Source organism: Paenibacillus rhizoryzae, from assembly GCF_059686995.1.
Genome location: NZ_JCAALT010000008.1, coordinates 1 through 57,671 on the forward strand (window position 1 = coordinate 1; position 57,671 = coordinate 57,671).

Annotated in this window: 47 protein-coding genes and 1 rRNA gene (1 of these 48 running past the window's edge); 3 read left to right on the forward strand and 45 right to left on the reverse strand. The window is 50.9% G+C overall.

Annotated elements, in window-relative coordinates; genetic code table 11:
- The 8 genes from AC6ESO_RS22470 to AC6ESO_RS22505 form a co-directional block, all read right to left on the reverse strand.
- Positions 1–108 (reverse strand): 16S ribosomal RNA (locus tag AC6ESO_RS22470); the annotation flags it as partial.
- A gap of 401 nt (positions 109–509) precedes the next feature.
- Positions 510–2,552 carry an NAD-dependent DNA ligase LigA gene (gene ligA, locus AC6ESO_RS22475; protein WP_497093363.1) on the reverse strand — a complete coding sequence of 681 codons (2,043 nt, stop codon included), beginning with the start codon at positions 2,550–2,552 and terminating at the stop codon, positions 510–512.
- Positions 2,553–2,581: 29 nt separating this feature from the next.
- On the reverse strand, positions 2,582–4,963 hold the full coding sequence (pcrA, locus tag AC6ESO_RS22480) for a DNA helicase PcrA (protein ID WP_497093364.1): 2,382 nt from the start codon (positions 4,961–4,963) through the stop codon (positions 2,582–2,584).
- Between the two features lie 179 nt (positions 4,964–5,142).
- Positions 5,143–5,889, reverse strand: a complete 747-nt coding sequence (gene pcrB, locus AC6ESO_RS22485; RefSeq protein ID WP_497093365.1) for a heptaprenylglyceryl phosphate synthase — start codon at positions 5,887–5,889, stop codon at positions 5,143–5,145.
- Between the two features lie 12 nt (positions 5,890–5,901).
- Positions 5,902–6,270 (reverse strand): STAS domain-containing protein, encoded by a 369-nt coding sequence (locus AC6ESO_RS22490; RefSeq protein ID WP_091225055.1) that lies wholly within the window; start codon positions 6,268–6,270, stop codon positions 5,902–5,904.
- Between the two features lie 30 nt (positions 6,271–6,300).
- On the reverse strand, positions 6,301–8,475 hold the full coding sequence (locus tag AC6ESO_RS22495) for an ATP-binding SpoIIE family protein phosphatase (protein WP_497093366.1): 2,175 nt from the start codon (positions 8,473–8,475) through the stop codon (positions 6,301–6,303).
- On the reverse strand, positions 8,466–10,304 hold the full coding sequence (locus AC6ESO_RS22500) for an AfsR/SARP family transcriptional regulator (protein WP_497093367.1): 1,839 nt from the start codon (positions 10,302–10,304) through the stop codon (positions 8,466–8,468). Before AC6ESO_RS22500 ends, AC6ESO_RS22495 begins: the two co-directional genes overlap by 10 nt.
- Positions 10,305–10,519: 215 nt before the next feature.
- The gene (locus tag AC6ESO_RS22505; RefSeq protein ID WP_497093368.1) at positions 10,520–13,069 is read right to left on the reverse strand and encodes a U32 family peptidase; all 2,550 of its coding nucleotides are present in this window, start codon (positions 13,067–13,069) and stop codon (positions 10,520–10,522) included.
- A 357-nt stretch (positions 13,070–13,426) separates the two neighbouring features.
- On the opposite strand from AC6ESO_RS22505, the gene AC6ESO_RS22510 reads away from it, so the two are divergent.
- Complete coding sequence (locus AC6ESO_RS22510) at positions 13,427–14,395, forward strand: sugar phosphate isomerase/epimerase family protein (protein WP_497093369.1); 969 nt, start codon at positions 13,427–13,429, stop codon at positions 14,393–14,395.
- Positions 14,396–14,552: 157 nt separating this feature from the next.
- Here AC6ESO_RS22510 and AC6ESO_RS22515 read toward each other — a convergent pair whose 3' ends face one another.
- Positions 14,553–14,768 (reverse strand): hypothetical protein, encoded by a 216-nt coding sequence (locus AC6ESO_RS22515; protein ID WP_494819261.1) that lies wholly within the window; start codon positions 14,766–14,768, stop codon positions 14,553–14,555.
- 347 nt (positions 14,769–15,115) lie between these two features.
- Here AC6ESO_RS22515 and AC6ESO_RS22520 point away from each other — a divergent pair, with 347 nt between their 5' ends.
- Entirely contained in the window at positions 15,116–16,726 is a 1,611-nt protein-coding gene (locus AC6ESO_RS22520) for a nitrite/sulfite reductase (RefSeq protein WP_497093370.1), read from the forward strand.
- Positions 16,727–16,889: 163 nt separating this feature from the next.
- Here AC6ESO_RS22520 and uvrA read toward each other — a convergent pair whose 3' ends face one another.
- The 7 genes from uvrA to ftsE all read right to left on the reverse strand — a co-directional run bounded on the left by uvrA (position 16,890) and on the right by ftsE (position 28,078).
- Complete coding sequence (gene uvrA / locus AC6ESO_RS22525; protein ID WP_494819263.1) at positions 16,890–19,775, reverse strand: excinuclease ABC subunit UvrA; 2,886 nt, start codon at positions 19,773–19,775, stop codon at positions 16,890–16,892.
- Positions 19,776–19,846: 71 nt separating this feature from the next.
- Positions 19,847–21,850: an excinuclease ABC subunit UvrB gene (gene uvrB, locus AC6ESO_RS22530; RefSeq protein ID WP_497093371.1), complete on the reverse strand. Its 2,004-nt coding sequence runs from the start codon at positions 21,848–21,850 to the stop codon at positions 19,847–19,849.
- A 373-nt stretch (positions 21,851–22,223) separates the two neighbouring features.
- The gene (locus AC6ESO_RS22535; protein WP_497093372.1) at positions 22,224–23,537 is read right to left on the reverse strand and encodes a PDZ domain-containing protein; all 1,314 of its coding nucleotides are present in this window, start codon (positions 23,535–23,537) and stop codon (positions 22,224–22,226) included.
- A 129-nt stretch (positions 23,538–23,666) separates the two neighbouring features.
- Positions 23,667–25,136 carry a S41 family peptidase gene (locus AC6ESO_RS22540; protein WP_497093373.1) on the reverse strand — a complete coding sequence of 490 codons (1,470 nt, stop codon included), beginning with the start codon at positions 25,134–25,136 and terminating at the stop codon, positions 23,667–23,669.
- A 157-nt stretch (positions 25,137–25,293) separates the two neighbouring features.
- On the reverse strand, positions 25,294–26,472 hold the full coding sequence (locus tag AC6ESO_RS22545; protein WP_494819267.1) for a peptidoglycan DD-metalloendopeptidase family protein: 1,179 nt from the start codon (positions 26,470–26,472) through the stop codon (positions 25,294–25,296).
- Between the two features lie 12 nt (positions 26,473–26,484).
- Complete coding sequence (ftsX, locus tag AC6ESO_RS22550) at positions 26,485–27,402, reverse strand: permease-like cell division protein FtsX (protein WP_497093374.1); 918 nt, start codon at positions 27,400–27,402, stop codon at positions 26,485–26,487.
- Positions 27,392–28,078, reverse strand: coding sequence for a cell division ATP-binding protein FtsE (ftsE, locus tag AC6ESO_RS22555; protein WP_494819269.1), 687 nt, complete (start codon positions 28,076–28,078; stop codon positions 27,392–27,394). The genes ftsX and ftsE overlap by 11 nt, the downstream gene beginning before the upstream one ends.
- Before the next feature lie 270 nt (positions 28,079–28,348).
- Here ftsE and AC6ESO_RS22560 point away from each other — a divergent pair, with 270 nt between their 5' ends.
- Entirely contained in the window at positions 28,349–29,827 is a 1,479-nt protein-coding gene (locus AC6ESO_RS22560; protein WP_497093375.1) for a VanW family protein, read from the forward strand.
- Positions 29,828–29,903: 76 nt separating this feature from the next.
- Here AC6ESO_RS22560 and argH read toward each other — a convergent pair whose 3' ends face one another.
- From argH to AC6ESO_RS22705, 29 genes are all read right to left on the reverse strand, one after another.
- A complete protein-coding gene (gene argH, locus AC6ESO_RS22565) occupies positions 29,904–31,319 on the reverse strand; it encodes an argininosuccinate lyase (protein WP_494819271.1) in 1,416 nt (471 codons plus the stop codon).
- Between the two features lie 30 nt (positions 31,320–31,349).
- Positions 31,350–32,588: an argininosuccinate synthase gene (locus tag AC6ESO_RS22570; RefSeq protein WP_210663989.1), complete on the reverse strand. Its 1,239-nt coding sequence runs from the start codon at positions 32,586–32,588 to the stop codon at positions 31,350–31,352.
- Positions 32,589–32,637: 49 nt separating this feature from the next.
- On the reverse strand, positions 32,638–33,594 hold the full coding sequence (argF, locus tag AC6ESO_RS22575; RefSeq protein ID WP_497093376.1) for an ornithine carbamoyltransferase: 957 nt from the start codon (positions 33,592–33,594) through the stop codon (positions 32,638–32,640).
- 21 nt (positions 33,595–33,615) lie between these two features.
- Positions 33,616–34,827, reverse strand: coding sequence for an acetylornithine transaminase (gene argD, locus AC6ESO_RS22580; RefSeq protein ID WP_497093592.1), 1,212 nt, complete (start codon positions 34,825–34,827; stop codon positions 33,616–33,618).
- Between the two features lie 22 nt (positions 34,828–34,849).
- Positions 34,850–35,638, reverse strand: a complete 789-nt coding sequence (gene argB / locus AC6ESO_RS22585) for an acetylglutamate kinase (RefSeq protein WP_497093377.1) — start codon at positions 35,636–35,638, stop codon at positions 34,850–34,852.
- 38 nt (positions 35,639–35,676) lie between these two features.
- Positions 35,677–36,918, reverse strand: a complete 1,242-nt coding sequence (gene argJ, locus AC6ESO_RS22590) for a bifunctional ornithine acetyltransferase/N-acetylglutamate synthase (protein ID WP_497093378.1) — start codon at positions 36,916–36,918, stop codon at positions 35,677–35,679.
- 61 nt (positions 36,919–36,979) lie between these two features.
- Positions 36,980–38,029: an N-acetyl-gamma-glutamyl-phosphate reductase gene (gene argC, locus AC6ESO_RS22595; RefSeq protein WP_497093379.1), complete on the reverse strand. Its 1,050-nt coding sequence runs from the start codon at positions 38,027–38,029 to the stop codon at positions 36,980–36,982.
- A 142-nt stretch (positions 38,030–38,171) separates the two neighbouring features.
- Positions 38,172–39,077 (reverse strand): YitT family protein, encoded by a 906-nt coding sequence (locus AC6ESO_RS22600; RefSeq protein WP_497093380.1) that lies wholly within the window; start codon positions 39,075–39,077, stop codon positions 38,172–38,174.
- 115 nt (positions 39,078–39,192) lie between these two features.
- Positions 39,193–40,309 (reverse strand): peptide chain release factor 2 gene (gene prfB, locus AC6ESO_RS22605; protein WP_497093381.1). Its coding sequence is split into 2 segments (ribosomal slippage): positions 39,193–40,236 and positions 40,238–40,309, totalling 1,116 coding nucleotides; the frame shifts between segments, so codons are not numbered across the junction.
- A 57-nt stretch (positions 40,310–40,366) separates the two neighbouring features.
- Positions 40,367–42,874, reverse strand: a complete 2,508-nt coding sequence (gene secA, locus AC6ESO_RS22610; RefSeq protein ID WP_497093382.1) for a preprotein translocase subunit SecA — start codon at positions 42,872–42,874, stop codon at positions 40,367–40,369.
- A gap of 235 nt (positions 42,875–43,109) precedes the next feature.
- Positions 43,110–43,655, reverse strand: a complete 546-nt coding sequence (gene hpf, locus AC6ESO_RS22615) for a ribosome hibernation-promoting factor, HPF/YfiA family (RefSeq protein WP_494819280.1) — start codon at positions 43,653–43,655, stop codon at positions 43,110–43,112.
- A gap of 224 nt (positions 43,656–43,879) precedes the next feature.
- Positions 43,880–44,077: a cold shock domain-containing protein gene (locus AC6ESO_RS22620; RefSeq protein ID WP_090575545.1), complete on the reverse strand. Its 198-nt coding sequence runs from the start codon at positions 44,075–44,077 to the stop codon at positions 43,880–43,882.
- Between the two features lie 194 nt (positions 44,078–44,271).
- On the reverse strand, positions 44,272–44,613 hold the full coding sequence (gene fliT, locus AC6ESO_RS22625; protein ID WP_497093383.1) for a flagellar protein FliT: 342 nt from the start codon (positions 44,611–44,613) through the stop codon (positions 44,272–44,274).
- 5 nt (positions 44,614–44,618) lie between these two features.
- Entirely contained in the window at positions 44,619–45,005 is a 387-nt protein-coding gene (fliS, locus tag AC6ESO_RS22630; RefSeq protein WP_497093384.1) for a flagellar export chaperone FliS, read from the reverse strand.
- A gap of 18 nt (positions 45,006–45,023) precedes the next feature.
- Positions 45,024–46,598, reverse strand: a complete 1,575-nt coding sequence (gene fliD / locus AC6ESO_RS22635; protein WP_497093385.1) for a flagellar filament capping protein FliD — start codon at positions 46,596–46,598, stop codon at positions 45,024–45,026.
- Between the two features lie 27 nt (positions 46,599–46,625).
- Positions 46,626–47,018, reverse strand: coding sequence for a flagellar protein FlaG (locus AC6ESO_RS22640; RefSeq protein ID WP_497093386.1), 393 nt, complete (start codon positions 47,016–47,018; stop codon positions 46,626–46,628).
- 132 nt (positions 47,019–47,150) lie between these two features.
- On the reverse strand, positions 47,151–47,837 hold the full coding sequence (locus AC6ESO_RS22645; protein ID WP_497093387.1) for an acyltransferase: 687 nt from the start codon (positions 47,835–47,837) through the stop codon (positions 47,151–47,153).
- Between the two features lie 77 nt (positions 47,838–47,914).
- A complete protein-coding gene (locus tag AC6ESO_RS22650; protein ID WP_497093388.1) occupies positions 47,915–49,696 on the reverse strand; it encodes a flagellin N-terminal helical domain-containing protein in 1,782 nt (593 codons plus the stop codon).
- 226 nt (positions 49,697–49,922) lie between these two features.
- Positions 49,923–50,174, reverse strand: a complete 252-nt coding sequence (csrA, locus tag AC6ESO_RS22655) for a carbon storage regulator CsrA (RefSeq protein ID WP_497093389.1) — start codon at positions 50,172–50,174, stop codon at positions 49,923–49,925.
- Positions 50,168–50,599, reverse strand: a complete 432-nt coding sequence (gene fliW / locus AC6ESO_RS22660; RefSeq protein ID WP_497093390.1) for a flagellar assembly protein FliW — start codon at positions 50,597–50,599, stop codon at positions 50,168–50,170. Before fliW ends, csrA begins: the two co-directional genes overlap by 7 nt.
- Positions 50,600–50,658: 59 nt before the next feature.
- Complete coding sequence (locus AC6ESO_RS22665; protein WP_497093391.1) at positions 50,659–51,231, reverse strand: DUF6470 family protein; 573 nt, start codon at positions 51,229–51,231, stop codon at positions 50,659–50,661.
- A 19-nt stretch (positions 51,232–51,250) separates the two neighbouring features.
- A complete protein-coding gene (gene flgL / locus AC6ESO_RS22670; protein ID WP_497093392.1) occupies positions 51,251–52,171 on the reverse strand; it encodes a flagellar hook-associated protein FlgL in 921 nt (306 codons plus the stop codon).
- Between the two features lie 24 nt (positions 52,172–52,195).
- Positions 52,196–53,776 carry a flagellar hook-associated protein FlgK gene (gene flgK, locus AC6ESO_RS22675; RefSeq protein WP_497093393.1) on the reverse strand — a complete coding sequence of 527 codons (1,581 nt, stop codon included), beginning with the start codon at positions 53,774–53,776 and terminating at the stop codon, positions 52,196–52,198.
- A gap of 15 nt (positions 53,777–53,791) precedes the next feature.
- Positions 53,792–54,286 (reverse strand): flagellar protein FlgN, encoded by a 495-nt coding sequence (locus AC6ESO_RS22680; RefSeq protein ID WP_497093394.1) that lies wholly within the window; start codon positions 54,284–54,286, stop codon positions 53,792–53,794.
- Between the two features lie 27 nt (positions 54,287–54,313).
- Positions 54,314–54,580 (reverse strand): flagellar biosynthesis anti-sigma factor FlgM, encoded by a 267-nt coding sequence (gene flgM / locus AC6ESO_RS22685; protein WP_494819626.1) that lies wholly within the window; start codon positions 54,578–54,580, stop codon positions 54,314–54,316.
- A 100-nt stretch (positions 54,581–54,680) separates the two neighbouring features.
- Positions 54,681–55,103 carry a flagellar protein gene (locus AC6ESO_RS22690; RefSeq protein ID WP_497093395.1) on the reverse strand — a complete coding sequence of 141 codons (423 nt, stop codon included), beginning with the start codon at positions 55,101–55,103 and terminating at the stop codon, positions 54,681–54,683.
- A 103-nt stretch (positions 55,104–55,206) separates the two neighbouring features.
- Positions 55,207–55,683, reverse strand: a complete 477-nt coding sequence (locus tag AC6ESO_RS22695) for a ComF family protein (RefSeq protein WP_497093396.1) — start codon at positions 55,681–55,683, stop codon at positions 55,207–55,209.
- Positions 55,674–55,943: a hypothetical protein gene (locus AC6ESO_RS22700; RefSeq protein ID WP_497093397.1), complete on the reverse strand. Its 270-nt coding sequence runs from the start codon at positions 55,941–55,943 to the stop codon at positions 55,674–55,676. Before AC6ESO_RS22700 ends, AC6ESO_RS22695 begins: the two co-directional genes overlap by 10 nt.
- A 180-nt stretch (positions 55,944–56,123) precedes the next feature.
- Positions 56,124–57,671 carry the 3' portion of an ATP-dependent helicase ComFA gene (locus AC6ESO_RS22705; RefSeq protein WP_497093398.1) on the reverse strand. It continues 525 nt past the right edge of the window, so only the last 1,548 of its 2,073 coding nucleotides appear in the window; its start codon lies beyond the right edge, outside the window; the stop codon is at positions 56,124–56,126.

A 57,671-nucleotide genomic window follows, 5' to 3' on the forward strand; every position in this document is an offset into this window, starting at 1 on the left:
ACTCACCCGTCCGCCGCTAACCTTACCCGAAGGTAAGATCCGCTCGACTTGCATGTATTAGGCACGCCGCCAGCGTTCGTCCTGAGCCAGGATCAAACTCTCCATAAAAGTAGATTGGTTTCCGTTCGAAGCCAAAGCTTCGAATGGAGCATTCTACTAGATGAATTCGCTTGTTAGCTCATTCAAAAAACTAGCTTTGCGAAACGTTAGTTTCGCGGTATTTAAAACATTTTGTTGAATCTGACGTGATTCATATGTTCAGTTTTCAAAGAACTTGTTTGTCTCACTTTCGTGGTGACAAGTGATTATGTTACCAGCTTCGTCATCATGTGTCAACAACTTTATTACTTTCTGTCGAAAGCTGTATGTTGTTGTTGCCGTATGTCTCAGAAGCGACAAGAAATAATTTAACATATCCGAAAACCCATTGCAACTTGTAAAAAATGACAAAGGGGCGTGCCCTCTACGGCCTGCGTAGAATTCATGCCCCTAATCATTTACTGCATCAATTACTGCAGCAGCTTAAGCAGTTCCTCTTCATCCTCGATAACGGTTACCCCGAGATCGCGTGCTTTAGTAAGCTTGCTGCCCGCACTCTCACCGGCGATAACGAAGTCGGTCTTCTTAGATACGCTTCCGCTGATCTTCGCTCCAAGCGCCTCCAGCTTCTTCGCCGCCTCATCGCGCGTCATAAGGGAGAGCGTCCCGGTAAGCACGACGGTTTTGCCGCTGAATATGCTATCCGTCCGTGCAGCCTCTTGCTGCTCCGCTTCTGCTTTAACGCCAAGCGCCAGCATACGGTCTAAGCTCTCCGCTATAATCGGATCGTTAAAGTACGTGTAGATGCTTTCCGCCACAATACCGCCTACGTCCGGTAAGCCTACAAGCTCCTCAACTGTCGCGGCTCGAACAGCACTCAAGCTGCCGAAATGGTCCGCGAGCATCTTCGTCGTCGCTTTGCCTGTATTCGGAATACCCAGAGCAAACAGGAATGCTGCCAGATCGCGATCTTTGGACTTCTCAAGCGCCTCAAGCAGCTTACGTGCCTTGCGATCACCGAAGCGATCAAGACCGATTAACTGATCGTAAGTCAACGAATAGAGATCCGCAGGGTCGCGAACTCCGCATTCATCGAATAACTGCTCTGCTGTCATAATGCTGAACGATTCGATATCCATCGCATCACGGGATGAGAAATGCGTGATGCGGCCGATCGTCTGCGGTCTGCAGCCAAGCTTATTGTTGCAGAACAGATGCGCCCCGCGCAGCTCCAGCGGCGTTCCGCAGGATGGGCATGCGGTAGGCGCTATAATTTCTACGCCAGGCTCGTCGTCGGCTTTGCCCAGAATCTCCGGAATGACGTCGTTGGAACGGCGAATCACTACGTGAGTGCCGAGCGCGAATTTCAGATTCTTACGCTCGATATCGCCGATATTGTTGAGCGTACAGTTCTGAACGGTAACGCCCGCGAGATCAACAGGCTCGACGCGTGCGACCGGTGTGATTTTGCCGGTACGGCCCACTTCCCAGGAAACAGACTCCAAGATCGTTGTCGTCTCTTCTGCCTCGAACTTGAATGCGACAGCCCAGCGCGGGAACTTATCGGTATAGCCAAGCGCTTCGCGCGTCCGCATGTCCGTCAGCTTCACGACTGCACCGTCAATGAGGAAGTCATGCTCGCTCCGACCTTCGGCAACGCGTTCAAGCTCTGCTTGCACTTCTTCGATCGTCGTACAATACAACGTATAGGGATTAACCTTAAATCGGTTATCCTTCAGGAATTGAATCATCTCTGCATGCTGCTCGAAGGAGACACCTTCGGCAAACCCGATATTATAGAAGAACGCGTTTAGCTTCCGCTCTGCTGTAATCCGCGGGTTCTGATTGCGAAGCGCGCCTGCAGCTGCATTACGTGCGTTCTTAAGCGGCTCAGCGGCCGTTACATTGTAAGCTTCGAGTACAGAGAGATTCATAATGCCTTCGCCTTGAACTTCAATAAGACCGTCTTTGAAAGGAATCGTAAGCGGTATGGAACGAATCGTCTTCACTTGCGCCAGAATCCCCTCGCCAACAACACCGTTTCCGCGAGTCGATGCTTGCACGAGATTACCTTGATCGTAAGTCAAGTTAAGCGTAAGTCCATCAAATTTGAGCTCGATGACATAACTAGGCTCAGGTAGCGGCGTTTCGCTTGGATTCTTGGTGTTATAGTCTGCGATTGCCTTCTTCACCCGGGTATTCCAAGCAAGCAGATCCTCGTTGTCCTGCGCTTTATCCAGACTCCAGAGCCGGGCGCGATGACGATGCGGCTCGAAGCCTTTCAAAATATCGCCGCCTACGCGCTGTGTCGGCGAATCCGGAAGCAGGCTGCCTGTTTCTTGCTCCAAGCTCACCAGCTCGTCATATAGCTCATCCCACTGTTTGTCGCTGATCGTCGGCCGATCCAGCGTATAATAGTTGTGATTGTGCTCCGCAATGAGGTCTATTAGCTCGCGCATTCTCGCAAGCTTCATCGGCTCGGTATTAGGTCCCGGTTCCATCGCAGTCGTCATAGACGTTCTCCCTCTCTCGTTCAAATTACTTATACTTTCGTGATCGGTGCAAAGCTTGCGAGCAGCTTCTTCAGTCCTACCGGGGCAGGGAATGCGATTTGAAGCTCTTTGTCATTGCCTGTGCCTCGGACGGAAACAATCGTGCCGATGCCCCACTTGCCGTGTGACACTTTATCGCCGGCTACAAACTCGCCGCCCGCTCCCGCTCCGGCTGCTGCACCTGAAGCTGCACGGGCCGCATCCGCTGGCGAAGTGACCCTAACGCCGCTGCTATTACTACCAGCTCCGGATAAAGAGCCTGATCGCGCTGCCGGCGATGTCGCGCCGCTGCGGAATCCAAACCCCGTTGAACCTGAAGCACCGGCGCCAGATGCCCCTCCTCCAATACCACCGGTACCCCGGCTGCCTGAGCCAAATCCGATGCCGCCGCCTGCCGGACGCCCGCGTCCCGTTGCAGATGCATCCGTCTTCAGCTCATCCGGAACCTCCCGAAGGAATCGCGATGGCATATTGGCATTCGTCCGGCCAAACAGCGTACGCATCCGCGCGCTGGTCAGATAAAGCTGCTTCTCCGCACGTGTAATTCCAACGTAGGCAAGACGGCGCTCCTCTTCCAGCTCCTCGTTATCATTCATTGCCCGACTGTGGGGAAATACACCTTCCTCCATACCGATAATGAATACGATCGGAAACTCCAGGCCTTTGGCGCTGTGCATGGTCATCAGTACGACAGCGTCCTTCACGCCGCCTTCCGGCTCATCTTTATCCATGGAATCGATGTCTGCAATAAGGGCAAGGTCTGTTAGGAATGAAACCAATGACTTGTCTTCGTTACGCTTCTCAAAGTCCTGCGTCACAGAGAGAAACTCGTCGATATTCTCTAGGCGCGCTTTCGACTCCAGTGTATTCTCGCGATGCAGCTCCTCACGGTAGCCGCTCAGTTCCAATACCTTCTCCGTCAACTCTGTTACGGACAGGTATTCGACCATGCGCGTTAAGTTATCAATAATATCGCGGAATTCCGCAAGCGCCGTGCGGGCGCGCCCGGTCAGATCAAGCCAGTCCAACTGCTCCAGCAGCGCAAATACCGAAATCCCGCGCAGGCCCGCTTCGTCGAACAGCTTCGCAACCGTCGTATCGCCGATTCCCCGCTTCGGAACATTCACAATCCGTTGGAAACAGATGTCGTCATCCGGATTCGAAACAAGCCGCAAGTATGCGAGCAAATCCTTAATCTCTTTGCGATCATAGAACTTTACGCCGCCTACGATTTGATAAGGAATATCGGATTTAATGAGCGTTTCCTCTATTACCCGTGATTGTGCATTCGTCCGGTACAGGATGGCATGATCGCCGAATTTCCGGCCGCCTCCAACATGTTTGCGAATAGCCCCGGTTACGAAGTACCCTTCGTCATGCTCCGTATCCGCCTGATAAACGGTGATCGCTTCACCTTCACCCTGATCCGTCCACAGCTTCTTCGGCTTCCGGCTGCTGTTGAGCTTAATGACGGCATTGGCCGCGTTCAAGATGTTCGCAGTGGAACGGTAGTTCTGTTCCAGCATGATCGTTTGCGCTTCCGGGTAGTCTTCCTCAAAGTTCAAAATATTTGTAATATCCGCGCCACGCCAACGATAAATCGATTGGTCGCTATCCCCTACAACGCAGATATTGTGATGTTTGTCGGCTAACATTTTGCATAACATGTATTGCGCTCTGTTCGTATCCTGATACTCATCGACATGGATGTAACGGAATTTGTTCTGGTAGAAAGCAAGAACATCCGGCTCGTCCTTGAACAATTGGATCGTCTTCATGATGAGATCGTCGAAGTCCAAGGAATTGTTGCTCTTCAGCCGCTTCTGGTAAGCGGTGTACACCTTAGACACGATGCCGTCAAAATAATCCCCGATCTTCAGCTCGAATTGCTCCGGTGAAATCAGTTCATTCTTCGCCCCGCCAAGTGCAGCCTGCACACTCTTCGGCTCGACTTTCTTCGTGTCGATATTCAGATCCTTCATGCAGTTACGGATCACCGACAATTGATCTGCGGAATCCAAGATCGAGAAGCTGTTCGTAAAGCCGATTCGGTTAATGTCTCTGCGCAAGATACGCACGCACATCGAGTGGAAGGTCGATACCCAAATATCTTGACCGGCATTGCCGACCAGCGCACTTACCCGCTGCTGCATTTCTCGTGATGCTTTATTGGTAAAGGTAATCGCCAAGATGCTCCATGGCGCTACTCGCTTCTTCTCGATTAAGTATGCAATACGGTGCGTGAGCACACGCGTCTTGCCGCTTCCCGCTCCTGCCATGATTAGCAGCGGCCCATCTGTTGCTTGCACAGCTGCACGCTGAGGCGCGTTCAATTTCTGAACGGCCTGGTCGATGCTGAATTCGTTTAACATAGAGAAAATAAACCCCTTTGTTCGCATTTGTTCGCCTTACTTCAGTCTAGACAACCGCCAGGACTGTGTCAATTATAACCGATCGTTTGCAGGCATTTTCCTGTAAATAAAAACGGCCTCCGAAATGACGTAGCCGATTCATTTCGAAGCCGTTCTTGTTCATTTCTGCTATCCTTTGCTTACTTGGGCAGATCCGTAGATAATACAGCATCCACCGTGGACAAAGCCGCGGTCAGATCATCATAAATGACATTGCCAACGATAATCGTATGCGCCGCTTCTGCCGCCTGTCTTGCTTTTGCCGCATCATCAATGCCGCCGCCATAGAACAGCCTTGCCCCCGTAACAAGCCGTGAGGCCCGCTTCACCAGCTCCATGTCGCCGAACTTACCGCTGTACTCCATATAAATCACCGGCAAATGCATTAGCCGATCCGCCATATAAATATGAGCAGCTACCGTCTCAGAGTCAAGCCCTGCCTGAGCCCCCGTAAGCTTCGCCGCCAGGGCTTCCTCGTTCAAGATCAGGTATCCTTCTGCCGAAGTGTTCTCCCAGGGGATGAACGCTCCGAATTTACGCAACGCCTGTATTTGCCTGCCTGCGAGCCACTCTGCCTTATCGGTATTCAGCACAAGCGGAATGAAATAATGGTCAAATCCCGGCACTGCGGCCTCTTCATTCGACACCTCAAGCGCACAAGGCACCTCATACCTGCGAATGCGCGACATCAGATCGACGGTATTGTCAAAGGTAACACCGCTTGATCCGCCGACGATGATAGCGTCGGTTCCGGACATGCAGATGGCATCGAGCCGCTCATCGCTGATTTCACGTTCCGGATCGAGCTTAAATACATGCCGCCATTCTTTATAAATTGCCGATTGCAGTTCCATGTTGCCCTCCGCCCAATCTTGATATCCTGTCATCTTCAAGCCAGCTTACAGCTCAAGCGCCTCAATTCGCTGCATAACGGCAAACTCATTGGGATAAATCATCATAAACTCCGTTAATCCTACCATGCGGAACAGCTTCTCGTAATGGGGCGTTATGCCCCATGCGAAAGTATGTACACCTGCTTTGCTGCCCATCCGAGCGAGCCGGATCAGCACCGCCATCCCGCCGCTGTTAATATAATCGACTTTCGTTAGATCCAGCGCCAGAAACCGAATGCTTCGGCCGAGCTCCGATTCTTGCTCAAAGCCCGCGATCAGTTTGCCCTCGGCTGCTTTGCTTAAATCGCCTTCCAGCTTCAGTACCATTCCGCTTGGGAATTTCCGCGTTTCAATTTGCAATGGTTGTTCGCTCATCTTCTCAAGCCCCCTTGTCCAGGTCATCAGTTATCCGCCAGAAGCCGTCTGTAATTTTCTCATAAAATAAAGCTCCGTATAAAATCCACGCTCGTCTCGGCCTGTCGTCCAGTAATCGGCCAAGGAATCAATCATAACCAGTCCCCAGCCTCTCGGGTCCTCGGATTCCAGCTTCTTGCGCATCTCCGCTTCATCGCGGGAGAGCCTTGGATAATAGCCGCCGCCTTCATCATAAATGCGGCAAACGGACAGCATGCCGCCGATTTGGGCGATGACGGTAACGTAAGTATTCGGCTGCAGCTTATTGCCATGTTCAATCGCATTAATCATCGCTTCGCACACGGCACTCTGGACATCCTCTTTAATTCCGGATTCCGGCCATCTCTCTTGAATCCAGTCACCCAGCTTCAAGGCGATAATTCGCTCTTCGCCGAGCTTACTGCGCAAGGACCACTCGCGCGTCATAAACGGATTATCGAACGCGGCCGCTACATCACTGTATTCGCCTCGCGGTAGATCCAGTTTATCCAGCGCACTGCGATATTCACCCACCAGCTCCAGCACTACTACGGTACGATCGTCTTGCCCCGGACCGCATGCCTGATCGACACGAGAGAGCCACTCATCCACAACGGCAGACAAATCGCCCTCTGACCAGGTGGCAATCTCCGCTTCCAGTCCTTCGAAGCTGTACATTTTGCCTGTTCGATCGATAGCCTCAATTAGTCCATCCGTATATAACAGGAAGCGGTCTCCATCCTTCAACTGCAAATCCTTCTCCTCGTAGATTGCCTCAGGGTCGATTCCAATCGGAAGTGAACTGCAATCAATGGCGGTGAACTGCCCGTCTTTGGCAATGATATATGGCGATAGATGTCCTGCACTGGCATATTGTAACTTATTATTAGTTAAATCTATGACGCCTACACCGATGGAAACACAGCCTTCTTCCCCCATCGCTTCGCACAGCTGCCGGTTCATCCGCGCAAGCACCTCCGAAGGGCTGCCGTTTCTTCGGATTTCAGAGCGGAACACGAGCAGCTGCGCCGACATAATGAGTGCCGCAGGCAATCCTTTGCCTGACACATCGCCAATCATTACCGCAAACCGGCTAGGGCCAAGCGACACGACGTCGAAGAAATCCCCGCCGACCTCTCGGTATGACTGACAGCGTGCTGTAATGTGATAGGCGCCAATCGTCAAATTCCCGGGCGGAAGCAGCTTCTGTTGCACATTGTAAGCCATTTTCAATTCCCGCTCCAGCGATTCATATTCCCGATTAATCCGATTTTGCAGCTCGCTGTATGCCACCGCAAGCTCTCCGGCTTCGTCATGAACAACAGACGTTGCATTGGCATGCCGAATATCATTGCCGCCAACCAGTCCCCGGATATCCCTTATGAGACCGCGAAGCTCCTGTCTAAATTGCATCGTCACATAGCTGAACAAACTTAACCCAATAAGAAAATAAAATAAAGCGATCAATCCGAATTTGTAGGGTTCCATCGATTCATGCGGTCTCGCGGTCACGATCGCCAGCTGAAACAAACTCAGAATGGTCACTAGGAAAGTGCATGTATACGTAATAACAAGCGGTTGCGAAACGGAAGCTCGCCCGTCAAAGTTGCCGGAAAGCGGCTGCAGCTTCATCATATACGGACGAAACAGTCGCCGCACCGAGGTGAAGAGAACGAGTGCCACCGTCATAATAAGGCTTTGCTCGCCCGCCATAATGCCGGTCAACTGAAGCCAATCGAAGGAATACCCGTTCTCTTCATCATTCCACACCTGGATGATATCCGCCAAATGAAAGCTTGCTGAGATCAGCAGACCGACCAGCAGCACGCTGACCAGAAGCTCATATGGCATACGATACAAACGGATGAGTGCGATATTCGTCAGACCGTTGTCGCGGCGTATTCCCTTCGAAGCGGACGACTCTTCTTCCTGGAGCTCCTTTATGACCGGCTGCAGCCGCCACGCCGATGCACAAACAAGAACGACGGCAAGCATGACAGCCCCGAGCACGTTCACGATAAACGGAAAAGGGAACATGGCCTCAAAGTGCGCAACCAGCATGGTTTCCGCACGCAAAATCATTAAACTGAGCACCAGTGCAATGACATAGATGATCAATAACCGGTTAATCAGCGAGCGTCCCCCATTGGATGGCCGATTCTTGCTCGGTCTCGTCGTCAATTCCATAGCAGGTTCCTAACCTCTTCGAGCGGTTCACTGCCCAGTTCCTCTTTGCAAACACGCTCTAGGCGGCGATACCAGCCAATCGCTTCGATTCTCCGATCTCCGCGTAAGCATAATCTGATCATCGCCTCGTAGGCTTCTTCCTGGTCAGGCCGCAGAGCAATCCATTCCGCTAAACTCTGCTCCACTCTGGCCTCATCATGCAACTCACTGTAGTAGCCGGCAATTCGCTTAATCATATTCGTCTGCCGATCCAAGAGCTGTTCCCTGACTCGCTCCAGCCACTCCGCATACGGAAGCTCCGTACCGAGCAGACCATAGAGAGGCAGCGCCTTGTCGTATAAGCGGCAGGCTTCTTCGCGGTCATCCATCCAGAGCTGATCGCCAACACGTGACAGCGTCAGATAACTCTCCACATCGATCGCTTCAAAAGTGACCTCCGAGATGCCGACAACACCTCGTTTGGCATAGACAAGATCCTCCGGCATGCCAAGCTCTCGTAACGAGGAACGCAAGTCATGAAGGGTAACATAGAGCTGATTAGAACGTTTAGCCGGATCGCCTTCACCGAAAACCCGTTCAATGACCTGCTCTCTGTTCGCCTTGTAGCCCGGTTGAAGCAATAGATACACGAATAATTCTCCGGCTTTCCGCCGTTTCCATATCGGTTCGGCCAATTTGCCTTCAGGCGTACTGAAGCTGATCCCGTCAATGAGCTGTACTCGCCATTTCGCTGCCATGGTTTCAACAGCCTCTTCATTATCGTGTGCAGCATCAGGCTCAGCATCTAGCTGCGTTTCTTCTCTATTCATCGGGCCGGACCCAGATTGCTGGTCCAACTCGGATAATTGCTGCTGTATAATTTGCTCTTGGGCAAAGAACGTAATCGTGTGCGCTTCCACATTCGCCAGTTCCGCCATCGTTTGCTTGATCTCCATTGCAATCCGGTCTATCGCCGGCGTGGAGACCAGTTTCCGCAGCCGATCCAGCTTCGGAAAAAATTGTTCAGCCAGAGTAAGCTGCCCCTCTTGGAGAAGTCGTTTCATTCGAGCGCCACTGGCAAAAATCGTGCTTTCAATATCCGCTGTCAGATCGGCAGGAAGCTCCTCATCCGGCTGCTGCATGAGAATTGCTTTGCTCAAATAAGCGAACCGTTCCGGAAGCCTCGCACACATCTCCTCATCAGGCTCTTTGCTTGTCAGCAAATGAACCAGCACCGTGCCTGCAGGGTTGTTAGCCATATGACGCTTGAGCCAGTGCAGCCATAGCTGCCAATCGGGATGCTCTTTCTCTAGCGGATCAAACAACAGCCGATCGAGCAAAACAAACCCCATCCATAGCGGCTTGCCTTCTTCTCTAAAACGTTCAGCGGCCATAATAAAGAGCCCCTGCGCCATTTCATATTGAGCGGCTCCATTGGCTGCTGCGCGGGCCAGCGCCCATGGCACAAAACCGCTGCAGTGCTCCGGATTACGCTCCCACTCCTGTGCCAGCAGTGCCATTACAGGCTTCGACTCCTGCTTATCTCCTACCTGCTCATACAATAGACCCAGCATCGCCATCATCGTCAGCATCGAGGAATCATCCGCTTGCGCGGCAAAACCTCGAAGTGCCGCTTCCAGCCTTTGCTTCGTTTCGATTAACCGTCCGCTAAGCAGGCCATCCTCACATTCGGCACGAAGCAGCAGCGGCGACTTCAGTCTTATATCGGCCGGAATGGCAAGCAATTGCGTAATAGCGGGCATTTGGCCGTCCAGAATCGTCCGTTCGACCTTCAATACTTCCATTTGCCAACCGTCCTGGTTGGTCTTCACCTTGTTAGGTTGCTTCATTGGTTATCCTCACCAAGCCTATCTTATTCTCGACTCCCGGCAGGTAAGCATGACTTGCCGGCTCGAAATATATACAACATGAATTAATGCTACTATTCGCCCCCCAATCCCGAAAACCTCCCTGACTGTCGAAATTGAAAGAAATTTGTAAGGGGAGAATAGGAAATAAAGACTATATAAGAAAAGAGGGGCCGCCAAAGCTGCCCCTCTACGTATTATTTTACCAGCTGGCCTCTTGTGACCCCGAGTTGATTAATGGCTTTCAAACTGCGCCACACTTGCGTACCGCCAATTCGGCCGGCGATTGCATCGCTGTACAGCTCGATGACCTCATCTACTTTATCGGCAGTCTCTTCCAGGAACTCAATCCGGAAAGAAGCTACACCCAGATCACCAAATTGTTTCATATATTCCGCGCCCGACTGCTCGATGGCGTTATAAACCGTATTCCGGCAGCCTTCATCGACGCGAACCGGGTGAGACATACCGATTCGGTCTTGCAGCGACACGCGGCGGTCTTCACATGGTCTGCCGCAGTTCGTGAAGTCCGTGCCTTCGCTCAGGAACGTACAATATACGCAGTGCTCCGTGTGGAACATCGGCAAATGCTGATGAATGACAACTTCCATGCGCGACGTATCGCTATTGCGAAGCAAATCGAACATCTGTTGTACGTTCAAGTCATATGACGGTGTAACCAGGCTGCAGCCGGCATCGAAGAACAGATCAGCCGCTTTATGATTCGCTATATTCAGCGAGAAGTCCCCGATCAACGTTGGGAACGGCTCATTGGGCTTGGAAGCGCGTGCCCGCAAATAGTAATACAGCGCACCTGTATTCCGTACCAGTACGGCATCAGGCTTCAGCTTCAAAATATTCGCATGGTAGCCGTTCTCGTTCGGCATATGAATCCGCGGCGTCACCAGCCCAATCGGCTTGCCCGCGCTCCGCGCAAGCTCCATCGCAGCGGGAAGCTGCTTGATGAACTCGAAATCGGCATAAACCATGCCGACTTTCTCGGAACGCACCGCAGCTTCTAGCTGCGGCAAGCTGCGGCAGAGCACCGTCAGCTGTGCCCCAGCGCCGCGGCCCGCGGCCGCAAGCTCGCCACCGGCGCTGCCTGTGCCAGCGGCTTCGCCGCGTCTGCGCACGTCGTCGTAAACCTCGACGGGACGCTTCACATACACGGGCGGCTTCGGCCGTTCGCCCGCCAAAGCCTCGGCCGCTTCGCGGCGCATCCGGTTCAGCTCGCGCATCGGCACGATGAGGTCGCCTTGCAGGTCGACCTCAAGCGATTCGAGCTGATACACCGTGCCGCCAAGGCGGCCCAGCTGCTCCTCGAGCAGCGCTTGGTCCATCGGACGTTTCTCCGCATGCTCCAGCAGAAGCTCGGAGGCAATCTCGACCGTATTGCCCTTCTCGACATCGGTCCACCATGTGCGAAGCGGCTGTCCAAGCCCGCCGGTTACTTTGACATGCAGCGGGAATACGCGGTAAGGCTTCTCGGTTTCATATGAAGCACGAAGACGTTTGTCCAGCGCAGGGTCGTTTGTTTTCCAAACCCGATCACCTACATGAACCTTGCGCAGGTCGATATCGTTACGCCCCGGCACCAATTCAATCACGGTACCCTCTTGTGCTTCGCCTTCGAACTTCGTGCCTTGTCTGCGCAAATCGTAGACCCGGCCGCCTTCTTCCTTCTTCGTCGGATCCCCGGCGTCGAAGACAATCCCGTCGCCGCGTTTAAGCGGCGCTTCGATCCGGCAGACAACCGCATCGCGAAGCACCCGCTCCACGCGTCCCAGATAGACGCCGCGGCTTTTCGGGAATGTACCTTCCACGAGCTTCTTATTGTTGGTGCCGGTTAAGAAGCCATGTGTAAACCCGCGCGAGAAGCTCTGCTGCAGCTCGCGGATATCTTCCTTCGAAGGGGCAGAGCGATCCCCATCGAAATATTTATCAATCGCCTTGCGGTATTTGCTCACCACGTTGGCTACATATTCAGGGCTTTTGAGACGACCTTCGATTTTAAAGGAAGTCACGCCCGCCTCGATCAATTCCGGCACAAGTTCAACAGCTGCGAGATCCTTCGGCGAAAGCAGGTACGTAACATCGCCCATCGGCTTCTGCTCCCCATCTACCATCAGATCGTACGGAAGCCGGCAGGCTTGCGCGCATTCGCCGCGGTTGGCCGAACGGCCGCCCCACATCTCCGAGGTCAAACATTGACCGGAGTACGATACACAGAGAGCTCCGTGAACAAACACTTCCATCGGAAGTTTCGCTTGCTCGCCGATTGTCTTGATTTGTTTTAAATTATTCTCCCGGCCAAGTACGACACGTTCGATATCGAACGGCTTCGTGAACTCTACCGCTTCCGGAGACGTAATCGTCATCTGCGTCGAGCCATGAATCGGGAAATCCGGCGACAGCTCTCTAATGAGCTTCACCAGGCCGAGATCCTGTACGATTACCGCGTCTACACCTGCATCGATACAAGCTTCGATCAGCTGCTTCGCACTATTCAACTCTTCTTCAAACACCAATATATTAAAGGTCAGAAATCCTTTAACGCCATAGCTGTGCAGGAAAGCCATAATTTCCGGAAGCTCGTCCGTATGAAAATTGTTCGCCCGCGCCCGTGCATTGAATTTCTCTACACCAAAAAAAACAGCGTCGGCTCCATTTGCCACAGCTGCCCTCATACAATCCCAATCGCCGGCCGGTGCCAGCAGTTCGACATCTTGCCGCTTCATCATTACCATCTTGACTTCCGCCATCCTTATCTATCAATCACTTATTTGTTTTAAGTGTACCAGAGCTTTCGCCTAAACAAAAGCGACCGGCCTACGTATCAGCCGTTCCCTTCCGAAATATTTCCGGTAGAGAGCTACGCTTGTCGAGTACGACTCTTTAATTTTTGAATGCGAAGGAGTTAATAACTTCCTCGATCTTGCTGCGATTGCTCCCATGGGAATGCTAATCTTTAGGAGTCAGTATTTGTCCACTTACTATGCTTTTTTGGCATTGGAGACGTTGAATCTTAACCTTGTCTTCTGCCCATGCTATAATAAGAAAGGCCATTCGCAATACATATCCATTTGGGAGGTAACTATACACGTATGAAACTCGGCGTATTCTCTGTCCTATTCGCACAGAAATCATTTGAAGATGCTTTGGATTACATTGCATCTAAAGGCTTGGATGCTATTGAAATCGGAACCGGCGGCTACCCAGGCAACGCGCACTGCGATCCTGACACCCTGCTTGCTGACGAAAGCAAACTCAAAGCATTCAAAGATGCTATTGCGTCCCGCGGTTTGACGATCAGCGCGCTTAGCTGCCACGCTAACCCGCTGCACCCGCAAAAAGCGATCTCCAGCGAGCACGATGCGATCATCCGCAAAACGATCGTACTTGCCAACAAGCTTGGCGTACCTGTTGTAAACACATTCTCCGGTTGCCCTGGCGACCATGAGGATGCGAAGTACCCGAACTGGCCGGTTGCACCATGGCCGAACGATTTCCAAGATATCTTGAAATGGCAATGGGAAGAGAAAGTTATTCCTTACTGGAGCGAGATTGCTAAGCTTGCTACAGAAAACAATGTCAAAATCGGCCTGGAGCTGCACGGCGGTTTCTCCGTACACAGCCCTGCAACACTGCTTCGCCTTCGTGAGGCTTGCGGCGATGCAATCGGCGCTAACCTTGACCCTAGCCACATGTGGTGGCAAGGAATCGATCCGGTTCAAGCGATCCATATTCTTGGACGCGCTGGCGCGATTCACCACTTCCATGCGAAAGATACAACGATTGACACGAACAACGTGAACAAGCACGGCGTAACGGACATGCAGTCTTATGCATTGATGCTTGACCGCGCTTGGCAGTTCCGCACTGTTGGTTACGGCCACGATATGAAAATTTGGGCCGATATCATCAGCGCACTTCGTCTTGTTGGCTACGACTATGTTGTCAGCATCGAGCACGAAGACGGCCTGATGTCCGTAGACGAAGGTTTCACGAAAGCTGTTCAAAACCTGCAATCCATCCTCATCAAAGAGCCGCTTGGCGAGATGTGGTGGGTTTAATCTTCCTATAAGAAACTCCGGCCTGTATGGGCCGGAGTTTTTTGTTGCGTTGGTATTGCGGTGAGCCTGAGTATCATGGCAGCACAAAAAAAGCCGCCCGGCCTTCTTGCATATGCGCAAGAACCGGAGCGGCTTATATCGGCACAGGCTGTATAAATTACTGCAGCCAGACTTTGAAGATCATAACGTAGTTCGCGAACAGAAACACGAGCAACGATACCGTTGTAAATCCGATTGCAAAAACGTTCTTCTTCGGACGAGCCATGAGCAACCGCACCCAGCCGATAAAAATAACGATTGTAAACAAAAGCATCATAATATCCATGGGATCGAACTTTGCAAGTGTATTTGCTGCATTCTCAGCAAGAAACATTGGTGAAGACCTCCTTATTTTCGCACGTAGCCTATATTAGTTATGTTAGCCTCATCACGAGCTCGATGCAAGCCACAAACGAGAATCGTAACAAGTTTGTCACCATTCATAGAAGCAAAGGATCGCGAAGCCCTATTCTTTCTCCCATTTTGACGAAGGCGCATTCATTATAATCAGAGTCTTCATCTTTTATAAGTAATCCTTATAGATGACCCATTCCTTCTCATTGTCGCATGGTTTGAATTATGTTACCATTCATAATAGTAATTTCATACGGAAATCGTCGGATTTTCGAACCCTTTAGAGCAGAGCAAACCGAGCATAACATTCCTAGGAGGAACGAAGCAATGGCATATGAAGCCGTATGGATGAATGACCCTTCCAAATTAAATAAATTTGAGTTTATTAAAATGGAAAAAGACGGTCTGGATGTAATTCGTACCATCATCGACAAGTATTCGAAGGAAGGATATGCTTCCATTCCCGAAGACGATATGAACCGTTTCAAATGGGCTGGCGTTTACGAGCAGAAGCCCCGTGAAGGCTACTTCATGATGCGTATCCGGATCAACACCGGTATTCTTACATCCGCACAAGCACGTGCAATTGCTTCCATTGGCCGCGATTACGGTCGTGATCTTATTGATGTAACGACTCGTCAAGCGATTCAATATCACTGGCTTAAAGTCGAGGATCTGCCGGACATCTTCAACCGTCTGGAAGCAGTAGGCTTGTACTCCTACGAAGCTTGCGGCGACTGCCCGCGTACAATCGTCGGTAACCCGCTTGCCGGTATCGACCGCGATGAGCTGATGGATACGCGTGAGCTTGTTGAGCAGGTAAATGATTTTTACCTGATGAACCGTGATTTTTCCAATTTGCCTCGCAAATATAAAATGTCCATTTCTTCTAACATCTATAACAATGCGCATGCAGAGATTAATGATATTGCTTTCACGCCAGCAACTAAGGTGATCGACGGCGAAGAAGTCATCGGCTTCCATGTGTATGTTGGCGGCGGCTTGTCCGCAAAGCCTCATCTTGCGAAAGAGCTCGATATGTTCGTTCGTCCCGAGGACGTGCTTAAGGTTTCGATTGGCGTTACAACGATCTTCCGTGACTTCGGATACCGCGAGAAGCGTCACCAAGCTCGTTTGAAGTTCCTCATGGCGGATTGGGGCCCTGAGAAGTTCCAAGAGAAGCTCATCGAGATTATCGGTGAAATGCCAACTGCAGGCGAGAGCAAAATTGTAGGCTGGAATGCCGTGTACTATGATGGCGTATTCCCTCAGAAGCAAGAAGGACTGAACTTCATCGGTCTGAATGTACCTGTAGGTCGGACGAACTCCGATGAGCTGGAACAGCTTGCTGACGCTGCTGACGAATTCGGCGACGGTACAATCCGTACTACGATGTCGCAAAACATTATGTTAGCCGGTATTCCGGACGATAAAGTGGAAGCCGCGCTTCAACTGCCTGTTCTGAAACGTCTCTCCCCTAATGCGAAGCCGTTCATGAGCCGTACCGTTTCTTGCACAGGTAACGAGTTCTGTAACCTGGCTGTTGTAGAAACGAAAGAACGCGCACGCCGCGTTGCTCAGTTCCTGGATGAACACGTAGAGCTGGATGAGAAAATCCGCATTCACTTCATCGGCTGTCCGAATGCTTGCGGTCAGAAGCACATTGCCGACATCGGTCTCCAAGGTGCACTTGTGAAAACGCCTGAAGGCATGGTCGATGCATTCGATATCGCCGTTGGCGGTATTCTTGGACCAGGCGCTAAATTTAACGAATCGCTGAAAGGCCGCGTTAAAGGCGATGACCTAGGCGGCGTGCTTGCACAGCTGCTGCTGTTCTACAAAGAAAATCGCGAGTCCGGCGAAACGTTCCACAACTTCGTGAAACGTGTTGGCGTTCCGGCCTTCCAAGAGAAACTAACTGCTATTTTGGCAAGCTAATGATTAACGGCCCGAAGGATCATCCTTCGGGCCGTTATTTTGTGTTCTGTGTTATTCGGAAAGCCCCTAAGGCTTACATTGGAGAACTGCTGCCCAGTTCCATTCAGCTGGGGCTGCCTTTGTAGAGTTTAGGGGCTTTGATGTATTGTTTGTGGCTTAAACGTTATTCTTCAATGCCGGCAGCAACGCTTTGAACTTCTCGCTGCTGTGCAATCGTCCGCTCACGGTCACGTTCCAGGATCGGCTTCAAGTAGCGGCCTGTATACGAGCCCGCAACTTTAACCACTTCCTCCGGCGTACCTGTTGCTACGATGGCACCTCCGCCATTGCCGCCCTCCGGACCTAGATCCAGCAGGTAATCGGCCGTCTTAATGACGTCGAGATTGTGCTCGATAACGAGAACCGACTCGCCCGAGTCAACCAGACGGTGCAAGACGACTAACAATCGATCGATATCATCAACGTGCAGACCGGTTGTCGGCTCATCGAGGATATAGAGCATCTTGCCTGTGCTGCGGCGATACAGCTCGGCTGCAAGCTTCACGCGCTGTGCTTCGCCACCGGAGAGTGTCGTTGCCGGTTGACCCAAGTTCATGTAGCCTAGACCAACATCAAGCAGCGTCTGCAGTTTCCGGTGGATACGAGGCACATTACGGAAGAACTCGGTGGCATTCTCAATCGTCATCTCCAGCAGTTCCGCGATGCTCTTGCCTTTATACTTCACATCGAGCGTTTCCCGATTGTACCGTTTGCCTTTGCAAATCTCGCAAGGCACATAAACGTCGGGAAGGAAGTGCATCTCAATCTTGATGATGCCATCTCCGCGGCAGGATTCACAGCGGCCGCCTTTGACGTTAAAGCTGAAACGGCCTTTCTTATAGCCGCGTACCTTCGCTTCATTCGTCGATGCGTATAGATCCCGAATATCATCAAACACGCCGGTATACGTAGCGGGGTTCGAACGCGGCGTACGGCCGATCGGCGATTGATCGATATCGATAACCTTCTCGATATGCTCAAGCCCTCGGATCTCCTTATGCTCACCTGGCCGAACCTTCGCTTTGTTAAGATCACGAGCGAGCGTCTTATAGAGAATTTCATTAACAAGCGTCGATTTACCGGAACCGGAAACGCCTGTTACTGCGGTAAAGACACCTAGTGGGAACTTCGCATTCACACCGCGAAGATTGTTCTCCTTCGCGCCTCTTACTTCCAGCCACTTGTCGCTAGTGGCACGGCGACTCAGCGGAACCGGAATGAACTTACGGCCGCTCAGATACGCGCCGGTCAGTGATTGCTCGTCCGCCATCACCTCTTCCGGCGTTCCCATCGAGACCACTTGTCCGCCATGGATCCCGGCACCCGGTCCAATATCGATGATGTAGTCGGATGCCAGCATCGTATCCTCATCATGCTCTACGACGATAAGCGTATTACCCAGATCACGCATATGCTCTAACGTCTGGATAAGCTTATCGTTGTCGCGCTGGTGCAGCCCGATACTAGGCTCATCCAAGATATAGAGCACGCCCATCAGACTCGAACCGATCTGCGTAGCCAATCGAATACGCTGCGCCTCACCACCGGAGAGCGTACCAGCAGCACGGTTGAGCGACAAATATTCAAGTCCGACATTAACTAGGAAACCAAGGCGGCTGTTGATTTCTTTCAAGATAAGGTTCGCAATCAGCTTCTCTTTCTCTGTCAGCTCAAGCGCGTTGAAGAAACGATCCGCATCACCGATGGAGAGCGAAGTCACATGGGAAATATTTTGGCTGCCGATCGTTACGGCAAGACTTTCTTTGCGTAGACGATGGCCTTTGCAGCCTGCACATGGCTTAGCGCTCATGTATTGTTCGATATGTTCACGGATGCCGTCAGAACCCGTATCCCGATAACGGCGCTCCAAATTGTTGATAATCCCTTCGAATGGCACGAGCGCTTCCTTGGAATGCCCGAAATCATTCTCATAACGGAACCGTACTCGTTCTCCGCCTGTCCCGTTCAATAGCTTCTTCATATGATCTGCCGATAGTTCACTTACAGGTACATCCCGTGGAATACCGAAGTGCACACATACGGCTTCAAGGAATTGCGGGTAATAGTTCGATGTGCTGCCAGCCCATGCTTCGAAGGCGCCTTCTTCGATCGATTTGCTCGCATCCGGAACAAGTAGATCCGGATCCACGATCATTTTGGCACCTAGTCCGTCACAATCCGGGCAAGCGCCGTATGGACTGTTAAACGAGAACATCCGAGGTGCCAGCTCATCAATGCTAAACCCGCAAACCGGGCATGCCAGATTGGAGCTGAACAACAGCTCTTCTTTCTCCATAACATCAACAAGCACTTGACCGCCCGACAGCTTCGTTGCTGTCTCGAGCGAGTCGGCAAGACGGCTCTGGATATCGCTCTTGACGACGATCCGGTCAACCACGACTTCGATATTATGCTTCTTGTTCTTCTCCAGCTCGATCTTCTCGCTTAGTTCGCGAAGCTCGCCGTTGACGCGCACACGAACAAAACCTTGCTTCTGCACATCAGCCAGCAGCTTGGAATGCTCGCCCTTCCGTCCGGAGACGATAGGCGCCATAATTTGCAGCTTCGTCCGCTCTGGGTATTCCATAATCCGGTCAACCATCTGCTCTACCGTCTGGGAAGTAATTTCGATCCCGTGGTCCGGGCAATGCGGTTTCCCCACACGCGCAAACAAGAGACGCAAATAGTCATAGATCTCCGTTACCGTTCCGACTGTCGAACGCGGGTTGCGGCTCGTTGTCTTCTGATCGATAGAGATCGCCGGCGAAAGCCCTTCGATGGAATCCACATCCGGCTTCTCCATTTGTCCGAGAAACTGACGGGCATAGGCAGACAGCGATTCGACGTATCGGCGCTGGCCTTCGGCATAGATCGTATCAAACGCCAACGAGGATTTGCCGGAGCCGCTGAGCCCGGTCAACACAACAAATTTATCGCGTGGAATCGTCACGTCGATATTCTTCAAATTATGGGCTCTCGCCCCTTTAATTACGATGGAATCACTGGCCACTGTTTAATCCTCCTAAGAATATAGCACGAACTATATTCGACTTCGTAAGCTATCTATAGCTCCAAACCGCCCTACATCCCCAGCTCTGCTTTAAGCTCAAGCAGCGCATCGCGAAGCTCCGCCGCACGCTCGAACTGCAAGCTCTTGGCCGCTTCCTTCATCTCGGCTTCCAAACGCTGCAGCAGCGACTGGCGCTCCTTCTTCGACATCTTCTCGGCGCCGACACCGGACAAGAAATCGTTCTTCTGATCCGCGGACTTCGTCGCCTCGATAATGTCATGTACTTTCTTGCGGATCGTCGTAGGCGTGACGCCATGCTGCTCGTTATAGGCAATCTGGATGGTACGGCGGCGATTCGTCTCGTCAATTGCCTTCGTCATCGAGTCGGTCATCTTATCTGCATACATGATAACGCGGCCATCCGAGTTACGGGCTGCGCGGCCGATCGTTTGAATAAGCGACCGTTCCGAACGCAAGAAGCCTTCCTTATCCGCATCCAATATGGATACGAGGGAAACCTCCGGCAAATCCAAGCCTTCCCGAAGCAAGTTAATCCCGATCAGCACATGGAATACGCCAATACGCAAATCACGCAATATCGCGAGACGCTCCAGTGTCTTGATGTCGGAATGCAGATAACGAACCTTTATTCCAACATCCTTCATGTAATCGGTCAAATCCTCTGACATCTTCTTCGTCAGCGTGGTAACCAGAACACGTTCGTCCTTGGCAATGCGATCGCGGATTTCACTAAGCAAGTCATCGATCTGCCCTTTCGTCTTGCGCACTTCGATAATCGGATCCAGCAATCCGGTAGGACGAATGATTTGCTCCACCATCGTAGGGCATTTCTCCAGCTCGTAAGGTCCCGGCGTTGCGGATACATAAATGACTTGCTTGACTTTCTCTTCAAATTCTTCGAAGCGCAGCGGACGGTTATCCATCGCAGACGGAAGTCTGAAACCGTGATCGACCAGTACTTCTTTCCGGGCACGGTCACCGTTGTACATCGCACGGATCTGCGGAATCGACACGTGGGACTCGTCGATGACGACTAGCATATCATCCGGGAAGTAGTCCATTAGTGTATAAGGTGTTGCACCGCGTTCGCGGAACGTCAGCGGCCCGGAGTAGTTCTCGATCCCGCTGCAGAAGCCCATCTCCTGCATCATCTCCAGATCGTAACGCGTCCGCTGTTCAAGCCGCTGCAGCTCCAGCAGCTTCCCTTGTTCACGGAGCTCGGCCAGCCGCTCTTCCAGCTCAGCCTCGATGTTCTTAATGGCCACCTTCATCGTATCCTCGTGAGTAACGAAGTGAGAAGCCGGGAAGATCGCGACATGATCGCGTTCGCCGACAATTTCGCCGGTCAACACGTCAATCTCGGTAATGCGTTCGATTTCATCGCCAAACAATTCGACCCTCATGGCCCGTTCATTGTTGGCTACCGGGAAAATCTCTATAATGTCGCCGCGTACACGGAATGTTCCTCGAATAAAGTTAATATCATTGCGTTGGTATTGGATATCGACGAGTTTATGAAGAATGGCGTCGCGGGACTTCTCCATCCCTACCCGCAAACTAAGCACGAGCTTCCCATACTCCATCGGAGAACCGAGGCCGTAAATGCACGATACGCTCGCTACGATTATGACATCACGCCGTTCGAACAAAGAGCTCGTAGCGGAGTGGCGCAGTTTATCAATTTCATCGTTTATGCTGGAATCCTTCTCGATAAAGGTATCCGAGGACGGGATGTAGGCTTCAGGCTGATAGTAATCATAATAGCTGACGAAATAGGAGACCGCATTATCCGGAAAAAACTCCTTAAACTCACTGCAAAGCTGAGCGGCAAGCGTCTTATTGTGCGCGATAACCAGCGTCGGCCGATTCAGCTTGGCAATTGTATTTGCAATCGTATACGTCTTCCCCGTGCCCGTTGCACCAAGCAGCGTTTGATGATGTGCTCCCGCTTCGATCCCATACGTCAGCTGCTGAATCGCATTCGGCTGGTCGCCTTGCGGCGTGTAATCCGATTTCAGATCAAAGAGCTTCTCCTGTCCTTGCTTCTCATACATCCTTCCTACACCCCAATCCTACGTCTTCTATGAATAAGCCTATTAATTTGTATGCCCAATATACAGGAAAAAAATAGATTGTCCGTTAAAATCATTCACTTTACATTCGCATAAGAATATGTGTTCCCATATGATGTTTATTATACCGATTAACAGGTTCAGTTGCAACGAAAGGTTAGTACTTCCTGTCCGGTTTGGAAGGACTTACCGCGTTACAAGGTGAAGCGGCTGACGCCTCCTTTTGACGGCCAGTGCGTTTCATTACGGAGAATTCTAAGCTCATTTATAACGTGATCCTTATTCATTCTTAGAATTTGAAAAATGCCCCGGCAACCGCCCATGATTGGACAGCGCCGAGGCACCGTTTCTTATTCTATAGTGTCGCCGATGTTGAAGATGAAGCCGCCGCACGCTGCTTCGACTTCGCCGTCCGTTTGCTCCAGAGCAGATCAAACAGGGATGCAGGCGCCGCTGCTGCGTAATAGTCGGCTTTGTCATCCGGCGCGAGCACGACGCCCAGCTGGTGATGCTCGCCCGCGTAACGCGCACGCTGCGCAAACTTGATTTGGCCTTCATGATTGAGCACTTCAAGCTTACAAAAGGCCGAATTCACATGAAGCGCGCTATACAGCTCTTCCTTCGTCCAAACACGGACGCCATTCACCTTATGAATGACTTCACCGACCAGAATGCCCATCGATTCCGCAGGTGTACCCGGTATTACAGCCAGCACGCGCAAGCCCTGATCGTTATGCACATACATTGGCGCGCTTGCCGCTTCTTTGAAATAACTGACCGCCACGAGCGCCTCATGCAGCAATAAGGCACAAAGTGCAGCTACCAGTGTCAGCGGACTCCAGAAGGAAGCTGCAACGGCCACGGCTCCGGTGCCAATCCCATAGAGCAGCAGCCCTTTCGATGCACTGCGTGCCTTCGCTGCCGGGAGCAGCGATCGCGTCAGCTCCGAGAACCCGATTACCATCGGGAAGCCGATCATCGCAAACCCGCTGCTCCACTGGCTGCTGTCTCCGAGCAGCAGCGTCCATGGCAGCGCTACATCTCCGCTTCCACCGGTAACAGCCGGTACAAGCAGCAGCATCGGCACCGGCCAATAACCCTGAAGGGCAAGGCCTCCTACAAGCTTGCCCCTCTTGCCTTCCAGGAAGAGCGGGCTCGCAAAACGCGCTCCCTGCCAGCGAACGAGCAGCGCTTCTGCCACATGCATGAGCGCAACCAGCACAAGCAGTCCGGGAATATCTAAGCCGGCAAGCGAGGAAGCCGCCGAGCCAATCCAGTCGCTTCGATCACCAAGCTCGGTCCAGCCGAACCCCCATTGCATGACGCCCAGCAGACCTGCACTATAGGCAAAGCATAAGTACCTGACCCGGATAATGACTAGTACAGCGGCCGTTCCCCACATCCACAGCACCGCATCCGTAGTGACCGAAACACCTAAAAACAAGCTAATGCATGAAATCAGTACACCAACGAGTAGACCCGCTATGATCGTTCTTCCAAGCTGAATCGGCCAAGCATGAAACCGGACATGGAACATCTTCCGCTCCATTCTTGTCTGCCGCATATATTGAAGCATGATCAGAAGCACCGCTACATAATAAAACGGAGATAACAGCAATCCGATGGCCGCCGATCCCGCCTGACGAAGCAATTCCATTGCCGCTTCCAAAGCTTACACTCCCTCTCGCACACCATTGCCGCATTGTGATCAAAATAAAAAGAAGGTCCCTCCGCATACCTACGCACGGAGACAACCTTCTTTCTATTCGACATCGTCCAAGCATTTTCCTGCCTGGCGTTATTGTCCGCTGGCAAGCTTCTGCTGCAGCACATTAACGGCTTTCAATAATTGGGTATCGTTCTTCTCATCGCGAATCTTCGCAACGAGCGCCGCTTCTACCTTCTCCGCAGTCACTTTATCGGCACTGCCGGTAATCGGCAATCCCGCCTTCTTCTGAAAGGCTTTGACACTTACAACGGTTTGATGGCTGTAATACCCATCTTTGCGATCGATCGTGTAGCCGAGTCCCGCGAGCATAATTTGAAGGCTTCGCGTATTCTCATTGATGGTGTCCGGCTGCAAGGTCGCTTCTTTGGACATTCGGGCTACTGTATAGTAATCCGGCGGCAGTACTTCGACGTCCGGCTTCAGCCCTTTCTCATGTACCCAGTTGCCAAGCGGCGTCAGCCACTTCGCAATGGTCATTTTGACTAGGCTTCCATCGGTCATCACTTTATCGTAACTGACTTGCACGGTCCCTTTGCCAAAAGAAGTCTCGCCCACCAGAGTAGCATGCGCCTCTTCCTTCAACGCCCCAGCCAGCACCTCGGACGCGCTCGCACTGCCTTTATTCATCAGTACGGCGATCGGGTACGCTTTGCCGGTTCCGGCAGACACCGTTTTCTCCCGATGCCCGTCCTTATCCTCTACCTGCACGATCGGCTCGCCTTTCGGCACGAAAGGCTGCGCTACCGATACAACGACAGGAAGCACGCCGCCGGGATTTCCGCGCACGTCAATGATTAAAGCCTTCATCCCTTGCTTCTCCAGCTTCGTCAATTCCTCGTCGAACCGTTCGCCGGTATTAAGGGAGAATTGGCGAATCTCGATAACGCCGATGCCGCCATCACGCATGCGTGCATAAACCGTTTCATAATCGATATCGTCCCGAATGATTGTGAGCTGCAGCGGCTGCGTCAGCCCGGCCCGCTGAATCACCAATTTCACCTTGGACCCTTTAGGTCCGCGGATTTTGGCGACGGCATCATTCAAGGAAAGCCCGTCCAGCTTCTCGCCGTTGACCGACAATAAGATATCGTTCGGGAGAACGCCCGCCCGCTCTGCCGGTGAATCCTTAATTGCAGATTCGACGGTAATTTTGCCATCCTTCATCTGAACGCCAGCGCCTATGCCCGTAAACGATCCCTCAATGGATTCAGAGAAATGCTTGGCCACTTCCTTCTTCATATAGACCGAATAAGGATCGCCCAGCGCCTCCATCATCCCGTTAACTGCCCCGTCAAGCACCTTCGTCCGATCTACTTCGCGAAAATATTTGTTCTCAATCAAACCGAGTACCGTGTTTAATTTCTGAAGCTCCTTCTCGCTTAGCTCATCATGTCCGGACGATTCCGATGACGCCGCTCTAGCTGTCGTTCCATCGCTCTCTATTGCTATCATGCGGTCTGCAACCGTCAAGGTTACAAGTGTAGATGCCGCCATTGTGAGCAAGATGAACGCTGCCACTGTTCGTCCTTTGAACTGCACGTCAACACCCCTTCGTGAGCATACCCTGCCTATGGTGAGATTGTTTTGCCCTTACTTTTACATCTCCCCTAGTATATGACAAGCCGCACCCAATTATTTGCATCTGGGTACGGCATCGTCAAGTCAGCATTCGAGCCTCATCGGCTCCGCCCGTTATTTATTTCAGATAAGGCGCGGGATTAACCGCCTCTTGATTCTTGCGCACTTCAAAATGCAAATGGTTCCCCGTAGACATGCCGGTGCTTCCGACCTCCGCAATTTTCTGGCCTCGCTTCACGGTTTGGCCTTTCTCCACCTTGATGCCGCCATTGCGAATATGTCCATACACCGTCCACAGCCCGCCGCCATGATCAATGATGACACAGTTGCCATACTCGCTCCACCACTGTGCAACGATGACAAGTCCCGACTCGGCCGCGTAGATCGGCGTTCCAGCCGGCGTAGCCATATCCATACCGGCATGCAGTTTCTTCCTGCCCGTTACCGGATGGATCCGATAGCCAAACGGAGAAGATAGACGCCACTCGGAACGAAGCGGCATTCCGAGTTTACCGCCGGTGTAATACACTTTAATTTTCTTCTTCTTCGCTTCCAGGTCGGACACTTTCTTCGCCAGACTAATCAGCAAATCCGCTTGCTCTTCGCTGATCTCTTCCAGCTCTTCCGCCTGGCTCTTATATTTAAGCACCATAACTTCTTTTTCTTTCTCTTTGTCCTTGAGCAGATCTTGGAAGCCTTCGAGCTTCGCATACATCTGCTTCACTTCGCCGAGCGACTTCTCCACTTCGACCTTCTTCTGCGCGATGAGTGCTTTGTCTTTTTTGTGGTCAGCGAGAATGTCGCGGTCTTGGCTCAGAATCGACTTCAGCGAGTCCATCCGGTCAATGAAGTCCCCAAAGCTTGTTGCGCTGAGCATGACATCGATATAAGAGACGAATCCATTCGTATACATCAAACGAATGCGCGATTGCAGCAGCTTGTCCCGCGTCTTCAGACGTTTCTCCGCCGAATCGAGATCTTCGCCGGCTTGCTGCAGCTTCTCTTCCGTCGTTTCCACTTGGGCCTGCACGTTGCTAAGCTGCGTACTGACTTCGCTGATTTGCTGCATGATTTCGTCGACGGACTTGGCTGTTTTCTCTTTCATGGCCAGCACATATTCCTTGTCCTTGTCCGCTTGGTTGCGGTTATGGGAAGCTGCGCTCATTTCTTTGCGCACTTTAGCGAGCTCACTGTTGATTTTGTCTAGCTGCGAGGAAGCTTCGCCCTGATAAGGTTGAAACACAAATCCGGCAAATACGATAATGGCTAGAACGGCGAGTCCTTTCTTCACGTTCACGTTTCCATTCACCTACACTTTCAAGTACTTTCGCACCGATAAGGTGCTTCCCCAAATGCCAATCAAAATGCCGAGTCCCATAATGAGGACGGACACATTAAAGCCTGCTTCTTTCAATGTCACGAGTTTAATCATCATGAGGCCCAGCTCAACCTGAGACACTTCAACCAACCGGGAGTACCCGAACAGCAGCAAGGAAACGGTAACGACCGAGCCCAGTATGCCAATCAAGGCTCCTTCGATAAAGAAAGGCCAGCGGATAAAATTATTCGTTGCTCCCACCAGCTTCATAATGCCGATTTCGCGGCGACGTGCCACAATGGTCATCTTAATCGTGTTGGAAATGAGGAACATGGCGGTTAGTCCAAGCCCTGCTACAATAACAAGTCCGATATTGCGGACAGCGTTCATTATTTTGAACAGCGATTCGACGGTTCCTTTCCCGTACTTCACGCTCGTAATCGGCAATGTCTCGTCTGCTTTACCGATCGCTTCAATCTGTTTCGCGGCAAAAGCGATCTTCTGCGGCTCAAACACCTCGACAGTAAAGGAGTCCGGCAGCGGGTTGTTCGTCTTGTCATAACCTTCGAGCAGCTCAGCGCCGTCTGCACCGATGCTCTCGCGAAGGGATTCAAGCCCCTTCTCTTTGGATACGAATTCGATCTTGCTAACCTCCGGAATGTTGCCGATGGCATTCTTAAGCTCGTTAATCTTGGCATCATCGGTATTCAGCTGCAAGTAAACCCGAATCTGTACCTGGCTCTCAATCTGGTCCGCCAAGTTGTTGACGTTCATGGCAAGCAATAGAAACGCACCCAGGATAAACAGGGAAATGACGATGGAGCTGACGGAGGCAAAAGTCATCCAGCCGTTGCGCACCACGTTCTTCACCCCTTCTCGAAGGTGGCGGATAATGGTGCTAGCTTTCATAGCCATACTCCCCTCTCACTTCATCACGCACAATCGTTCCGTTCTCGATGGCGATGACGCGTTTGCGGAGCGTATTCACGATCTCTTTGTTGTGCGTTGCCATGATGATCGTAGTGCCGCGGAAGTTGATTTCCTCAAGCAGATTCATAATGCCCCATGAGGTTTCAGGGTCAAGGTTGCCGGTAGGCTCGTCCGCCACGATGACGGCCGGATTGTTGACGATGGCGCGCGCGATGGCGACCCGCTGCTGCTCGCCGCCTGACAGCTGTTGCGGCAAGCTTGCATGCTTCCCGCGAAGTCCAACGAGCTCCAGCACTTCCATCGTCCGTTTCTTGATGACTCGGCGCGGCGCTTCGATGACTTCCATCGCAAAGGCGATGTTCTCATACACGGTCAGCTTCGGCAGCAAGCGATAATCTTGGAAAATAACGCCGATGTTCCGCCGAACGTAAGGGATCTTCCGGGGCTTTAGCTTGCCGATGTTAAAGCCGTTCACGGAGATTTGCCCTTTGGTTGGAATTTCCTCTCGGTAGATCAGTTTCATGAAGGTGGATTTTCCAGCTCCGGAAGGTCCAACCAAGTAAACGAATTCATTACGGTCTATACGAACAGAAACGCCGCGGAGAGCGTGGGTGCCGTCTGCGTACGTCTTCCAAATATCTTGCAATTCAATCACAATATCACATCCTGTAGGTAGTCAGCTTTTAACTATTCGACATGTTCGCGGTAAATCCTCTACCAAAGTCCTGTTTTCTGCATTTTTCATATTTCTAATGATGCGAAAAACGGGAATCTAGTGCTTCCTACCGTATATTTTTCGACAAACGTCCTGCTCTCGGTTATTAACGGCTGCATTCATCGAAGAGAATTGTACAAACAGGTGGCAGAATTGAAGCCCTCGGCGCATATACATGTACGAATACTGGCCCCGAGGTGATAGGAAGCTATGAACACGAAACGGCTGCAGCTAATCTGGATTCTGTCGGGGGAGTGCCTGCTGCTCGCGTCTGCCGGATGGGGCGGGTTATGGATGTATGCGTCCCAGCAAACGATTCCGAAACAAGTACATGTTGTCTTGACGAAACCTACGGAGACGGACGGACAGATGCTTCAGAGCGACGCCGTCATTCCCATTGGTTCACTTCCTATTGAGGAAGCCAAGCAACTGCTGGCCAAGCGGAAGCAAACGCTCAAACAGCTTGCGATTACGATCAAAGGCGGAACCGGCGAAGGGAAGAAGAAAACGTGGACGCTCGAACAGCTCGGCATTGAGGTGGATACGAAGGAAGCCGAGGCGGCCATTGACCGTTTGACCAGCGGCAATTTGTGGACGAGAGCGAAGTATCGGTGGGGGTTCCGGCAGCAGCTGACCATTGGGGTGCGCTTGGACAAAGAGGTGTTCGTGGGGAAAATCCGCAGCACCTGGGGCTGGATGGACGCAGGGGAGCCGGTGAACGCAACGCGCAAGATTACGAGCGGCGACAAGGTCGTCTATACCCCGCACAAGAATGCCTATCGACTCGATACCGATAAAATGTATGCCAATGCTGTAGCCGCGCTTCAGAAGGCGATCGGGAGCAGTTGGGGAAAGAAGCTGTCTCCCATGACCTGGCCGATCGAACTCCGCGTCATCCATCCTTCTATAACCTTGCAGCGGCTGAAGGCTGAAGGGGTCGAGCGGCTGATCTCTTCTTTCACCACGGAGTTTCGGACGAGCGGCGCGGGCCGTGCTTATAATGTGACGATGACGGCCAAGACGCTTAACGACATGACGCTCGCTCCCGGAGAAGTGTTCGATTACAGCAAAATCATTGCCCTAACCAGCAAAAAATACGGTTACCGCCAAGCACCCGTTATTCTAAACGGCGAGTTCGTTCCGGGCGTAGGCGGCGGGATTTGCCAAGTGTCCAGCACCCTGTACAATGCCGTGCTTTTTGCGGGCCTTGATATGGTAGAGCGGCGCAATCACTCCCTCCCCGTTGCTTATTTGCCTCTGGGCCGAGACGCGACCTATGCCGATGATGCGATCAATTTCAAGTTCAAGAATACGACCGGCAAATATATCGTCATCCGGACGGTTGTGGAGAATCGGCAGGTGACCGTGAAGATCTTCGGGACATTGCCGAGAAATGTGCAGTACAAGATTGACTCCAAGACAGTGGCTACTGTCGTTCCGCCGGTGAAAGAGGTTCCGTCGGCTTCCATGATGCCGGGTGAACGCCGGAAGCTTTCGTCCGGGAAACCCGGCTATATTGTCGAGACGTACCGCACGAAGCTGGAGAATGGGGTGCAAGTATCACGCAACCGCATCTCGCGGGATACCTACCGGGCACAGCCGGTTGTCTATGCCGTCGCTCCGGAGCAATCGCACCCTGACAACGGCAAGCAAGAAGCGCCGCTGCTTGAGGACGGTGTGGCGCAATAGGGCGCTGTTTAGGCAGAAAAAAAGCCCGTTCTACCTCGCTGAAGGTTCAGCGAAAGTAGAACGGGCTTCGATTCGTTTAGCGGCTGCGCTCCGCGTATTCGGTAATCCAATCCGCTGTTGCGGCTAGTTCTTGCTCCGCGCGTGCGATGGCTTCCACGACCTGCGTCTTAGCAGTACCGCCGTAAACGTTGCGTGCATTGACAACATTCTCCGGCTGCAGCACTTCGTAGATGCGATCATCGAACAGCGAAGAGAATTGCTTGAACTCATCCAGCGTGAGATCCAGCAAGTATTTGCCCTGCTGGATGCAGTACAATACGGTTTTGCCGATGACTTCATGCGCTTGACGGAACGGCAACCCTTTGCCAACGAGGAAGTCGGCGATGTCGGTCGCGTTCGAGAAATCTTGATTGACGGCTTGACGCATCCGGTCCTTGTTCACCTTCATCGTTGCCACCATTGGTGCAAACAATTGCAGTGCGCCTTGCAGCGTGCGGACCGTATCGAACATGCCTTCTTTGTCTTCCTGCATGTCCTTGTTATAAGCAAGCGGAAGTGACTTGAGCACAGTCAGCAGACCCACGAGGTTGCCGTAAACGCGACCTGTTTTCCCGCGGACAAGCTCTGGCACATCCGGATTTTTCTTCTGCGGCATAATGCTGCTGCCTGTGCAAAAGGCGTCGTCAAGCTCAACAAAGTGGAATTCGGTGCTCGACCATAGGATGAACTCTTCGCTTAGGCGCGACAGATGCATCATAATGATGGACGCATGCGACAGGAACTCCAGAATGAAGTCGCGGTCGCTTACCGCATCTAGGCTGTTCTCGTAGACGCGGTCAAACTTCAGCTGACTTGCTACGAAATGGCGATCGATCGGGAACGTCGTCCCTGCCAATGCACCCGCTCCGAGCGGCAGCGTGTTCACCCGTTTGTAGCTGTCCTGCAAACGTTCGATATCACGGCCGAACATGGATACGTATGCCATCATATGGTGCGCGAACAGGATTGGCTGCGCACGCTGCAGATGCGTATAACCCGGCAAAATCGTATCGATGTTCGCCGTTGCCTGCTGCACTAGCGCAGCTTGCAGCTTCTGCAGCAGATCAACGAACTCCACCACCCGCTTGCGCAGGTACAAATGCATATCCGTCGCAACCTGATCGTTACGGCTGCGGCCGGTGTGCAGCTTGCCGCCAACCGGACCCACATCATCGATCAGCGTCTTCTCGATGTTCATGTGAATATCTTCATCGGCAATGGAGAATTCGATGTCGCCGCGCTTGATGCGCTGCAGGACGCGGTGCAGGCCGTCCTTGATTTTCTCCACGTCGTCAGCAGGCAGAATCCCTTGCTTGCCCAGCATAGTAACATGGGCCAGGCTGCCTTGAATATCCTCTTCCGCAAGCTCTTTATCAAATAAAATGGATGCCGTATATTCCTCTACCAGTTGGTCGGTTTTCTTCGTAAACCGGCCGCCCCATAATTTACTCACACAGATGCACTCCTTTATCGTTTCGCTTGCCTACTGCTTCTTGTTCTGCTCCACGCCGGAGGACACTTTCAGACGCAGCGCGTTCAGGCGGATAAAGCCGGTTGCATCGCCTTGGTCATACGCTTTGGATGGATCTGCTTCCATCGTTGCAATATCCGGATTGTACAGGCTGACCGGGCTCTTCACGCCGGCGCCGATTACATTGCCTTTGTACAGCTTCAGACGAACAACGCCTGTTACGTTCTTCTGGCTTTCGAGCACTAGTGCTTGCAGCGCGAGACGCTCAGGTGCGAACCAGAAGCCGTTATATACGAGTGATGCATATTTGGAAATGAGGGAATCACGCAGGTGCATGACGTCGCGGTCCATCGTGAGCGACTCCATTTTGCGATGTGCAGTGAATAGGATCGTTCCGCCCGGTGTCTCATATACGCCGCGGCTCTTCATGCCGACGAAACGGTTCTCAACCATGTCAACGCGGCCGATGCCGTGCTTGCCGCCAAGCTCATTCAACTTCTCCATCGCTTGCAGCGGGCTCAGGTTCTCGCCATTAACGGCGACACAATTGCCGGCTTCGAATGTAAGCTCCACGTATTCCGCTTGATCCGGCGCGTCCTCAGGGGACACGGACAGGACAAACATACCTTTGTTCTCGTCGCTGCTTGGATCAAACCATGGATCCTCCAGCATGCCGCTCTCAAAGCTGATGTGCAGCAGGTTACGGTCCATCGAATACGGCTTGGCCGCAGACGCTTGAACCGGGATGTTATGCTTCTCGGCGTATGCGATCATTTCGGCGCGGCCCGGGAATTGCTCGCGGAACGCTTCAATGCGCCATGGCGCGATGACAGCGATGTCCGGAGCAAGGGCGGCAGCCGTCAGCTCGAAGCGCACTTGGTCGTTGCCTTTGCCCGTTGCGCCGTGCGCAATAGCAGTCGCGCCTTCAGCGCGAGCGATGTCGACCATACGTTTTGCGATCAGCGGACGAGCGATGGAAGTACCAAGCAGGTACTGACCCTCATAGAGTGCGCCAGATTGGAACATCGGATAGATGAAATCTTCCGCGAACTCGTCGCGCAGATCGTCGATATACACTTTGGAAGCGCCTGTAGCCAGAGCTTTGGCTTCCAAGCCATCCAATTCATCCTTTTGCCCGATATCTGCCGTGAATGCGATAATTTCCGCGTCATAGGTTTCTTTGAGCCATTTTAGAATAACAGACGTATCCAGACCGCCCGAGTAAGCCAGCACGATTTTTTCCTTCGCCATGATTCAGTCAACACTCCCTATTTAAAATTAAGTCCGAATAAGTTCGGTACTACATGATTGCAGCCATGATCGCCTTCTGCGCGTGCAGACGGTTCTCCGCTTGATCGAAAATAATCGATTGCTTGCCATCGATCACGCCTTCGCTTACTTCCTCACCGCGATGCGCAGGCAGGCAGTGCATGAACAGGTAGTCGCTCTTCGCATAGCGCACCAGATCCTCGTTCACTTGATACGCGGCAAAAGCCAGCTCGCGCTCTTTCTGTTCCGCTTCAAAGCCCATGCTCGCCCAAACGTCCGTGTAGACAACGTCAGCGTCCGCAATCGCTTCCTTCGGATCGCGGCATACATGGATGCGCGAGCCGGTTTCGGCTGCGCTTGCTTTCGTCATTGCGACAACGTCAGCGTCCGGCTCGTAGCCTTCCGGCGTTGCCACCGAAATATGCATGCCGAGCTTCGCTGCGCCCATCATCAAGGAGTGCACCATATTGTTGCCGTCGCCGATGTACGCCACTTTAAGTCCTTCGAGGCGTCCCTTATGCTCGAGCATCGTCTGATAATCGCACAGCGCTTGGCACGGGTGCGATAAATCTGTAAGGCCGTTAATGACCGGCACGGTAGCTGCACGAGCAAGCTCAATGACAGTACGGTGCGCAAAGGTGCGAATCATCATGCCGTCCAGGTAACGCGACAGCGTCTGCGCCGTATCGGAGATCGTCTCTCCGCGGCCAATCTGCAGATCGTTGCGGCTAAGGAACAAAGCATGACCGCCGAGCTGGTACATCCCGACTTCAAAGGAAACACGCGTACGCGTGGATGATTTTTCAAAAATCATGCCGAGGGTTTTGCCCTTCAGCGGGTGATACATTTCGCCGGCTTTCTGCTTGCCCTTCAGCTCGATCGCAAGATCGATCAGGTAGCGTACTTCCGCAGGCGTATAGTCAGCCAAGCCGATAAAGTCGCGGCCTTTAAGGCCAATTGCTATTTCTTCAGTCAACAATTGAGACATGTGGGTGGTTCTCCCTTCTTTCTACAGCTGCGCTGGAGCCGTTTGATCCGCGAAAATCGAGGTCAGAATGCTCACCGCTTGATCTATTTCTTCACGCGAAACGAGTAGGCTAGGCAGCAGACGGACAACGTCCGGACCTGCAGTAACGACGAGCAGCCCACGCTTCTGGCCTTCTGCGATGATATTCGCAACCGGACCGCTGCATACGATACCGATCATCAGTCCCTTGCCGCGAATGTCCTTCACGAACGGATTGCCCGCAAGCTTCTCACGAAGCTGCCCAACGAGATACTCGCCGCTCTCAGCCGCACGCTCCGGTGCTTTCTCGCCGATAATGGCCTCCACCGTCGCCTTCACGACAGCTGTAGCAATTGGTGTTCCGCCGAACGTCGAGCCATGGCTGCCGGCTGTGAACGCTTCGATCAGCTCGCCTTTCGCCAGCATAGCGCCGACAGGGAAACCGCTCCCCAGTCCTTTTGCCAATGTAAAGATATCCGGCTCGATACCGTAGTGCTCAAATGCAAACAGTTTCCCGGTACGACCCATGCCTGTTTGAATCTCATCTATGATTAGGAGCAACCCGCGCTCCTTGCAAAGCTTAGCCAAATGCTGCACAAACGCAGGCTCGACAGGGATTACGCCGCCTTCCGCCTGGATCATTTCGATCATGATGGCAGCCGTCTTATCTGTAATTGCCGCTTCCAGCGCTTCGATGTCATGCAGCGGGATGTAACGGAACCCTTCCGGAAGTGGACCGAAGCCTTCTTTCACTTTCTCTTGGCCCGTTGCCGTTAACGTCGCCAATGTTCTGCCGTGGAAGGATTGGGCGAACGTAATGATTTCATAGCGACCGTTGCCTTTAACTTTCTGATGGTAACGGCGGGCAAGCTTAATTGCCGCTTCATTGGCTTCCGCGCCGGAGTTGCAGAAGAACACCGCTTCGGCATGGCTGTTGTCCGTCAGCAGCTTCGCTGCCGCTTCTTGATTCGGAATGTGAAACAGATTGGATACATGCCACAGCTCGTCGAGCTGCTTCACAAGCGCATCCTTCACTTGCTTCGGCGCATGACCCAGATTCGTTACGGCCAACCCGCACATAAAGTCTAAGTATTTGTTCCCTTTGTCATCCCAAAGCCAGCTGCCTTCACCCTTCACAAGTGAAATCGGATATCTTGCATACGTCGGAAAAAGCGAGCTTCCAGCTGCTTCAGTATCTTTGTTCATATCGCTCATCATTCGTTCACCCCACTAATAATTAAGATTGTATAATTCTTGTGCCGATGCCGCCTTCGAGTACGGCTTTGCTGAGTACGCCCGGTACGTCGCCGTTTACGATGACGACTTCCTTCACGCGTCCTTGAATACATGCGATCGCTGCGCGAACCTTCGGAATCATGCCTCCGTAAATTTCACCGCTGGCAATCATCTCTTCGATCTCTTCCACTGTTGCGGTAGGGAGCACTTGTTTCTCTCCGTCTACCGTTTTCAAAATACCAGGCACATCCGTTACCACGATCATCTGCTCCACACCCAGATGCGATGCAACCGCACCTGCCGCTGTATCTGCATTGATGTTGTAGCGTTGTCCTGCCGCGTCGATACCGATTGGCGCGATTACGGGGATGTAGCCCATGCCCATAACGCCTTCGATGATCGCTGCATCCACATCCGTTACATCGCCCACAAAGCCGATCTCGTCCGCGTTCGCCACAGGCTGAGCCGTGATAAGCTCGCCGTCAACGCCGGAGAGGCCAATTGCTTTCGCACCGCTTTGACCGATGCGGCGGACGATTTCCTTGTTGATCCGTCCTGCCAGCACCATTTCCACGACGTCGAGCACTTCGTCGCTTGTTTTGCGCAAGCCGTTCACGAACTCGCTCGCGATGCCCAGCTTGCCGAGCGTTTCCGAGATAGCCGGGCCGCCGCCATGAACGATGACGGCTTTAACGCCGCGCTCTTGCAAACTCCTCAAATCTTCGAAAAAAGAAGCCGGAAGCGCCGCAAGCGTGCTGCCCCCGCATTTCATCACAAACCGCTGTTCCATAGGTTCCGTCCGTTCCCTTCGTTCCCGAAATCCTGTTGCTATGTGCGATATGCCGCGTTAATACGGACGTAATCATAAGTGAGGTCACAGCCCCAAGCTGTTGCCACGCCTTCCCCCATATGCAGATCCACATGAATGACGACCGTGTCACCCTTCAAGTAAGCAAGCGCCGCTTCTTCGTCAAATGCGATTGGCCGCGACTGCGTTAGCGTCACGATATCGCCCAGCGCAATGTCGACTGTCTCCGGATTCACGGGCACGCCTGCGCGTCCAACAGCCGCGATAATACGGCCCCAGTTCGCATCCGCGCCGAATACCGCTGACTTCACAAGCGATGAACCGATAACGGTCTTCGCGATCGCTTGCGCCGCATCGTCCGATTCCGCTCCGCACACTTGCACTTCAACGAGCTTCGTAGCGCCTTCTCCGTCACGCGCGATCGCTTTAGCAAGCACCTCGCATACATAGCGCAGACCGTCTGCGAACGCCGCATAGTCAGGGTGACCCGCATGAAGCTCTTCATTGCCCGCAAAACCGCTTGCCATCGCAACAAGCATATCGTTCGTGCTCGTATCGCCGTCAACGGTAATCATGTTAAACGTGACGTCTGTTACTTGGCGCAGCAGCGTCTGCAACGCCTCGCTTCCGATCTCCGCATCCGTAGTAACGAAGCCGAGCATCGTCGCCATGTTGGGATGAATCATCCCGCTTCCCTTCGACGCACCGGCAATATGTACGATCTTGCCGTCAATGGTCACGGAAACACAGACTTCCTTCTTCACGAGATCCGTCGTCAGGATCGCTTGGCAGAAATCATCTGCCGCTTCATAGGATTCTGCCAGTCGTGCAGGCAACTCCGCGATGCCGCCGCGTACGCGGTCCATCTTCAGCAGCTCACCGATGACGCCGGTAGAAGCTACCGCCACTTGCTCGGCTGGTACGCCGATGGCTTCAGCGAATGCGCTGCGCATTTCATAAGCATCCGCATCGCCCTGCTTGCCTGTGCACGCATTCGCGTTGCCGCTGTTCACGATGACCGCGCGCAGCTTGCCGCCTGCGCCGATGCTCTCGCGCGTCACCTGAAGTGGCGCCGCTTGAAACACGTTCGTCGTGTACACGCCGGCTGCCGTTGCAGGCACCTCGCATACGATCGCGCCAAGGTCATGGCGCGTGGTCTTCTTCAAGCCGCAATGCAAGCCGCCGGCTTTAAAGCCTTTAGGTGTCGTAACGGAGCCTTCCGGCACGACGATATAGGTTGGTGATGTGTTCCCCTGTCCCATTGTTCAATCGCGTCTCCTTTATTGAATGATTGCGGAGTCGACCTGAGGTCTCCTCTTTCTTTTACGGGTACATCGGAACGAAATTAAGGCCCAGCGCCTCGTCCCAGCCCATCATCAAATTCAAGTTTTGAATGGCCTGCCCAGCAGCACCCTTTACGAGATTATCAATAACCGACACAATCGTTACGCGTCCTGTGCGCTCATCCACGGAGAAGCCGATGTCGCAGTAATTGGAGCCGGATACTTCTTTGGTTGCCGGCCATGTGCCGTTCTTGCGAATACGGACAAACTTACGACCTTCATAATAATTGCTATATAACGCAATGAAGTCCTCTACGCTGTGCCCATCCTTAACGGTTGCATAGATCGTGCTCATAATACCGCGCGTCATCGGAACCAAGTGGGTCGTGAACGTCGTCAGTACCTTCTCGCCTGCAACATCCGACAGTACTTGCTCTATCTCCGGAATATGCTGATGTTTATTGATTTTATAAGCTCTGAAGTTCTCATTGATTTCCGGATAGTGGTTGCCTACGCTGGTACCGCGGCCTGCGCCGGAAACGCCGGATTTCGCATCTATAATAATGGTGGAATGATCGATATAACCTTCTTGTACCGCAGGAATCAATCCAAGCAGTGCAGAGGTAGGGAAACAGCCCGGATTGGAAATAAGATCGACGCCGCGAACAGCATCGCCATACACTTCACAAAGACCGTAAACCGCCTGATCCAAGTACTGCTGCTCCGCAGGCTCTTTCTTATACCAAGTCTCGTACTCGCTGCGAGATTTCAGCCGGTGGTCGCCGGAAATATCAATGACTTTCAACCCTTCCGCCAGAAGCGAAGGGATAAGCCGGGCTGCAATGCCCGGTGGAGTCGCTATAAATACAACCTCAGCTTTGCTTCGTATCAAAGCCGGATCAACGTCATCAAGAATATCTGTGCAAATTTCGGTCAAATGCGGGAATCCTTCCGCGATCGGCGCGCCTGCGCTCGAAGATGAAATGACAGAAGTCACTTCTACCTGAGGATGGTGGGCAAGAAGCCTGATAAGCTCAACGCCGCCGTACCCTGTTGATCCGATAATCGCTGCTTTCACTGCTTTACTCATGTCCGTTCTCTCCCATCCATATCCTTCCTAGCTATCCATTGTACACGAACAGGGGGATAGAGGAAATAGCTAACACTTTGTATTATTATACATACGTATTCATAATAATTCAACGTAAAAAATGCGTATTTTTGCGGCAAATTTAAGGCAATTGGAAGCCTTCCCCCAGCACCTCCGCCGTATCGCTAATAATGACAAACGCATAGGGGTCTGCCGTCCTTACGAGCCCCTTCAGCTTCGACACTTCTCCTTGACCGACGACAACCATCAGTACGGTACGCGCTTCGCCTGTGTAACCGCCATGTCCATCCAGCTTGGTCAATCCGCGATCCAAATCATGAAGCACCACCTGCGAAATCTCCTCCGGCTTGTCCGAGATAATGAAGGCGACTTTCGAAGTGGCAAGGCCCGTCTGTACAAAATCGATTGTTTTGCTTGTTACAAACAAGCCAACCAGTGCATAAAGGGCATTCTCCGGCGCGATGATAATCCCCGCTGCCGCAATGACGAGACCGTCGAAGCACGCTACCGCCAGTCCAAGGCGCACACCTGTAAAACGGTGCAGCAGCTGCGCCGCCAGATCAAGGCCCCCTGTCGAAGCCCGTCCACGGAAAACAAGGCCAAGCCCTGCGCCAACGCCGATTCCCCCGTAAATCGATGCGAGCATCGCGTTATCGGTCGGCGGCTGCCAGTCCGATGTGAACAAGACAAGCAGTGGCAGCAAGAAAGAGCCAAGCGCTGTCTTCAGCGCGAAGCGCTTGCCAAGCAGCCATAAGCCGAGCAGGAACAGCGGCACGTTAAGCGCCCATTGTGTATAGGCAGGCGGGATATCCCACACGCGATTGACCAAGATGGAAATACCCGATACGCCGCCGGACGCAATCCCCAGCGGTACCAGAAACATGTTGAAGCTGATGGCGATCAGAAATGACCCGATCAGCAGCAACGCCACGCTGAGCGCCGCTTCGCTCTTAGGCCCCATCGGTTTCCGTAGTCTTCGATTCTCTCTATGTAGCTTCTTCATCCCTTGTTCTTGCTGCAAACTCATTGCTGACCCCATCCTTCTATAAGTGACTCCATTAATCCACAAAAAAGAGTTCCGACACTTAGTAGTGTAGGAACTCTTACTCCAGGCTATGCACGCATGCATATTTGCCCCTTGCTTACTGCTCTTCATGACGGATCTTGCTCCGCAAATAACCATCGATAAAGATATTCAGATCGCCGTCCATCACGGCGCCGACGTTGCCTGTTTCCACCGACGTGCGATGGTCTTTGACCATGCTGTACGGATGGAACACATAGGAGCGGATTTGGCTGCCCCATGCAATATCGGATTGCTCGCCGCGAATTTCCGCGAGATGCTTCTGCTGCTCTTCGATTTTACGTTCGTAAAGCTTGGAGCGAAGCATCTGCATCGCACGCTCGCGGTTCTGAATCTGCGAGCGCTGCGTCTGGCAGGAAACGACAATACCCGAAGGCATATGCGTGATCCGAATGGCCGATTCCGTTTTATTGATGTGCTGACCGCCCGCGCCGCTGGCCCGGTACGTATCTACCTTGAGATCCTCCGAACGGATCTCAATCTCGATGTCATCGTCAATCTCCGGCATAATGTCACAGGAAACGAAGGATGTATGTCTCCGGCCCGAAGCATCGAAAGGCGAAATTCGCACGAGACGATGAACGCCTTTCTCCGCCTTCAAATACCCGTATGCATTATGGCCTTTGACGGAAATCGTAACACTCTTGATGCCCGCTTCGTCCCCAGCCAGGTAATCCAGCAGCTCTACCTTGAAGCCGGACTTCTCCGCCCAGCGCGTGTACATCCGGTACAGCATTTGGCACCAGTCCTGCGACTCCGTTCCGCCTGCGCCAGGATGCAGCTCCAGAATGGCGTTCAACTTATCGTAAGGCTCGCTTAGCAGCAATTGAAGCTCAAACTCGCTTACTTTGCTTACGAGTTCTGCCACGCTGCGCTTAAGCTCCGCCTCGAGACCTTCGTCCTCGCCTTCATCTTCCGCCAGCTCCAGCATCGTTTGCAGATCTTCATGCTCACTTTGCATCCGTTCGAATTGATCGACGACGGATTTGACGGCGTTCATCTCGGAGATGGTGCCCTGTGCACGCTCGTTGTCATCCCAGAAGCCCGGAGCGCTCATTTTCTCCTCAAAATTGAGAATCATCTCTTGCTTAATATCTAAGTCAAAGAGACCCCCTGAGTTCTTGGAGACGCTTCGCCATTTCACGCAGATCTTGTTTCATCGTTATATCTATCATGACGGTCGCTTCACCTCAAAATTAACTTCGTTGCCCTACTTTATGCAATGGATGGGCTTATTGTCCATGGCATTGCTTGTATTTCTTGCCGCTGCCGCATGGGCACGGATCATTGCGACGCACGCGTTCTTCTTTGCGAACCGGACGCTTCTGCTGCATTTCGCTGCTTCCGCCGGATTCCGTTTGACCTTTTGCTACCTCTTGGCGCTCCAGGTTGTTCTCCACGTGTGCTTTCATGATATATTTGGTGACTTCTTCTTGAATATGCTCAATCATTTCCTTGAACATCTCGAAGCCTTCGAATTGATATTCGCGAAGCGGATCCGTACCGCCGTATGCACGAAGGTGGATACCTTGACGGAGCTGATCCATGGCATCGATGTGATCCATCCATTTGCTGTCTACTGCACGCAGCACGACAACTTTCTCGAATTCACGCATCGTTTCCTGGCCGATTCCTTCTTCACGCTGATCATAGAGCTCAATTACTTTGCCATACAAGAACTCATTGATTTCTTGCGGCTCTTTGCCCCATAGATCGTCTTTCGTGATGGCACCCTCGTTCAGGAAGTTGCCTTCGGCGTAATCCACGATTTCTTGAAGCTCCCAGTTCTCGGGAACATCATCGGATGGACAGTGAGCATCTACGATCTTCGCAATAACCGGCTTGATCATCTCCAGCACGATTTCGCGGATGTTCTCGGAGAAGAGCACTTCACGGCGCTGCTTGTAGATAATTTCACGCTGTTGGTTCATAACGTCATCGTACTGCAAGACGATTTTACGTTGATCGAAGTTGTTGCCCTCTACGCGTTTCTGCGCAGATTCGATTGCACGGGAGATCAGACGGCTTTCGATCGGTTGATCTTCTTCGAAGCCAAGACGCTCCATCATGCCCATGATATTCTCAGAGCCGAAACGGCGCATAAGCTCATCTTCCAGCGACAGGTAGAACTGCGAGGAACCCGGGTCGCCTTGACGACCGGCACGACCGCGCAGCTGATTATCGATACGACGGCTCTCATGGCGCTCCGTACCAATAATATGCAAACCGCCAACACCGTCAACCGTTTCACCAAGCAAAATATCGGTACCACGGCCAGCCATGTTCGTCGCAATCGTAACCGACTCGGATTGACCGGCGCGCGAAATGATTTCCGCTTCCTCTGCATGATACTTCGCGTTCAGTACTTTATGCGTAATGCCTCGTTTCTTCAGCAATTCAGAAAGCTTCTCCGAGTTCTCGATGGATACTGTACCCACGAGCACCGGCTGTTTATTCTTGTGGCGTTTGACGATCTCTTCGACCACCGCTTTAAACTTGCCGTTCTCTGTTTTATAGACGACATCCGCAATATCATCACGGATATTCTTCTTGTTTGTCGGCACTTGAATAACTTCAAGACCGTAAATTTTCTTGAACTCTTCTTCCTCTGTCTTCGCTGTACCTGTCATACCGGACAGTTTGCGATACATACGGAAGTAGTTCTGGAATGTAATCGTTGCGAGCGTCATGCTCTCGTTCTGTACTTTAATTTGCTCTTTCGCTTCGATCGCTTGATGCAAGCCATCGCTGTAACGGCGGCCAGCCATCAAACGGCCTGTAAACTCATCGACAATGATGACTTCTTCATCTTGTACCACGTAGTCTACGTCACGTTTCATAATGACATGCGCTTTGAGCGCTTGTTGGATGTGATGGTTGAGCGTTACATTGGCATGATCGAACAAGTTCTCGATGCCGAATGCTTTCTCAGCCTTCTCCACCCCTGCATCCGTCAAGGTTACCGAACGCACTTTCACGTCAACCGTATAATCTTCTTCCACTTTCAAACGAATCGCAAAGCGATCTGCTGCAAAATAAAGCTCCGTCGATTTCGCAGCTTGACCGGAAATAATGAGCGGCGTACGAGCTTCATCGACAAGGATGGAGTCGACTTCGTCAATAATGGCATAATAAAGCGGACGCTGTACCATTTGTTCTTTGTACAGGACCATGTTGTCACGCAAGTAGTCAAAACCAAACTCATTGTTCGTTCCGTATGTGATGTCGCAAGAGTACGCTTCTCGTTTCTCGTCGGTAGTTAGGCCATGCAGGTTAACACCGACAGTTAAGCCTAAGAATTTATAGAGCTGACCCATCTGCTCGCTGTCACGCGTAGCCAAGTAGTCATTGACCGTAACGACATGAACACCTTTGCCCAGAAGCGCGTTCAAATAAACAGCAAGGGTAGCGACGAGCGTTTTACCTTCACCGGTTTTCATCTCAGCAATTTGGCCTTCATGAAGAACCATACCGCCGATCAGCTGTACGTCGTAATGGCGCTTGTCCAGAACGCGTTTGGAAGCTTCTCTTACTACAGCAAACGCCTCTGGGAGAAGGGTATCGATATCCTCGCCCTTTTCAAGACGTGCTTTAAATTCCTCTGTTTTCTCACGAAGTCCATCATCTGACAATTTGGAAACTTCCGACTCAAGGCCGTTAATTTCCTCCACGGTACGCATTAGACGCTTAATCTCACGTTCGTTGGCGTCTCCGAATAATTTCTTTACAAGTCCGAGCATGGTCTTCCCCTTTCGTCTGTTACGCCTGTTTGCATAAATTGTATCAGTTTGCGGCAGTTCCCGCAATGTTGGCCCCCTGAGGGAGAAGCTGGATTGCACACGCAAACCCGCTATGATCCTGTATTTCTAGCAGGTTGCACGGAGCAGCGTCTCCATTATATGCCGCTTCCGAGACCCGCATGACCGCCTGTAAGCAAAAAGAGCCCCGGTTTCCCAGGGCCCGATGTTATCCTTATTAGTCTGCTTCTATTAATCCATATCGCCCGTCGCTGCGTTTATACACGACATTCACTTCTTTAGTAGTAGCATTCGCGAACATGAAGAAGCTGTGCCCAACCATGTTCATTTGAAGAATTGCTTCTTCTACGTCCATAGGTTTTAATAGGAAGCGTTTGGTCCGAACAAGCTCGTAGTCTTCCTCCTCCTCCAGCACCCGAACTGCTGCGCCATCATCTTTGAACATCGTGCGAATGCCGCTTTCTTTGCGATATCGGCTGTTAATTTTAGTTTTATGTTTGCGAATTTGACGATCCAGTTTGTCCACTACCAAGTCGATGGAAGCATACATATCCTCGCTTTTCTCCTCGGCTCTTAGCATTGCGTTCGAAAGTGGAATCATGACTTCAATGACATGTTTGCCTTTCGTAACAGACATGGTAACGTTTGTTTCGGAGGTAATCGGCTCTTCAAAATACTTTTCTAGGCGGCTTAGCTTCTTCTCGACATATTCGCGCAAGGCGTCTGTCACCAAGATGTGTTGACCTCGAATGTTGTATTTCATGTGGCATTCCTCCTTTTACATAGTCTTATTATAACACCCTCCGTGGGCGATCTCAAAGCTATTTTCTGTATTTTGTGAATTATTTAATAATTTAATAGTTGGAAGTTTCTACAAGTAGATTTGTGGGTAAAAACAAGAAAAAGCCCTGGTTTCCCAGGGCTTCTGCCGATCACATACGGTTAAGCGCGTACCATGTATTATGTGGCCGCTTAACAGCGGTATGATTACAGTTTAGTAACGTTTGCAGCTTGAGGACCGCGCGCGCCTTCGACGATGTCGAATTCTACGGATTGGCCTTCTTCAAGTGTTTTGAAACCTTCGGATTGGATTGCGGAGAAATGTACGAATACATCGCCGCCTTGTTCTGTCTCGATGAAACCATAACCTTTTTCTGCGTTAAACCATTTAACTTTACCTTGCATTGAGAACATTCCCTTCATCTTCAAATAGCTGCGAGATCACTAGGCGTGGCCCACAAATCGAATATAACACCCACTTCACAATATTGTCAATAAGTTTTTGTAAGCGAATACATTGCTGATTTCATTGGTTTAATTTTTTCGCCATATACAAAAAACGCACCCACTCGGGTGCATTCATGTCTCTCATCGTATCACTAGTTCCTCTCATCGAAGAACATACTGTTGTCTACTCCGTATGCCCCTCCGGCGCCATAAGCGTCGCGTTGCACACGTGCACGGTTGAATTTATCCATGCCCAGGGTGGCTTCGTTCTTAAGCTCTTCCATACGCCCCAGAATGCGCGAGTCGAAGCTAAGAATGCGATCCACCTGCTCACGACTCGTGCTGTCGGCCGGACGGAGTGCAAATTGAGCTTGGATCGCCTCAATTGCACTCCCTCTTTGGTCCAGGAAGGCTTCGATCTGTTCCACAGTCGCTTCATGGATGTTCGCTACAAGCTGCATCGTCAACTGTTCTAATTCTTTCAAGGCTTCCATTACAATTATGAACTCCTCTGAACGCTCGCCACCGGTTTCGCGGCAGCGATCCAGGTTTCGCGAAGTTCGGTTAAATAACCAAGCACTTCTTCCACCGGAACTACGTCTTTCTTCAGGTTCGCTTCCCTTAGACGGATTTTGAAATAATCGTACAGCTTCAGCAGTCCGTCAGCCAGCTCCGATTTACGATCCAATGTGATCTCAAATTCCGCAACAATATCTTGAACCTTCACCAGGTTACGATGAGCGACTTCATGCCTACCTTCTTTGATGGCCAGAATGGCCGCTTTCGAGAATCGAATCGCACCATCGTAAAGCATGATCAACAATTGCGCAGGTGAAGCCGTTTGGACGGAGTTGTCGAGGTATCTGTTCTGTTGTGCTTGCATCATCAACGTTTCCTCCTATTATTAGCCCCCAATAGAGCTCATCAAACTCGACGATTGGGAATTCAACTTACTGATCGCTGTCTCCATTGCGGTAAATTTCTTGTAGTAATTGTTCTCCATATCTACTAACCGGCTGTTCCATGCAGCAATTTGATCATTTAACTTGGATAGCTGCTTGCCCATGATGCTGTCTGACTTCAGAACCTCATCCGAGAATAAGGATGTACCGGCTTTGCTGGAGAGATTCTCTAATGTCCCCTTCAGATTGCCGTACATCTTCTGAACAATCCCAACATCAGACTGATCCGCATCCCCATTGCCGGCTGCCGAGAACAGAGCCAATACCGCATCCGGGTCTGTCTCAATAGCCGTCTTGAGCTTCTCTTCATCCGTTATGGACAGCTTACCGTTATCTAAATAGTTAGTTGATCCGATTCCAATGGAAGATAACGTTGTGTAATTAGCGTTCCCTGTGTTCACAACGGTAGAGGTAACGGTTCGCAAGGAAGCAATCGCTGAAGTGAAAATACTGTCATTATGCAACAGTCCCGTCTTCGCTTTCGTCTCCCAAAGCTTAATGTCGTCTTCCTTCATATCTTTTCTCTGATCTTCAGTCAACGGCTGGAAGTCCCGATTTTTCTTCTCCCCGACTTTGTCCTGTAAGGTCTTCAAGACATCATTATAATCCGCGATGAAGGTCTTAATGGAATCTACGATCTTGGCCGTATCGGTAGATACCCCGATGGAAGTGGCCACATATTTGCTTGGATCTGCTTCTTGTCCCGCTGTACCTGTAAATACACTCTTCTGCTTCAGGACGATATCCATGTTGTTGACAGTGAATGAGTTACTCTCGCGTTCTGTGGCAATACCGTTGATCTCGAGTTTGGCATTCTGAGCTTTATCGCCAACTGCAACAGTAGCAGGTAATTTTAAAATGTTGGCGGCAAAACCACCTGTATCATTCGTGATGTTAATATCTGCATTCGTCCCTGTCGTCTTCGTCGTAAAACCAATTTGACCCGTGAACGAATCATAAAAGGCATTCACATTCGTCGTCTTGTTAATACGAGTGATCACATCATTGAGTGAATCCACACTCGTATCCACATCAATCTGAGTACCATTAATTTTAAAGGAGTAATCCGTTCCTGCTCCTACATTAGGAGTAACTTGCAGTAAAGCCTTCTGATCTTCGAGCGTTTTAGATGCGTCAAACACAGGATCCGTAGGAGTACCAGGAGCTTTGCGGATATCTGCCCCCGTCATCTTAGCTGAAGTTGCAAGTAACATGACTTTAATCGTAGTTGTACCAATCGGCGCATCTGCTCTGGCAGTAGCTGTAAACACTTGATTATCACCACTGATTGTCGTCAGCTTGGCTCCGAGTGTTCGATCGGCTTTGAAGTTGAACACTTTATTGTTGCGGAAATCGAGTAATTTCTTATTCAAATCCTTGTAAGCGTCACGCTGCCATTCAACCGTTTGCTTCTGCTGCTTCAGTTTATCTGCCGGCACCTTACCTGCTGTCATGAGTTGCTTGACTATCGTATCGATATCCATGCCTGAAGCCATTCCATTAATCCTCATTACCATTTCGTTACAGTCCTCCTTCCGACGCTACTATCTCCGCTCGTCGATCCATATGCCGGCTTTCTCGCACATTGCGGCTACCATATTCAATATTTTCTCTGGCGGTACTTCACGAATGAGCCTGCCCGTATCCTTCTCGACGACTTTCACCATGATCTGCTTTGTTTTCTCGTGGATAGAAAATTCACAAGAAGTCGCCACACCCATAACCGCTTTGTTTGCTTTCTCAATCGCTTTAATCAACATTTCTTCGCCAAGCGGCACCTTTACACCTGTGTTCTCGGCTTGCTTTAATTCCCTTGCATTTTGAAGCACAGGTACAGCGATCTGCTGCTGATCTGACACGATTTGCCGATCATTGGCAGTATTAGTTATAGGACTGCTTATGGGAACAGAATTGCTGATTGGCAAATTCGTATTCATAACGCTTTCCTCCCGACGGTATATTACTTCTTATATCGGTGTTATAAGAGCAATCCTGTATAGCCTAGTGAAAAAATGTATGCAATAAAAAAGAGACCCGACAGTCTAGGATCTCTTTGTTTCTCACGGGATTCAGCTTCCTCCACTATTTATTTCATGAAATTCACTCAACTTCTGTGAAAGTTCCTCTTTAAGTTTTTCGACTATAAACATGTCATCATATCCGTTAAACTCTCCTCTATTCTCCAGAATACTGACAAGCTCTTCTCCTGAGTGAGGTTTAATCCATTTTTCTTGTTTGTAACAGTATAAATTCAATACTCGCGCTGGATTACCAATTACGACACAATGCGATGGGACATCAAAATTAATTACAGCATTCGCACCAACTACACTCCCATGCCCGATTGTGATATTCCCAATTAGCGTTGCAGAATGGCCAATCCACGCTCCGCGTTTAATTGTAAGTACATTGTCCTTACTTTGAATACCTTGACGATTTATAGGTAACTGCGGGTTTCTATATTCGTGTTGTGAATCAGAGATATAAACTCTAGGGGCAATCAATACGTCCTCTTCTACTATAATTTGGTTGAAAGATTCAATGATTGAATTCAAACCTATTAAAGTTCTATCGCCGATTTTCATCCCTATTTTTTCGTTTTGATTGCCTACTGAACTACAGATTAATTGTACATTATGTGCCAGTGTTACATTATTACCAACCCAGATTTTGCTGCCGTTTGAAATATTAACGCTATTCCCCAGACTAACGCCGGTTCCGAAATATAACATTTTGTCAGGAAAATCGTTTGCCATTGTAGCACTCCTCAATAATTCATCTAAAAAAAAGACCTCGGATTTTCATCCAAGGTCTTTTTTTAACTACGCATAAATTAACGAAGCAATTGAAGAACGCCTTGTGGTTGTTGGTTAGCTTGTGCAAGCATAGCTTGCGCAGCTTGTGCAAGGATGTTGTTCTTAGTTTGCTCCATCATTTCTTTCGCCATATCAACATCACGGATACGGGATTCAGCTGCAGTCAGGTTCTCGGAAGCTGTTCCCAAGTTGTTGATTGTGTGCTCAAGACGGTTTTGAACCGCACCAAGTTTGGAACGCTCGCTGGAAACAGTAGCAGTTGCTTTATCAAGAACTGCGATTGCTTTAGCAGCATCGTCTTTAGTGGAGATGTTAAGTGCAGCTTCGCCTTTAACGTCATCAGTTCCGTTTGTTACTGAGTTAGCAGCTGTGAAGCCTGCATCGCCTGCTTTAGCTGTGATACCCAGAGCTTTAGAACGCATATCGGAAATTTCAAGGCTCATGGATTGGCCAGTGTTAGCACCGATTTGGAACGAAGTTTTGAACTCTTCTTGAATTCCGCCATCAGTAATCGAAATTTTACCTTTACCAGCCAAACCAACATAAGTATTATCTGTGATGGTCAACTGTGTCAAAGTAGCACCTTGTGCGATTTTAACACCAGGAACTTTTGAGCCAACTTGAGCAGCAATGTTTTTAACAAGTTCTTTCACTTTATCGCCGTCAGCTGCCTCAGCATTAGCCAGAGCTGTACTGATATTAACGCCGATTGCATCGCCTTTATATTCGCCGTCATTTGCATTGTAGAACTCGATTTGTTGGCCGGCAATTGTCATACCTTTGCCTACAAGAGCTTTAATAGCAGCATCTGTAGCTGTATTGTTAGCAGCAGTAGTACCTGCAGTATCTAGTCCAGCAAAGTCAATTGTTTGCACTTCTTGCGTATGAACTGTTGTACCAACAGTTGCTGCTCCACCAGTTGCTGCTGTAGCCAGAGCTAATGAGAAGCTTACTGTTGCAATGTTACCAGCATCGCCTTTTGCACTGCCTGCCGCAGTCGCAGCCACAGTTAATACGCCTGCTGCATTAGTAGCCGTGAAATTACCTGCTAACTCAGAATTTTTTCCAATAGCAGTTGTTAAAGCGGACGACAATGCAGTACCAAAGTTAGCTGCAGAAACAGTACCGCTATACTTAATCGTAATTTCATTTCCTGTTGCATTAGCTGTATCAACTACTGCAGTAGTAGCTGTTACATTCGCTGTATCTTCTACAAGGTTTACTTTGATTGCTTGACCATTCAATGTAAATGTTGCAGATTTACCATTATCACCTGTAACTAATGTACCAAATGTAGTCGCTTGTGAAGCTTGAGTATTAACAGTGTTACCAGCTGTAGTAGTAGATGCAGTGTAGCCAGTTTTAGCAAGGCTAACTTTGCCATCGCCTTGAAGCAACTTTTGAGTATTGAACTCAGTAGTGTTACCTACGCGGTTGATCTCGGAAGTCAGTTGGTTCATCTCATCTTGTAGCGCGCCACGGTCAGCATCTGTGTTAGTTCCGTTAGCCGATTGGTTAGCAAGTTCGCGCATACGTTGAAGGATGCTGTGAGTTTCGTTCAAAGCGCCCTCAGCTGTTTGGATAAGGGAGATACCATCTTGGGAGTTCTTAGCAGCCATGTCCAAACCACGGATTTGGCCACGCATTTTTTCGGAGATTGCTAGACCAGCTGCATCGTCACCAGCACGGTTGATGCGAAGACCGGAAGACAATTTCTCGATGTTTTTAGCTGTTGCTTGGCTGTTAACACCCAATTGGCGGTGCGTGTTTATTGCTGTGATGTTGTGATTAATTCTCATTTTTTTCTTCCTCCTTGAAGTTGGGTAGTTCTCCACATCCTTGTGGAGACCTTATGGCTGTTCCGTAATCAGGTCGGCCGCCATGTTGCGAAACAGCGCCTATTGAATATATCGACGGTCACTTTGCTATTCTTTATAGCAAATTCCTCAAAAACAAAAAAAACGACAAAAAATTACGAGAACTCCGCTACGTTGCTCATCTAACCAACAAAAAAACCAATGCCATCTAGGCATTGGTTTTTTTGTCCGCATTACTTGGAATTTGGAAACTCTTCAGATCCGCTAAGTTAAGCTGCTTCTGCAACGCTTGTTTATTGCTCTCTTGTACCGCATCATATACTTCCTTGCGAAGAATGTTCACTTCGCTCGGTGCTTTGATTCCTACTTTAACCTGATCCCCATCGATCGATGAAATCACAATCTCAATATCATTGTTTAACAGAATCGACTGTCCTTTTTTCCGGCTCAATATTAGCATGATTGTTCACCGCTTTCCAATTGAACGACTTTGAAGAGAGGTTCCTTGGTACTGTATCTGCTAGACGGAGGGAGAACACTTTGTTTGCCTTGTCCATTCTTCATATTCAATAGAATTGGCGCGAGTAAATTAATGGTTGAATCTGCGAATGGTTCTGTAGTTGTCACAATGGTTAGGACACAAACATCCTCAGGCGCTTCGATTTCAAGCAGCTTCTTGTCCTTTTCCTCGAGTTCAAAGGAGTAATCCTGATCTGCAGCAAATGGCGAAATGACTAAGAAGGAAATATAATCATGCTCCAGGCTTTGTAAATAGGCAAAATGGGAATTCTCTTCCACTACTTTTATTGAGAACTCATTGCATTCCTCGAAGCCTAGAATGCTTCCGTTTAATTGAAACGTTCTACCTTGCAAGAAATCGAGCATTGAAAAATACCCTCCTCTAACAGATAATGCTATAGCTTGCGCTATAGCATTTCAAATTATTATATGTATTTGTCGTATTCGCCCACACTGAATTCAACGGAGTTTCTTTGCCTTAAGTACACTTCTACCGAACCCGGATTATACTGAGTCTCCGGCTTACGCGGCGTGTACTCAATAATCGGCTTCTGGGCTTCAATGTTGATGATTGGCGCGTGGGCTGTATAACGAACTCTTACATTATCCACGGAAGCCTCTCCGGTGTAAATAATCCGATTTCTATGCTGAAACGCTTCTCTTCCAATCTCAGCAAATGCATTGTTGGGATTCGATATTTGGGCCATCCGATTACCGTCTTCAACGATCTTCGCAATAGCCTGCAGCGCACAACTCTTGTACTGACTGTAAATCGAATTCATCCACTCTAAATGAGGCCCTGCACCTAATGCCGTGAAGGCCGCTGTAGAATCGACTTCAAGCTCACCTCGCGGCGATTGAATGTCTACTATAGCCTGCGGCTGCTCGATCGACAAATCTCCGGGCGGAGATTGCATTTCCAAGCTGGCATTGTTCGTTTGAATACCGATCTGAGCATAGGTTTGATGAATCGATAAGCGCGGAAATTGAAATTCCAAAGCAATTCCCCCAATCGGATTATCTTATATAATCCAATAAGCTAGGCTGGATGATCTTGGCTCCGATAGACAAGGAAGCTTGATACACGTTCTGATCTTCCTGCAGCTTCGTGATGATTTCTGCCATATCGGCATCTTCGATTTTGGAATCCAAGTCTGTCAAGTTCACATCAAGATCCTTAATACGGGCATCCATCAAATCAATCCGGTTCGATCTTGCGCCAACCTCTGCACGGACGTTCAGAATTTTGTCCATTCTGCTGCCCAATTGTCCTAATAAGTTCTGCACTTGTTTCTGATCCCCAGTAGAGAATGCGGTTTGGAGCCCCCCCAGTACCGTGAACAGATTATCCGGCGTCGTAGCGGCTGCCGGCGGGGCTGGATTAGCTGCACCGAATACGGCATCACCTGTCACATTAATCGGAATCGTAACACCGGCTGCAAATTGATACATAATGGATTGCGTATCCGCTTGCTCTGTTTGCGCACCAGCTACCGTATAAGGATCTGTGTCCGTAAATTGTCCGTTAAATATAGCCTTACCATTGAGCCTGTCATTTCCCAGGGAAACCGCTTGTTGGTAGAGCTGGCCCATCTCTTCGGCAATCGCATCCAACGCAGATTGGGGGTTCGCGCCGTTGGCTCCTTGAACAGTCAGCTCATTGGCACGCTGCATAATATCAGTCAACTGCGATAGGACAGTATCCGTATGATCAACGAAGGATTTGGCAGAATCAATATTCTTCTGGTACTGTTCATTGGCAGAAAGCTCACTGCGATACCGCAATGCATAGGTAATACCGACCGGATCATCGGAAGGTGAGTTTATTTTCCTACCCGTTGAAAGCATATTCTGATGCTTGTCCATACGGCTCAAGTTATTATTCACGTTTCTAAGCAGCTGCGAATGCATCATGCTTTGCGTAATTCTTAAAGACAACTTCATCCCCACCTATCTTAGATATTACCGGCCAACCGTACCCGTACCGTTAATGAGCTTCTCTAGAATCTCATCATAGGCTGTCATAAACCGAGCTGCCGCGCCATATGCATGCTGGAACTTAATCATATTAGACATCTCTTCATCGATCGAAACACCGCTGACAGCTTGACGGCTGGAGTCCACTTGCTCGGCAAGCACTTGCTGATTGTTAAGCTGCCGCTGCGCCTCTTGTCCTTGGACCCCTAACTGTCCAACGATGGCTCTGAAATAATCATCGATGCTTCCGGTTGTTACGCCGCCGCTTGTTGTCGTAAAAGAAAACTTGGAATCTTTGAAATTCGATAACAGTACAGCAAGTGTGTTGTTACCTTTAACCGCCGTCTCGCTGCTCCCGGTCCCGGTTGTCCGCAGTGACGTCGCGATTAAGCTGGCATCAGCAGCAATCGTTGGATTTAAGCGGATGCTATCAGCCGTAATATCGCCAGATGCAGAGGTGAAGAAATCCTCTCCTGCTTTGGCAGGGGTATCGAAGGTATAACCTAATTTATGCAGACCATTAAGTCCGTTAACAATGACTGTAGTATCCTTTGCGAGCAAACGAGTCGAGCCTGCGAAAGTCAAACTGCCGCCATCCGGAGTTTTCAATGTTGTTCCGTCCGGAAGCATCGATCCCGCTGGAATGGTGATCGTAACCTCTCCGTTGGCAATGGTGTTGGCCAGCACGTTCAGTTGATTCTGGTAATCAGCGACATACTTCTCTTTCGCAACGAACATCCCGAATACTTCGCCGCTATTCAGGTCACCGGAACCATCTCCAGTACCAAAAGCAGCTGTAAGTGCATCTACAGAGGTTGGTGTAGCAGTTCCGCCTGTAGTCAGGTTTATGCCGCCGACTGATATATCATAGCCAGCACCTGTATTAACCACATTAATATTCACGATTTTGGACAAGTTGTCGGTCAGCAGATCCCGCTGATCTCTTAGATCGTTTGCGTCATTGCCTAATCCTTCAATCCGTGAAATTTCTGTATTTAAATTAGAAACCGTTGAAATAATGGAGTTAATTTCATTGACTTTAACCTGAATGTTATTGGACAAATCCGTACTTAAATCGCTTAACTGTTTGCTCGTTTGATTGAAAGCATCCGTCAAAGCGATTGCACTCTCGCGTACAATCTTCCGGCCTGTCACATTCTCCGGATCTTTACTTAGATCAGACCACGACTTCCAGAAGTTGTCGAGCACCGTACGAATGCCTGAATCCGAGGGTTCATTCACAATACTCTCCAGCTTATTGAGCGTGTCGGCTTGTATCTCCCAGTTGCCCAGAGACTTGTTCTCGTTCCGAAATTGATCATCAAGGAAGGACTGGCGAACGCGAGTAATGGACGAAAACTCTACGCCTGTTCCCAACTGTCCGGGTACGTTGGATCTGCTGATGCCCGGGTATTCCATGGGTCTGGAGGCTTGCATATTCACTACTTGTCTGGAGTACCCTGCCGTATTGGCATTCGAGATATTGTGACCGGTTGTATTTAATGCAGCCGTCTGCGTGAACAAACTCCGCTTGGCTGTTTCAATGCCATGGAATGTAGAACTCATTGCAGGGTTGCCTCCCTATCCTCTTGTATCAAATAAGCCGTTGCGCGAATTTCCGTATCCGGGACTAAGCGGATGCTGGTATGTAACATCGCCGTGCGGATCCTCGACCAACAAATCTATCGAATAATCAATGAACTTAAGCGACTGTTCGATAAGCTGCTGGTTCAGCTGACTGACCTTCTGCAGCTCATCAAGCAGTATGGTAAGTTCCTCATGAAGTTCAGTTAGCTTCTTCTTATCTTGAGATGCTGTGACCGTCCGTATCATCTCGCTGATCTTGCCGCCTTTGTAACGAAGCATCCCAATACCCGAGAAATATTGGCCGGAAAGTCTCATTCGCTGCTGTTCCAACTCCTCAGCCGTCTTCAGCAGCTTCCGTTCTTTCTGAAGCGTAGCGTTTAGCTTCTCCACTTGATTGTGGACAAGATAAGGCGTCTTCTCATTGGCCAATGCCAGCAGCTCTCGGTATACGCCCGCCTGCTGCTCAAGCGTAGCGATAATTGTTTCCACGATCACAAGGATTCACCTGTCTTGTTGTTAGTTTTTAAGAAAAGGGAGCAGCTTCTCTGCGATTTTGCCCGATTCCACATGATAGCTTCCGGTGCTTACGGATTGTTTAAGATCATCAATCAGCTTAGCGCGATCATTGTCATTGACACGACTGGAAGAGAGCATCTCCTGTGCTTCGGCGGATATTTGCACTTTATCCGTTTTCCGTTTGCGATCAAGCGCATTCGCCTGCTGCTCGCTTTGCTTCTGGTACGGATTTACTGCATTGATCCGGTGCGATTGATTTATCTTCATCATAATCCCTCCAACAATTAAAAAAGCCGATAACTCTGTATAAGAGTATTATCGGCAAACGGGTGTAAATATTTAGAGATTTTAAAACTCCGCTAAATAATCAGTCTCTACCACGTTCTAAGTTCCGATAGGCAGAGGCTGCGGAGGTCGGTGCCTTGAATTGATCTTCTTCGGATCTGTTTGCAATTTCTTGTTTTGCTTTGCTGACTTCTTTCAACAGCTTAGCCCTGCAACTGTCGCATTTGTTATTGTCCCGGATGAGTACGCCGCACATTTCGCACGGATACATCAAATTCGGAGCACCTACCAGTGAAATTCTGCCCTCACGAATAAACCTCGTGATTTGTTTTATAGAAACACTCGTCGCGTCTGAAAGTTCGTTGATGTTCGTGCCTTTATTCTTACGCAGATAATCTGCGCAAACCGTATATTCATTATCAATCTGTTTAATGCAATTCGGACAAACATCGCGGAAGTTCTTAGCATACAGTTTCCCGCAGCGAGGACAATTTCCAAGATCCATCTTTCACTGCTCCCTTCGAGTCTAGCCACTTGTGACTCCATATTAACTCAAAGATAGACAAAATTCATCATTTATTTGAACGATAATCATAGAAATGGATCTGCTAGGAACGAGCAAGTGTAAGAACGAATATCTGAACATCCAAATGAGGCTCCGATTGCTCTATAACCTCTCTCAGCGCCAATGCGCAGGAATTCGCCGTACTGCCGGTTGTGTAAATATCATCGATGATTAGCAGCTTTATCGTAAGCTGGTCGATGAGCTTGAGCCGGATAGCAGTAAGCATCGCTGCAGTAACATCCAGATCAGCCGCAAACAGCTGCTTGGTATCTCGCAGTCTCGCCATTCTTGTTTTGAAGCTTTGTTTGTCACTGTGCCGTGTGCGTCTCAGAACGTTATAGAGTGCTAATGCTTCTCGATCAGCAAGATAGGAGGCTAGCCGCTCAGCTTGATTGAAGCCCCGCTCCTGCAGCCGTTCGCTGCTTACCGGAACTGGGATAATGGCATCGAAACGGAACGCGGATTGGCTGTCGATGCCGGATTGTTGTGCAACCATACTGCGATATGCAGTTAGCAGCATTTCGCCCAAAATGGGAGCCAGCCCTTCATGACCGCGATATTTGTAGAGCGCCAGCCATTGCCGAATAACGGGATCGTAATGTACAGCCGAGCGATTGCAAATAAAAGCTGCTTCTTGACGGCGACTGCAATCCGGACACCATTCAGGCCTGCCGCAAACTGTACAATAAATCCGTGTAATCCAGGGAATTTGGCCAAAACAGTGCTGGCACAAATCCGGAAAATGGGCATGTCTCGGCGATCGGTTACCTGTCTTGCCACAAATGACGCATACTGAGGATCGGGTTGAGAGCATAGACGCGGTAGTCTGGGATGTATGTTGGAAAAGCTGTTGAAGCTTACGCAAGATAGTTGATATGGAGTTGGTTAAAAGGTTTGGAAGGATGGGCAGTCACGTCTTTCCGTAATGGATTTCGTATAGTACTGGCTGGCTCTGGCCGGTTATAAAAGATACCCTCTTCGGCGGGCGATTCGATTCATACTCTTGATTTGACGTATGGCCGACTGCTGTGCGCGTGTACGGGAAGAACCGTAGAAATAGACACGTCCGGCCGGATCATCCTTTGATCTGCCGGCTCTGCCTGCCATTTGAATGAGAGATGCATCGTCAAAGAGCTTCCCGTCCGCATCCAGGATAAACACATCACTCTTGGGGACTGTGACCCCACGCTCGAGAATCGTGGTAGTGACGAGCAGTCGGATGCTGCGATCCCGGAATCGGATTACTTTGTCTGCTCGATTGGGATCTTTGGAGGACGTACCCTCCACAACAATGTAGGGAAAAGCATGGCGGAGCCGTTCCACCAGAGGTTCTACATCCCGAATTTGCTGGGCAAATACAAAAAGCTGAGCGCCTCGGTTTATGGACTGCCCGAGTGTCTTAAGAAGCTGGCGTGGGAGGCTGCGCTTGTCCAGCATTTTGCGCACTGTCGGGATTTGGCATTGCATCGGTACCGGAAGCGGATGACGGTGGAACCGAACCGGTACGCGCACATGCTCGAGTCTACCCCGTTTTGCTGCTCTTCTGAGTTCTGCGGGAGGCGTGGCGGATAAAAGTATGTTTACGCCATCAGGCCTGCATACATTGTCCGCGGCATAGTGCAGCATCTCATCATTGTGATAAGGAAAGGCATCGATTTCATCGATAACAACGAGATCGAACCCTTGGCGAAAACGGAACAGCTGATGCGTTGTAGCCAGCGTGATCTCTCCTTGCTCCCAGCGCTGCTCGCTGCCGCCATATAGCGTTACAACAGCTGCAGCCGGAAAAGCTTTGCGGATCCGCGGATCCAGCTCCAGCACGACGTCTCTGCGCGGTGTCGCTATGAGTGCTCTACCCCCACGCTGAAGACAGGCCTCGATGAGCGGAAAGATCATTTCCGTTTTGCCCGCTCCGGTGACTGCCCATAGCAGAAATCTGCGCGGGGTTGATTGGTTGGCGGGGCTGGCCGCCATGAAGCTGAGGGCGGCCTCGGTGGCAGCCTTTTGTGCGGGGCTGAGGCCCCAGGATGGGGCGATGGTGGGGGCGCTTGGCGTGGAGGTGGCGTTGGATGCGGGAGCGCTGACCGCAGGAGATGCGTCGGACCCAGGAGCGCTGACCGCGGGGGTGGCGCTGGACGCGGAAGCGCTGATCGCGGGTGAGACGTTGGCGCTTGGTGCGAGCAACCGCGCTGCTGCGCTGCTCGGCATGCCGTGGATGAGCAGGCCGCATTCGCGGCTGCGGCCCATCGTGAGGCATGCCTCGCAGTACGCGCATGCGCGGCCGCACGCGGCGCATGCGGTTCGGCGCATGCGCGCCGTGCCGCTGCCGCACCGCTGGCAGCGGAGCCGCGGGCGCGGCCTGGCGCCTAGCGCCTCCCGCCACCGCAGCAGCCGAGGCTGCGGCTGCGGGGCGACTGCGCCGCCTAGGCGCAGCTGGCCAAGCAGCGCGGCCAACTGGAGCGCGGGGGCCGCCGCGCTCCAAGGCACCGCCGCTGCGCCGGCCAGCCC

Bases quoted from the DNA above. Each gene is read 5' to 3' on its own strand.
- ligA (WP_497093363.1), bottom strand. From the start codon at position 2,552: ATGACGACTGCGATGGAACCGGGACCTAATACCGAGCCGATGAAGCTT.
- pcrA (WP_497093364.1), bottom strand. From the start codon at position 4,963: ATGTTAAACGAATTCAGCATCGACCAGGCCGTTCAGAAATTGAACGCG.
- pcrB (WP_497093365.1), bottom strand. From the start codon at position 5,889: ATGACAGGATATCAAGATTGGGCGGAGGGCAACATGGAACTGCAATCG.
- AC6ESO_RS22490 (WP_091225055.1), bottom strand. From the start codon at position 6,270: ATGAGCGAACAACCATTGCAAATTGAAACGCGGAAATTCCCAAGCGGA.
- AC6ESO_RS22495 (WP_497093366.1), bottom strand. From the start codon at position 8,475: ATGGAATTGACGACGAGACCGAGCAAGAATCGGCCATCCAATGGGGGA.
- AC6ESO_RS22500 (WP_497093367.1), bottom strand. From the start codon at position 10,304: ATGAAGCAACCTAACAAGGTGAAGACCAACCAGGACGGTTGGCAAATG.
- AC6ESO_RS22505 (WP_497093368.1), bottom strand. From the start codon at position 13,069: ATGGTAATGATGAAGCGGCAAGATGTCGAACTGCTGGCACCGGCCGGC.
- AC6ESO_RS22510 (WP_497093369.1), top strand. From the start codon at position 13,427: ATGAAACTCGGCGTATTCTCTGTCCTATTCGCACAGAAATCATTTGAA.
- AC6ESO_RS22515 (WP_494819261.1), bottom strand. From the start codon at position 14,768: ATGTTTCTTGCTGAGAATGCAGCAAATACACTTGCAAAGTTCGATCCC.
- AC6ESO_RS22520 (WP_497093370.1), top strand. From the start codon at position 15,116: ATGGCATATGAAGCCGTATGGATGAATGACCCTTCCAAATTAAATAAA.
- uvrB (WP_497093371.1), bottom strand. From the start codon at position 21,850: ATGTATGAGAAGCAAGGACAGGAGAAGCTCTTTGATCTGAAATCGGAT.
- ftsX (WP_497093374.1), bottom strand. From the start codon at position 27,402: ATGAAAGCTAGCACCATTATCCGCCACCTTCGAGAAGGGGTGAAGAAC.
- AC6ESO_RS22560 (WP_497093375.1), top strand. From the start codon at position 28,349: ATGAACACGAAACGGCTGCAGCTAATCTGGATTCTGTCGGGGGAGTGC.
- AC6ESO_RS22570 (WP_210663989.1), bottom strand. From the start codon at position 32,588: ATGGCGAAGGAAAAAATCGTGCTGGCTTACTCGGGCGGTCTGGATACG.
- argF (WP_497093376.1), bottom strand. From the start codon at position 33,594: ATGTCTCAATTGTTGACTGAAGAAATAGCAATTGGCCTTAAAGGCCGC.
- argD (WP_497093592.1), bottom strand. From the start codon at position 34,827: ATGAGCGATATGAACAAAGATACTGAAGCAGCTGGAAGCTCGCTTTTT.
- argB (WP_497093377.1), bottom strand. From the start codon at position 35,638: ATGGAACAGCGGTTTGTGATGAAATGCGGGGGCAGCACGCTTGCGGCG.
- argJ (WP_497093378.1), bottom strand. From the start codon at position 36,918: ATGGGACAGGGGAACACATCACCAACCTATATCGTCGTGCCGGAAGGC.
- argC (WP_497093379.1), bottom strand. From the start codon at position 38,029: ATGAGTAAAGCAGTGAAAGCAGCGATTATCGGATCAACAGGGTACGGC.
- AC6ESO_RS22600 (WP_497093380.1), bottom strand. From the start codon at position 39,077: ATGAGTTTGCAGCAAGAACAAGGGATGAAGAAGCTACATAGAGAGAAT.
- secA (WP_497093382.1), bottom strand. From the start codon at position 42,874: ATGCTCGGACTTGTAAAGAAATTATTCGGAGACGCCAACGAACGTGAG.
- hpf (WP_494819280.1), bottom strand. From the start codon at position 43,655: ATGAAATACAACATTCGAGGTCAACACATCTTGGTGACAGACGCCTTG.
- AC6ESO_RS22620 (WP_090575545.1), bottom strand. From the start codon at position 44,077: ATGCAAGGTAAAGTTAAATGGTTTAACGCAGAAAAAGGTTATGGTTTC.
- fliT (WP_497093383.1), bottom strand. From the start codon at position 44,613: ATGGAAGCCTTGAAAGAATTAGAACAGTTGACGATGCAGCTTGTAGCG.
- fliS (WP_497093384.1), bottom strand. From the start codon at position 45,005: ATGATGCAAGCACAACAGAACAGATACCTCGACAACTCCGTCCAAACG.
- fliD (WP_497093385.1), bottom strand. From the start codon at position 46,598: ATGGTAATGAGGATTAATGGAATGGCTTCAGGCATGGATATCGATACG.
- AC6ESO_RS22640 (WP_497093386.1), bottom strand. From the start codon at position 47,018: ATGAATACGAATTTGCCAATCAGCAATTCTGTTCCCATAAGCAGTCCT.
- AC6ESO_RS22645 (WP_497093387.1), bottom strand. From the start codon at position 47,837: ATGGCAAACGATTTTCCTGACAAAATGTTATATTTCGGAACCGGCGTT.
- AC6ESO_RS22650 (WP_497093388.1), bottom strand. From the start codon at position 49,696: ATGAGAATTAATCACAACATCACAGCAATAAACACGCACCGCCAATTG.
- csrA (WP_497093389.1), bottom strand. From the start codon at position 50,174: ATGCTAATATTGAGCCGGAAAAAAGGACAGTCGATTCTGTTAAACAAT.
- fliW (WP_497093390.1), bottom strand. From the start codon at position 50,599: ATGCTCGATTTCTTGCAAGGTAGAACGTTTCAATTAAACGGAAGCATT.
- flgK (WP_497093393.1), bottom strand. From the start codon at position 53,776: ATGAGTTCTACATTCCATGGCATTGAAACAGCCAAGCGGAGTTTGTTC.
- flgM (WP_494819626.1), bottom strand. From the start codon at position 54,580: ATGAAGATAAATCAATCGCACCGGATCAATGCAGTAAATCCGTACCAG.
- AC6ESO_RS22690 (WP_497093395.1), bottom strand. From the start codon at position 55,103: ATGGATCTTGGAAATTGTCCTCGCTGCGGGAAACTGTATGCTAAGAAC.
- AC6ESO_RS22695 (WP_497093396.1), bottom strand. From the start codon at position 55,683: ATGCTGCTAACTGCATATCGCAGTATGGTTGCACAACAATCCGGCATC.